The 57,671-nt window shown below is 61.6% G+C and carries 44 protein-coding genes (1 of these 44 running past the window's edge); 24 read left to right on the top strand and 20 right to left on the bottom strand.

Features of this window, described 5'->3' with window-relative positions:
• The 6 genes from AC1MEK_RS05810 to AC1MEK_RS05785 form a co-directional block, all read left to right on the top strand.
• Positions 1 to 1,218: the 3' portion of an OprD family porin gene (locus AC1MEK_RS05810; protein ID WP_480395319.1), read on the top strand. The gene continues 165 nt to the left of window position 1, outside the view; only the last 1,218 of its 1,383 coding nucleotides appear in the window; its start codon lies beyond the left edge, outside the window; its stop codon occupies positions 1,216 to 1,218.
• Positions 1,219 to 1,363: 145 nt separating this feature from the next.
• Positions 1,364 to 2,926 carry an ABC transporter substrate-binding protein gene (locus AC1MEK_RS05805; RefSeq protein WP_480395658.1) on the top strand — a complete coding sequence of 521 codons (1,563 nt, stop codon included), beginning with the start codon at positions 1,364 to 1,366 and terminating at the stop codon, positions 2,924 to 2,926.
• Positions 2,927 to 3,001: 75 nt separating this feature from the next.
• On the top strand, positions 3,002 to 4,012 hold the full coding sequence (locus tag AC1MEK_RS05800; protein WP_480395318.1) for an ABC transporter permease subunit: 1,011 nt from the start codon (positions 3,002 to 3,004) through the stop codon (positions 4,010 to 4,012).
• A 10-nt stretch (positions 4,013 to 4,022) separates the two neighbouring features.
• The gene (locus AC1MEK_RS05795) at positions 4,023 to 4,934 is read left to right on the top strand and encodes an ABC transporter permease subunit (RefSeq protein ID WP_480395317.1); all 912 of its coding nucleotides are present in this window, start codon (positions 4,023 to 4,025) and stop codon (positions 4,932 to 4,934) included.
• 10 nt (positions 4,935 to 4,944) lie between these two features.
• Positions 4,945 to 5,913, top strand: a complete 969-nt coding sequence (locus AC1MEK_RS05790) for an ABC transporter ATP-binding protein (RefSeq protein WP_480395316.1) — start codon at positions 4,945 to 4,947, stop codon at positions 5,911 to 5,913.
• Positions 5,913 to 6,887: a peptide ABC transporter ATP-binding protein gene (locus AC1MEK_RS05785; protein WP_480395315.1), complete on the top strand. Its 975-nt coding sequence runs from the start codon at positions 5,913 to 5,915 to the stop codon at positions 6,885 to 6,887. The genes AC1MEK_RS05790 and AC1MEK_RS05785 overlap by 1 nt, the downstream gene beginning before the upstream one ends.
• Positions 6,888 to 7,247: 360 nt before the next feature.
• Here the strand turns inward: AC1MEK_RS05785 and AC1MEK_RS05780 are convergent, their stop codons facing one another.
• From AC1MEK_RS05780 to AC1MEK_RS05770, 3 genes are all read right to left on the bottom strand, one after another.
• On the bottom strand, positions 7,248 to 7,412 hold the full coding sequence (locus AC1MEK_RS05780) for a hypothetical protein (RefSeq protein WP_480395314.1): 165 nt from the start codon (positions 7,410 to 7,412) through the stop codon (positions 7,248 to 7,250).
• A 313-nt stretch (positions 7,413 to 7,725) separates the two neighbouring features.
• Complete coding sequence (locus AC1MEK_RS05775; protein WP_480395313.1) at positions 7,726 to 10,281, bottom strand: PepSY domain-containing protein; 2,556 nt, start codon at positions 10,279 to 10,281, stop codon at positions 7,726 to 7,728.
• 278 nt (positions 10,282 to 10,559) lie between these two features.
• Positions 10,560 to 12,884 (bottom strand): TonB-dependent receptor, encoded by a 2,325-nt coding sequence (locus AC1MEK_RS05770; RefSeq protein WP_480395312.1) that lies wholly within the window; start codon positions 12,882 to 12,884, stop codon positions 10,560 to 10,562.
• 199 nt (positions 12,885 to 13,083) lie between these two features.
• Between AC1MEK_RS05770 and AC1MEK_RS05765 the strand changes: the two genes are divergently transcribed.
• From AC1MEK_RS05765 to AC1MEK_RS05745, 5 genes are all read left to right on the top strand, one after another.
• Positions 13,084 to 13,764 (top strand): Fe2+-dependent dioxygenase, encoded by a 681-nt coding sequence (locus AC1MEK_RS05765; RefSeq protein WP_480395311.1) that lies wholly within the window; start codon positions 13,084 to 13,086, stop codon positions 13,762 to 13,764.
• Positions 13,765 to 13,767: 3 nt separating this feature from the next.
• Positions 13,768 to 14,583: a tetratricopeptide repeat protein gene (locus AC1MEK_RS05760; RefSeq protein WP_480395310.1), complete on the top strand. Its 816-nt coding sequence runs from the start codon at positions 13,768 to 13,770 to the stop codon at positions 14,581 to 14,583.
• Between the two features lie 155 nt (positions 14,584 to 14,738).
• On the top strand, positions 14,739 to 15,884 hold the full coding sequence (locus AC1MEK_RS05755; protein ID WP_480395309.1) for an alpha-xenorhabdolysin family binary toxin subunit A: 1,146 nt from the start codon (positions 14,739 to 14,741) through the stop codon (positions 15,882 to 15,884).
• The gene (locus tag AC1MEK_RS05750) at positions 15,871 to 16,890 is read left to right on the top strand and encodes an alpha-xenorhabdolysin family binary toxin subunit B (protein WP_480395308.1); all 1,020 of its coding nucleotides are present in this window, start codon (positions 15,871 to 15,873) and stop codon (positions 16,888 to 16,890) included. Before AC1MEK_RS05755 ends, AC1MEK_RS05750 begins: the two co-directional genes overlap by 14 nt.
• A 66-nt stretch (positions 16,891 to 16,956) precedes the next feature.
• A complete protein-coding gene (locus AC1MEK_RS05745) occupies positions 16,957 to 17,733 on the top strand; it encodes a hypothetical protein (RefSeq protein ID WP_480395307.1) in 777 nt (258 codons plus the stop codon).
• 54 nt (positions 17,734 to 17,787) lie between these two features.
• Here the strand turns inward: AC1MEK_RS05745 and AC1MEK_RS05740 are convergent, their stop codons facing one another.
• The 5 genes from AC1MEK_RS05740 to AC1MEK_RS05720 all read right to left on the bottom strand — a co-directional run bounded on the left by AC1MEK_RS05740 (position 17,788) and on the right by AC1MEK_RS05720 (position 23,642).
• The gene (locus tag AC1MEK_RS05740; protein ID WP_480395306.1) at positions 17,788 to 18,951 is read right to left on the bottom strand and encodes a type III PLP-dependent enzyme; all 1,164 of its coding nucleotides are present in this window, start codon (positions 18,949 to 18,951) and stop codon (positions 17,788 to 17,790) included.
• Between the two features lie 1,204 nt (positions 18,952 to 20,155).
• The gene (locus AC1MEK_RS05735; protein ID WP_480395305.1) at positions 20,156 to 21,322 is read right to left on the bottom strand and encodes an osmoprotectant ABC transporter ATP-binding protein OsmV; all 1,167 of its coding nucleotides are present in this window, start codon (positions 21,320 to 21,322) and stop codon (positions 20,156 to 20,158) included.
• Positions 21,319 to 21,972, bottom strand: a complete 654-nt coding sequence (locus tag AC1MEK_RS05730; protein ID WP_480395304.1) for an ABC transporter permease — start codon at positions 21,970 to 21,972, stop codon at positions 21,319 to 21,321. Before AC1MEK_RS05730 ends, AC1MEK_RS05735 begins: the two co-directional genes overlap by 4 nt.
• Positions 21,969 to 22,928, bottom strand: coding sequence for a glycine betaine ABC transporter substrate-binding protein (locus AC1MEK_RS05725; RefSeq protein ID WP_480395303.1), 960 nt, complete (start codon positions 22,926 to 22,928; stop codon positions 21,969 to 21,971). The genes AC1MEK_RS05730 and AC1MEK_RS05725 overlap by 4 nt, the downstream gene beginning before the upstream one ends.
• Positions 22,929 to 22,955: 27 nt before the next feature.
• The gene (locus AC1MEK_RS05720) at positions 22,956 to 23,642 is read right to left on the bottom strand and encodes an ABC transporter permease (RefSeq protein WP_480395657.1); all 687 of its coding nucleotides are present in this window, start codon (positions 23,640 to 23,642) and stop codon (positions 22,956 to 22,958) included.
• A 362-nt stretch (positions 23,643 to 24,004) separates the two neighbouring features.
• On the opposite strand from AC1MEK_RS05720, the gene AC1MEK_RS05715 reads away from it, so the two are divergent.
• On the top strand, positions 24,005 to 25,588 hold the full coding sequence (locus AC1MEK_RS05715) for a peptide chain release factor 3 (protein WP_480395302.1): 1,584 nt from the start codon (positions 24,005 to 24,007) through the stop codon (positions 25,586 to 25,588).
• 127 nt (positions 25,589 to 25,715) lie between these two features.
• Here the strand turns inward: AC1MEK_RS05715 and ggt are convergent, their stop codons facing one another.
• From ggt to AC1MEK_RS05700, 3 genes are all read right to left on the bottom strand, one after another.
• Positions 25,716 to 27,383 (bottom strand): gamma-glutamyltransferase, encoded by a 1,668-nt coding sequence (gene ggt, locus AC1MEK_RS05710; RefSeq protein WP_480395301.1) that lies wholly within the window; start codon positions 27,381 to 27,383, stop codon positions 25,716 to 25,718.
• Between the two features lie 241 nt (positions 27,384 to 27,624).
• Positions 27,625 to 28,524: an NAD-dependent epimerase/dehydratase family protein gene (locus AC1MEK_RS05705; protein ID WP_480395300.1), complete on the bottom strand. Its 900-nt coding sequence runs from the start codon at positions 28,522 to 28,524 to the stop codon at positions 27,625 to 27,627.
• Positions 28,525 to 28,755: 231 nt separating this feature from the next.
• On the bottom strand, positions 28,756 to 29,673 hold the full coding sequence (locus tag AC1MEK_RS05700; protein WP_480395299.1) for a DMT family transporter: 918 nt from the start codon (positions 29,671 to 29,673) through the stop codon (positions 28,756 to 28,758).
• A gap of 113 nt (positions 29,674 to 29,786) precedes the next feature.
• Between AC1MEK_RS05700 and AC1MEK_RS05695 the strand changes: the two genes are divergently transcribed.
• Complete coding sequence (locus AC1MEK_RS05695; protein WP_480395298.1) at positions 29,787 to 30,665, top strand: LysR family transcriptional regulator; 879 nt, start codon at positions 29,787 to 29,789, stop codon at positions 30,663 to 30,665.
• Positions 30,666 to 30,765: 100 nt separating this feature from the next.
• Here the strand turns inward: AC1MEK_RS05695 and AC1MEK_RS05690 are convergent, their stop codons facing one another.
• Positions 30,766 to 31,662: a LysR substrate-binding domain-containing protein gene (locus AC1MEK_RS05690; RefSeq protein WP_480395297.1), complete on the bottom strand. Its 897-nt coding sequence runs from the start codon at positions 31,660 to 31,662 to the stop codon at positions 30,766 to 30,768.
• Between the two features lie 72 nt (positions 31,663 to 31,734).
• A complete protein-coding gene (gene mdaB / locus AC1MEK_RS05685; RefSeq protein WP_480395296.1) occupies positions 31,735 to 32,319 on the bottom strand; it encodes an NADPH:quinone oxidoreductase MdaB in 585 nt (194 codons plus the stop codon).
• Positions 32,320 to 32,479: 160 nt separating this feature from the next.
• On the opposite strand from mdaB, the gene AC1MEK_RS05680 reads away from it, so the two are divergent.
• Complete coding sequence (locus AC1MEK_RS05680; protein ID WP_480395295.1) at positions 32,480 to 32,794, top strand: putative quinol monooxygenase; 315 nt, start codon at positions 32,480 to 32,482, stop codon at positions 32,792 to 32,794.
• Between the two features lie 12 nt (positions 32,795 to 32,806).
• Here the strand turns inward: AC1MEK_RS05680 and AC1MEK_RS05675 are convergent, their stop codons facing one another.
• Positions 32,807 to 33,571, bottom strand: coding sequence for a sulfite exporter TauE/SafE family protein (locus tag AC1MEK_RS05675; protein WP_480395294.1), 765 nt, complete (start codon positions 33,569 to 33,571; stop codon positions 32,807 to 32,809).
• A gap of 200 nt (positions 33,572 to 33,771) precedes the next feature.
• Here AC1MEK_RS05675 and AC1MEK_RS05670 point away from each other — a divergent pair, with 200 nt between their 5' ends.
• The 4 genes from AC1MEK_RS05670 (at position 33,772) to argH (ending at position 37,226) form a co-directional block, all read left to right on the top strand.
• Entirely contained in the window at positions 33,772 to 34,695 is a 924-nt protein-coding gene (locus tag AC1MEK_RS05670; protein ID WP_480395293.1) for a LysR family transcriptional regulator, read from the top strand.
• A gap of 63 nt (positions 34,696 to 34,758) precedes the next feature.
• Positions 34,759 to 35,103, top strand: a complete 345-nt coding sequence (locus AC1MEK_RS05665; RefSeq protein WP_092409604.1) for a cupin domain-containing protein — start codon at positions 34,759 to 34,761, stop codon at positions 35,101 to 35,103.
• A 296-nt stretch (positions 35,104 to 35,399) separates the two neighbouring features.
• Entirely contained in the window at positions 35,400 to 35,654 is a 255-nt protein-coding gene (gene grxC / locus AC1MEK_RS05660; RefSeq protein WP_480395292.1) for a glutaredoxin 3, read from the top strand.
• 144 nt (positions 35,655 to 35,798) lie between these two features.
• Positions 35,799 to 37,226, top strand: coding sequence for an argininosuccinate lyase (argH, locus tag AC1MEK_RS05655; RefSeq protein WP_480395291.1), 1,428 nt, complete (start codon positions 35,799 to 35,801; stop codon positions 37,224 to 37,226).
• Between the two features lie 532 nt (positions 37,227 to 37,758).
• On the opposite strand, the gene mmsB is transcribed toward argH, so the two are convergent.
• From mmsB to AC1MEK_RS05640, 3 genes are all read right to left on the bottom strand, one after another.
• Positions 37,759 to 38,643 carry a 3-hydroxyisobutyrate dehydrogenase gene (mmsB, locus tag AC1MEK_RS05650; protein WP_480395290.1) on the bottom strand — a complete coding sequence of 295 codons (885 nt, stop codon included), beginning with the start codon at positions 38,641 to 38,643 and terminating at the stop codon, positions 37,759 to 37,761.
• 157 nt (positions 38,644 to 38,800) lie between these two features.
• Positions 38,801 to 40,327, bottom strand: a complete 1,527-nt coding sequence (locus AC1MEK_RS05645; protein WP_480395289.1) for a CoA-acylating methylmalonate-semialdehyde dehydrogenase — start codon at positions 40,325 to 40,327, stop codon at positions 38,801 to 38,803.
• A 33-nt stretch (positions 40,328 to 40,360) separates the two neighbouring features.
• Positions 40,361 to 41,683, bottom strand: a complete 1,323-nt coding sequence (locus tag AC1MEK_RS05640; RefSeq protein WP_480395288.1) for an MFS transporter — start codon at positions 41,681 to 41,683, stop codon at positions 40,361 to 40,363.
• Between the two features lie 263 nt (positions 41,684 to 41,946).
• On the opposite strand from AC1MEK_RS05640, the gene AC1MEK_RS05635 reads away from it, so the two are divergent.
• The 6 genes from AC1MEK_RS05635 to AC1MEK_RS05610 all read left to right on the top strand — a co-directional run bounded on the left by AC1MEK_RS05635 (position 41,947) and on the right by AC1MEK_RS05610 (position 48,159).
• On the top strand, positions 41,947 to 42,894 hold the full coding sequence (locus AC1MEK_RS05635) for a LysR family transcriptional regulator (RefSeq protein ID WP_480395287.1): 948 nt from the start codon (positions 41,947 to 41,949) through the stop codon (positions 42,892 to 42,894).
• A gap of 428 nt (positions 42,895 to 43,322) precedes the next feature.
• Positions 43,323 to 44,174, top strand: a complete 852-nt coding sequence (locus tag AC1MEK_RS05630) for a sugar phosphate isomerase/epimerase family protein (RefSeq protein WP_480395286.1) — start codon at positions 43,323 to 43,325, stop codon at positions 44,172 to 44,174.
• Between the two features lie 13 nt (positions 44,175 to 44,187).
• Positions 44,188 to 45,252 carry an isopenicillin N synthase family dioxygenase gene (locus AC1MEK_RS05625; RefSeq protein WP_480395285.1) on the top strand — a complete coding sequence of 355 codons (1,065 nt, stop codon included), beginning with the start codon at positions 44,188 to 44,190 and terminating at the stop codon, positions 45,250 to 45,252.
• Between the two features lie 59 nt (positions 45,253 to 45,311).
• Complete coding sequence (locus AC1MEK_RS05620) at positions 45,312 to 46,115, top strand: ABC transporter substrate-binding protein (protein WP_480395656.1); 804 nt, start codon at positions 45,312 to 45,314, stop codon at positions 46,113 to 46,115.
• Between the two features lie 171 nt (positions 46,116 to 46,286).
• Positions 46,287 to 47,837, top strand: a complete 1,551-nt coding sequence (locus AC1MEK_RS05615) for an amino acid ABC transporter permease/ATP-binding protein (protein ID WP_480395284.1) — start codon at positions 46,287 to 46,289, stop codon at positions 47,835 to 47,837.
• A gap of 40 nt (positions 47,838 to 47,877) precedes the next feature.
• Positions 47,878 to 48,159: a Rho-binding antiterminator gene (locus AC1MEK_RS05610; RefSeq protein ID WP_480395283.1), complete on the top strand. Its 282-nt coding sequence runs from the start codon at positions 47,878 to 47,880 to the stop codon at positions 48,157 to 48,159.
• Positions 48,160 to 48,279: 120 nt separating this feature from the next.
• On the opposite strand, the gene recD is transcribed toward AC1MEK_RS05610, so the two are convergent.
• From recD to recC, 3 genes are read right to left on the bottom strand one after another with little or no spacing between them, the layout of a single operon-like run.
• The gene (recD, locus tag AC1MEK_RS05605; protein WP_480395282.1) at positions 48,280 to 50,361 is read right to left on the bottom strand and encodes an exodeoxyribonuclease V subunit alpha; all 2,082 of its coding nucleotides are present in this window, start codon (positions 50,359 to 50,361) and stop codon (positions 48,280 to 48,282) included.
• Positions 50,358 to 54,056 (bottom strand): exodeoxyribonuclease V subunit beta, encoded by a 3,699-nt coding sequence (gene recB / locus AC1MEK_RS05600; RefSeq protein ID WP_480395281.1) that lies wholly within the window; start codon positions 54,054 to 54,056, stop codon positions 50,358 to 50,360. The genes recD and recB overlap by 4 nt, the downstream gene beginning before the upstream one ends.
• Entirely contained in the window at positions 54,053 to 57,538 is a 3,486-nt protein-coding gene (gene recC / locus AC1MEK_RS05595) for an exodeoxyribonuclease V subunit gamma (protein WP_480395280.1), read from the bottom strand. The genes recB and recC overlap by 4 nt, the downstream gene beginning before the upstream one ends.
• Positions 57,539 to 57,671: the final 133 nt, after the last annotated feature.

Below are 57,671 nucleotides of genomic sequence, written 5' to 3'. Positions count from 1 at the left end.
ACCAAGAACTGGTACGCCAACGAGCTGCTGCGTCGCGGCGGCACCTTCAGCCGCAGCGAAAACGGCGTTGTGGTTGATCGTGATCCGCGTCGTATCAACTGGGTGCAAGGCACCATCGTTGACTACAGCTCGGGCTTCACCCAGGGCACGGTCGGTTTCGCCACCGAGATGGCGGTCTACAACGCCGTCGCGCTGGACCGCGACAAAGACGACCTGATGGGCGGCGCCAACCGTACCCTCACCAAGAACAACGGTGATGCGGTCGGCCAGTGGAGCAAGCTGGGCCTGGGCAACATCAAGGCGCGCATCTCCAACACCACCCTGACAGCGGGCCGTCAATCGCTCAACACCCCGGTGCTGGCTTACATCGGCAACCGTGCACTGCCTTCGAGCTTCGAAGGTGTGAGCATCCTCAGCGAAGAGTTCAACAACCTGTCGTTCACCGCCGGCAGCTTCGACCGCGTCTCGCCACGTTCCGAGCAGAGCCTGACCAAGTTCCGCTCCGAGTACACTGCCAACGCCAACATCGAAGCCGATCGCGTGGACATGGCCGGCGTCGACTACAAGCCGTTCAAGAGCCTGACCACCAGCCTCTACGCCTCCAACGTCGAGGATTTCTGGCACCAGTACTACTTCTCGTTCCTGCACGAGATGGGTGACACCGACGTGCTGGGCCTGTCGACCAACCTGAACTACTACAAGACCAAGGATTCGGGCGCCAAGAAAATGGGCCCGATCGACAACGACACCTACTCCCTGTCGTTGACTGCGACCCACAAGGCGCACAGCTTCAGCATTTCCTATCAGGAAGTGGAAGGTGACACCTACTTCGACTATGTCCACGACAGCAACGCCATCTTCCTGGCCAACTCCCTGCTCTCGGACTTCAACGGCCCGAACGAGAAGTCGGTGCAGCTGAGCTACCTGCTGAACATGGCCGATTACGGTGTGCCTGGCCTGAAATTCAACATCTATCAGGCACGCGGCTTCGACATCGACGGCACCCACTACAAGGGCACCGCCTATGACGTTCGCAGCATGGACGGCGAAACTCACTACGAGTACGGCATCGGCGCCTCGTACACCATGCAGTCCGGCCCGCTGAAGGCCTCGACCATGCGCGGCACCTACACCACCCACCGCGCGAGTGCCAACCAGGCTGATGGCAACATCAACGAGTTCCGCCTGGTCACCACCATTCCGTTCAACATCCTTTAATCGCACAAGCGCAGGTGTTTCGGGCTAGAACTTTATGGCCCGAAACACCCACTCACTACTGGTTCGATCACTTGCCGAGGGCGTTTTCTTGAAATCGACATTCAAACTCGCAACATTGCGCAACGCGGTGGCACTGGCCCTGGGAATGACACTGCTCAGCGCCGCGGCCGGCGTTCAGGCCAAGCCGCTGGTGGTCTGCACCGAAGCCAGCCCCGAAGGCTTCGACACGGCGCTGTACACCACCGCTGTCACCGCCGACGCGGCGGCGGAAACCATTTTCAACCGCCTGGTGGACTTCAAGCCGGGCACCACCGACATCGAGCCGGCACTGGCCGAGTCGTGGGACATCAGTGAAGACGGCCTGCATTACACGTTTCACCTGCGCAAGGGCGTCAAGTTCCACAGCACCGATTACTTCAAGCCGACGCGCGACATGAACGCCGACGACGTGGTCTGGAGCTTCCAGCGTCAGCTGGACCCCAACCATCCGTGGCACAAACAGTCGACCGTGGGCTTCCCGTACTTTGAAAGCATGGGCTTCAAGGAACTGCTCAAGAGCGTCGAGAAGGTTGACGACAACACCGTCACATTCACCCTGACCCGCCGCGAAGCGCCGTTCCTGGCCGACGTCGCCATGGCCTTCGCCTCGATCTACTCGGCCGAGTACGCCGACCAGCTCCTGAAAGCCGGCAAGACCGACAACCTCAACAGCCAGCCGATCGGCACCGGCCCGTTCGTGTTCCAGCGTTACGCCAAGGACGCCCAGGTGCGCTTCAAGGCCAACCCGGACTACTTCCGTGGCAAGCCGCCGGCCGACACTCTGGTACTGGCGATCGCCACCGACAACAACGTGCGCCTGCAGAAGCTCAAGGCCAACGAGTGTCAGGTCGCGCTGTATCCCAAGCCTGACGACATCCCGAGCATCAAGACCGACCCCAACCTGAAAGTCGACGAGCTCAACGCGATGACCACCGCCTACATCGCCATGAACACCACGCACAAATACATGAGCGATGTGCGCGTGCGCAAAGCCATCGACATCGCCTTCGACAAGGAGGCCTATGTCAATGCGCTGTTCGGCAAGGGCAATGCAACCGTCGGCGTGAACCCTTACCCCGACACCCTGCTGGGCTACAACAAGGCGCTGAAAAACCCGGCCCATGATCTGGACAAGGCACGTGCCTTGCTTAAGGAAGCAGGCGTACCGGAAGGCACGGTGCTGACCCTGTTCACCCGCAACGGCGGTGGCCCGACCAACCCGAACCCGATGCTGGGCGCGCAAATGATGCAGGCGGACTTAGCGAAAGTCGGCATTAAGTTAGATATTCGCGTCATGGAATGGGGCGAAATGCTTAAACGGGCGAAAAACGGCGAGCACGACATGGTGTCTGCTGGCTGGGCAGGCGACAATGGCGACCCTGATAACTTCCTGACCCCGAACCTGAGCTGCGAAGCCGCCAAGAACGGCGAAAACTACGCGCGCTGGTGCAATCAGAAGTTCCAGACTTTGATCGATCAGGCTCGGGAAAAAACCGACCCGGCCGAACGTGCCGCGCTCTATGAGCAGGCGCAAGAAGTCTTCAATCAGGATCAGCCGTGGATCAGCATGGCCCATACCAAGATGTTCACTGCAATGCGCAAGAACGTAGAGGGTTATCACATTAGCCCCCTGACCACTAATAACTTCGCCACCACCCAGGTGAAGTAGAAGAAGAATCCGGCGGATTCGCAAAAACGAATCACGCCGGTATACGCCTAACCGGCAGATGAGGTACTCGAGAAGATGTTTAGTTTTATCGCTCGCCGAGTGGGGTTGCTCATACCCACCTTCTTCGGCATCACCTTGCTGACCTTCGCACTGATTCGCCTGATCCCGGGCGACCCGGTCGAAGTCATGATGGGTGAACGCCGGGTCGACCCGGAAATGCACGCCCAGGCCATGGAACGTCTCGGCCTGAACAAGCCCCTGTATGCGCAATACATCGACTACGTCGGCAAGCTCGCCCATGGCGACCTGGGCGAGTCGCTGAGAACGCGCACCAGCGTGTGGACCGAGTTCTCCTCGCTGTTCCCGGCCACCCTGGAACTGTCGATCGCGGCGCTGATCTTCGCGGGCATCATCGGCTTGCTGGCCGGGGTCATCGCCGCGTTGCGACGAGGCTCATTGTTCGATCACGGGGTCATGGGCATCTCCCTTGCGGGCTACTCGATGCCGATCTTCTGGTGGGGCCTGATCCTGATCATGTTCTTCTCGGTATCGCTGGGCTGGACCCCGGTATCGGGGCGTATCGACCTTTTGTACGACATTCCGCCAAAAACCGGCTTCATGCTGATCGACACCCTGCTCAGCGATGAAGAAGGCTCGTTCGTCGACGCACTGCGTCACCTGATCCTGCCCGCCATCGTGCTGGGCACCATTCCGCTGGCGGTGATCGCCCGCATGACCCGCTCCTCGATGCTCGAAGTGCTGCGCGAAGACTATGTGCGCACCGCCCGCGCCAAAGGCCTGTCGCCTGCCCGCGTGGTGTTCGTCCACGGCCTGCGCAACGCGCTGATTCCGGTGCTGACCGTGTTCGGCCTGCAAGTGGGTACGCTGTTGGCCGGTGCGGTACTGACCGAGACCATTTTCTCCTGGCCGGGCATCGGCAAGTGGCTGATCGAAGCCATTGGCGCCCGTGACTACCCTGTCGTGCAGAACGGCATCCTGCTGATCGCCTGCCTGGTGATCCTGGTCAACTTCGTGGTGGACATCCTCTACGGCTTTGCCAACCCACGCATCCGTCACCAGCGCTGAGATCACGACCATGAATACACCTACTCCCGTGGTAGCAGTCGATCAAAGCCTGCTCTACCCCTCCGTCTACAAAGAGTTCTGGCAGCACTTCGCCAAAAACAAGGGTGCCGTCGCTGGCCTGGCGTTCATGCTGTTGATCGTGTTCTGCGCGATCTTCGCCCCGTGGGTCGCGCCTCACGATCCAAGCGAGCAATACCGCGACTTCCTGCTGACCCCGCCGGTGTGGCTGGAAGGCGGCCAATGGCAATTCCTGCTGGGCACCGACGAGCTGGGCCGTGACCTGCTTTCGCGCCTGATCCAGGGCTCGCGCCTGTCGCTGCTGATCGGCTTGTCGTCGGTGGTAATGTCGCTGATTCCGGGCATCCTCATGGGTCTTCTGGCCGGGTTCTTCCCGAAAATCCTCGGCCCGACCATCATGCGCCTGATGGACATCATGCTGGCCCTGCCCTCGCTGCTGCTGGCCGTGGCCATCGTCGCCATCCTCGGCCCAGGCCTGATCAACACCGTGATCGCCATCGCCATCGTGTCACTGCCGTCCTACGTGCGTCTGACCCGAGCCGCCGTCATGGGCGAACTGAACCGCGACTACGTGACCGCTGCCCGCCTGGCCGGCGCCACCCTGCCGCGCCTGATGTTCATCACCGTGCTGCCCAACTGCATGGCGCCGCTGATCGTTCAGGCCACCTTGAGTTTCTCCTCGGCCATCCTCGACGCCGCCGCACTGGGCTTCCTGGGTCTGGGCGTACAACCACCCACCCCTGAGTGGGGCACCATGCTCGCCTCGGCGCGCGACTACATCGAACGCGCCTGGTGGGTGGTGAGCCTGCCGGGTCTGACCATTTTGCTCAGCGTGCTGGCAATCAACCTGATGGGCGACGGCCTGCGCGATGCGCTGGACCCGAAACTCAAGAACGCCGCCTGAGGACGCCAGAATGTCATTGCTAGAAATCAAGAATCTGAACGTTCGCTTCGGCGACGCCAACGCCACTCCGGTGGTCGACGGCCTGAGCCTGAGCGTGGACAAGGGCGAAGTACTGGCGATTGTCGGCGAGTCGGGCTCGGGTAAATCCGTGACCATGATGGCGCTGATGGGCCTGATCGATCACCCCGGCATCGTCACCGCCGACTCGCTGACCTTCGACGGCAAGGACATGCTCAAGCTGACTCCGCGTCAGCGTCGGCAGATCGTCGGCAAGGATCTGTCGATGGTCTTCCAGGACCCGATGACCGCGCTGAACCCCAGCTACACCGTGGGTTTCCAGATCAAGGAAGTGCTCAAGCAGCACCTGGGTCTGACAGGCAAGGCCGCTCACCAGCGCGCCCTGGAGCTGCTGCAGAAGGTCGAGATTCCCGGCGCTGCGCAGCGTCTGGAAGCCTACCCGCACCAACTCTCCGGCGGCATGAGCCAGCGCGTCGCGATCGCCATGGCCATCGCTGGCGAGCCGAAACTGCTGATCGCCGACGAGCCGACCACGGCGCTGGACGTGACCATTCAGGCGCAGATCATGGACCTGCTGCTGGCCCTGCAGAAAGATCAGGACATGGCCCTGGTGCTCATCACTCACGACCTCGCCGTCGTGGCTGAAACCGCCCAGCGCGTGTGCGTGATGTACGCGGGCCAGGCGGTTGAGGTGGGTCAGGTCCCGGGCCTGTTCGATGTGCCCGCGCATCCGTACAGCGAAGCGCTGCTGGCCGCGATCCCCGAGCACAGCATGGGCGCCGAGCGCCTGGCCACGCTGCCGGGCATCGTCCCCGGTCGCTATGACCGGCCAAGCGGCTGCCTGCTGTCGCCGCGCTGCCCGTACGTTCAAGACAAATGCCGCCAGCAACGCCCGACCCTGGACCCGCAAGTCCATGGCCTGGTGCGCTGCTTCTACCCGCTGAATCAGGAGGTGGCGTGATGAGCGAGATCGTACTGACCGCCCGTGACCTTACCCGTCACTACGATGTATCCCAAGGCCTGTTCAAACCCCACGCCACCGTGCGTGCGCTCAATGGTGTGTCGTTCGAGCTGGAAGCCGGCAAGACGCTGGCCGTGGTGGGCGAATCCGGCTGTGGCAAATCCACCCTGGCCCGCGCACTGACGCTGATCGAAGAGCCGTCTTCGGGCTCGCTGAAAATCGCCGGGCAGGAAGTGGCCGGCGCGACCAAGGCGCAACGCAAGCAGCTGCGCAAAGACGTGCAGATGGTGTTCCAGAGCCCTTACGCGTCGCTCAACCCACGGCAGAAGATCGGCGATCAACTGGCCGAACCGCTGCTGATCAACACCACGCTTTCCGCCGCCGAGCGCCGTGAAAAAGTGCAGGCGATGATCAAGCAGGTGGGCCTGCGCCCCGAGCATTACCAGCGCTATCCGCACATGTTCTCCGGCGGCCAGCGCCAGCGTATCGCCCTGGCCCGCGCCATGATGCTGCAACCCAAGGTGCTGGTAGCGGACGAACCGACTTCAGCACTGGACGTGTCGATTCAGGCGCAGGTGTTGAACCTGTTCATGGACATGCAGCAGGAGTTCAACACCGGTTACGTGTTCATTTCGCACAACCTGGCGGTGGTGCGGCATGTGGCCGATACGGTGCTGGTGATGTACCTGGGCCGCCCGGCGGAGATGGGTCCCAAGGAGGAGATCTACAACCGTCCGCTGCACCCGTACACCCAGGCGCTGTTGTCGGCGACGCCGGCGATCCATCCGGATCCGTTGAAGCCGAAGATCAAGATCGTCGGCGAGCTGCCCAACCCGCTCAATCCGCCGACCGGCTGCGCGTTCCACAAGCGCTGCCCGTACGCGACCGAGCGCTGCAGTGCCGAGGTTCCGGAGTTGCGGACGGTGGATAACCGGCAGGTGGCTTGCCACTATGCGGAGCAGTTTGTGGCCTGAGGTTTTGGCTGAGAGAAGGAAGGCCGCTGCGCTTGGGTGCAGCGGCCTTTTTTTATGGTTTGGGGACTGATCCGTTATTTATGTTGCTGCTAAGAGGGTCTGCCTAACGGCAGACCTGTTTCGGCTTCGCCGAGTTACTTGGAAAAGACCCCCAAGTAACCAAGGGGTCTTGCTCCTGGTTTGGCCCGACTTCGTCGGGTTCCCTCTCTCCGGTCCCGCTCCGTGGGCCCGGCGTGAATGGGCCATCCATGGCCCACACGCCTCTCGCCGCATCCATGCGGCTCGACCCACTCCACGAGACCTCCGTTCGGCCTGCACCCAAGTCGCGTTTGGCGGCGTCTGGGCTATCGCGCATCAAGATCAAAAGCAAACGGCTAACGCCGTCCCCGTAGCAGCACGGCTTGCCGGCGGGGCGATCTTGAGGGCGACCCGCGAGCAAGCTCGGCTGCTACGCCCTGCGGGCAGAATCAAAAGCAGATCGCAGAACACCATGCCGTTGCCGTTGCCGTTGATTTTGATCTTCATGCGCAATGGCCCAGACGACGCAAAACGCGACTTGGGTGCAGGCTGAATGGAGGTCTCGTGGAGTGGGTCGAGCCGCATGGATGCGGCGAGAGGCGTGTGGGCCATGGATGGCCCTTTCACGCCGGGCCCACGGAGCGGGACCGGAATGAAGGAAGTCTGACGAAGTCAGACCCAAACCAGGAGCAAGACCCCTTGGTTACTTGGGGGTCTTTTCCAAGTAACTCGGCGAAGCCGAAACGCTTCTGCCGTTAGGCAGAACATCCCGGCATCAACACAGATAACGGATCAGCAAGAAGATCTCAGAGTTACACCGTTAATAAACATCCCTCCGATACCGCCCCTGCTCGATCAGCCGCTCAACCCCCGACTCACCCAGCAGCTCGACCAGCACCTGATCCACCCCCGCCGCCATGCCCTCAAGGCTGCCGCAGATATAGATCGCCGCCCCATCGGCCAACCAGTGACGCAACGCATCGGCCGACTCCCGCAACCGATCCTGCACATAAACTTTCTCAACCTGATCCCGAGAGAACGCCAGATCCATCCGCGCCAGATCACCGCTGGCCAGCCAGCCGTTCAACTCATCACCACAGTGGAAATCGTGCGCCACATTACGCTCGCCGAACAGCAACCAGTTGCGCCGCTCGCCAGCCAAAATCCGCGCCTTGAGCAAGCTGCGCAAACCGGCCAGGCCCGTGCCGTTGCCAATCAGAATCATCGGCACCGGTTCGCTCGGCAGATGAAAACTGCTGTTGCGCCGAATCCGCAAACTGACCCCGCCGCCCACCGCTGCATGCTCGGTCAACCAGCCAGAACCGATCCCCAGGCTGCCATCGGGATGCAGTTCCTGACGTACGATCAACTCAAGGGCACCGTCCTCAGGGATCGAGGCAATCGAGTACTCGCGCATCGCCAAAGGCACCAGCGCATCGACCAGCGCCTGCGCGTGCAGGCCGACCAGATGGCTGCGATTGGCGGGCAACTGGCGGGTACTCAAGGCCTGGCCGAGAGACTCATGCAAACCATCGACAGTGACCTGCGCGTCGGCTGCGATCCCGAGCCCGGCGAGGAACTGCTCGACCGCCGATTGCGCATTGCGCGGCAGTACTTCGATCAGGTCGCCCGCTTCCCAGCGCGCGTCGGACGGCAGCGTCATGCCCAGCAGATAGACCTTGGAACCTGCACTGCCTTCGTTCAGCCATTGGCGACGAGTCAGGGTCCAGTTCTCGTAATCCGCAGGCTTCCAGGCCGCAGCCGGCGTCGAGCCAGTCACTTCGCCCAACTGCTGCTGCCAATGTTGCAGGGCCACCGCGTCGCCGCTGTCCACCTCCACCGGGGCGAACAGCGTGCTGCCGCCGCGCTCGGCCAGCCAGCCGTGCAGGCGCTGGGCGAAACCGCAGAAATGCTGATACTGGCGGTCGCCCAGGCCCAGCACGGCATAGTTGAGGTTTTCCAGCGCCAGCGGACGGCCCAGCAGCTTGCGCTCGAAGCCGCGAGCGCTGTCCGGCGCCTCGCCATCGCCAAAGGTGCTGACCACGAACAGCGCGTTGCGGCTCTGGTTCAGGTCCTGCTCGGTCACGTCGGCCAGAGGCTGCACCCGCACCGGCAGGCCCGCCGACTGCAGTTGCCCGGCGGTCTGCCAGGCCAGTTGCTCGGCGAATCCGCTCTGGCTGGCGAAGCCGATCAGCCACGCCGGGCCCTGGCTGCCATAGACAGAGTGGCTGGTCGACACATCGCTTTTGGCCGCACGAACGTCACGTTTCTTGCGACGCCGGTCCAGATACAGCAGCCAGCCGGTAATGAAGAACAGCGGCATCAGCACCGCAGCGATCGTGATGATCAGGCGGCCGGTCAGGCCCCAGTAACTGCCGGTGTGCAGCGCGTAGTTGCTGATGATCAGCTGCGAGCCATAGCCCTTTTCGTTGTAGCGCGACACCGCCTTGACCTCACCGGTCGCGGCGTCGAGGGTGATCTGGTTCAGGGCGCGCGGGTGTGGCGAGTCCTTGAGCATGTAGAACACCACCGCAGGCTGGCCACCGGACAGCGGCAAGCGCAGATTGTAGGCCTTGAGATCAGGCCCTGCGGTTTTCTGGATGCTGGCCCAGATCGCGTCGTAATCCACCTTGGCGTCAGCCTGCGGCGCACTGCCCTCTTTGGGCCGCACACCGCCACCGCCGCGACGCTGCTCGCCGGCCACGGGCGGATCGCCAATCAGCTTGATCATGCCGTTGCTGAACCATTCGTAGGACCACATCAGGCCCGTGACCGACAGCAACAGGTAGACGATCAGGCACCAAGTGCCGAACACCGAGTGCAGGTCCCAATTGAAACTGCGGCCCTTCTTCGCCCAGTCCAGGGTCAGCCACACGCGCCAGCTCAGCGGCTTGCGCGGCCAGCGCAGATAAAGGCCGGACAGGCAGAAGAACACCAGAATCAGCGTGCAGGCCGCGGTGATCTGCTTGCCGTACTCGCCAGCCGCCAGGAAGCGGTGCAGTTGCAGGATGAAGCCGAACACATCCTGGCCAACGGCATCAGGCTTGAGTTCGCCGGTGTAAGGGTCGAAGTTGTGCATCTCGCCCCGGCGCTGGCCCGGTGGCGGCTGCATGTAGGCCTGCGCGGCCTTGTCACCCTCGACTTCCACGCGCAGCATCGACACGGTTTCGCCCAGCTTCGCTTCGATGCGTCGGACCATTTCGGCAGGCGTCAGCTGCACCTCGCCCGGCTGAACGAACAAGGCGGTGGGATTGAGCGCGTCGAGAATCTCGTCCTCGAACGAATACAGCGCCCCGGTGACGCCCATCAAGGCGAGCACCAGACCCGCCGTGATTCCGAAGAACCAGTGCACTTGGAACAGGACTTTCTTCAACACCCTCGATCACCTCATCACCCACTGCGACGCGCATTATGCGCATAAACAGCTCTTATTCTCATCCGTATCCGGTTCTGTATTGGCTACAGACCTGACACATTCAGCACATCACCCGTAGCAGTCCGGCTTGCCGGCGACCGCGGTGGATCGGCAACAAATGTGTGACTGACACCACGCAGGTCGCCGGCAAGCCGGACTGCTACGGGCACCATCGTGCCCCTCACATACAAAAGCCCCACTCACCAACGGCAAGTGGGGCTTTGCGTTTCACGCTTCTCTTAGAAGTGGAACGCGGTGGTCAGCAGTGCCGTACGACCGGCCGCCTGGTTGGCGAAGTGCGCCGCGTAGGCTTTGTCGTAGTAGGTCTTGTCGGTCAGGTTCTGCACGTTCAGTTGCAGGTCGATGTTCTTGGTCAGCTTGTACGAAGCCATGGCGTCGTAACGGGTGTAGGACGGTACATACACGGTGTTGGCGGTATCACCCCATACACGGCCGACATAGAACGCACCGCCACCGATAGTCAGCTTTGGCGTGATGTCGTAAGTGGTCCAGAGGCTTGCGCTGTGCTTGGCGGTGTTGGGCATCTCGTTGCCGTCTTGCGAGGCAGCGTTGGCCGTTACCGCACCGTTACGACCGACCAAACCCGAGCTGACCAGCTCGCTGTCCAGGTAGCTGTAACCGGCGAAGACTTGCCATTGATCGGTCAGCTTGCCGCTGGCGCTCAGCTCGACACCGTCGACGCGGGATTTACCGGCGTTCTGATAGGTGTTGGTGCTCACCAGAACGCGGGTGTTGTCCTTCTCGGTGCGGAACACCGCCGCGGTCAACGACAGGCGATCGTTGAAGAAGTCCCACTTGGTGCCCAGCTCGTAGTTCTTGGTGGTTTCCGGCTCGAGATCGCTGGTCAGAGTGCTGCCATCGGCAATCAGGCCGTTGCCATCGGTACCTTCGTTGAGCATGCCGCCCGGCGGGGTGGCCGAGGTGGCGAAGGAGGTATAAATGCTGCCGTTTTCAACCGGCTTGTAGACCACACCGGCCTGCCAGTTCCAGAAGTTGCTGGTGTTCTTGCTGCGGGTGGTGGCCGCGGTCAGGCTGTCGGTCTTGGCCTTGGTGTCGAAGCTGTCGAAACGCGTGCCCAGGTTGACCTGCCATTGCGGGCTCAGCTCGATGGTGTCGAAGGCATAGACCGAGCGGGTGAAACCGATGGTGTTGGTACCTTTATAGTTGCGCGCGATGGTGCCGGTGTAATCGTCATCCGGGTTCGGATTGGCCAGCGACGTACAGGTGCCGCCGTACACCTCACCCACCTGGCAGCCCACGCCGCCCGGGGACGCTGCAGTCGGGTTGCTGTTGGCCGGGTTGGCGAAGGTGTAACCGCTGACCTTGCTGACTTCGCGGGTCAGTTCGATACCGGTGGAGTAGCTGTTCTTGAAACCGGCCAGCTGGAAGGTGCCGAACAGGTCGGTCTGGTTAGTGGTGGTTTCGGTGGTGCTGACCCGGGCGTTGGCACGGCGCCACACGGTGCCACGGGCGTTGACGTTGTGCTGGCTGTCGTCCGGCTGAGTCAGGATGTAGTCCTGGCCCACGTTGCCGTGACGGAAGGTGTTCTTCAGGGTCATGTCTTCGTTGAAGTCATGCTCGAAACTGATGGTGCTGATGTCGCTGCGGGTCTTGCGGAAATCGCGATCCTTCAGACCATAGAAGTTATTGCTGTTGCCGCCGTCGGTAGGCTTGTCGTGAACGTGGACAGCCGTCGTGGATGTCGAACCGTAGCCATACGGAATGCCCGAATCCGGCAGGTCGTTGCCTTCGACGTGGTAGTAGCTCAGGTTCAGGCGGTTTTCGGTGCCCAGGCCGAAGGTCACCGACGGCGCCACGCCCCAACGGTCGTAATTGATTGCGTCGCGACCGGCCACGTTCTGCTCGTGGCTCATCAGGTTCAGACGGAACGCTGCGGTGTCGAGGAACTTGCGGTTCACGTCCAGGGTGTAGCGACGGGTCTGGTCGGTGCCGTAGGTGAAGCTGCCGTTGGTGAAGTCATTGGCCTTGGGCAGCTTGCTGATGATGTTCAGGCTGCCACCGGCCGAACCACGGCCGCCGAATGCGGAGTTCGGGCCCTTGCTGACTTCGATCGACTCGATGTCGAAGATTTCACGGGACTGCGCGCCGGTGTCGCGCACGCCGTCCAGGTAGGTGTCGCCCTGGGCGTCGAAGCCACGGATGAACGGGCGGTCGCCCTGCGGGTTGCCGCCTTCACCGGCACCGAAGGTGATGCCCGGTACGGTGCGCAACGCGTCCTGCAAGGAGGTGGCGGCGGTGTCTTTCAGTACCTGCTGAGGAATGACAGTCACCGAACGCGGCGTGTCGGACAGCGGCGCGGTGTACTTCTGCGATGCGCTCTTCTCGGTCTTGTACTCGGTGGACTCCACCGCCTCACCGTTGATGCTGGTCGCGCCCAGCGCAATCGAACCGCCCTTGGCCTGTTCGGCTTCGTCGGCGGCGTGGGCCATTTGCGACGCGGACATTGCGGTAACGGCCATGCCAATCGCCGAGACGAGAAGCCGTGGTGAACTGACAGACGGTTGAAGCGAGAGGCGCGACATCGAGATTTCCTTCCCCAAGGAATGTAGAGGCCGCGGAATATAGATGAGAGTAATTTGTATTTGCAGATAACTTACATTCTTTACAATTTCGCTTTACGGATTTTTCACCCTCGTTCGTCCACACGTCCGCGCGGGGTTTTACACATCAGATAAGAATCACTACCATTCGCTACCTTTTTCGATCCTGAGTGGCGTCGTCATGCTCCTACACATCCCTGGCCTCTTCACCCGCGAGGAGGTGCTGCGCATCCGCCAGGCGCTGGAGCAGACCGACTGGGCCGACGGCAAGATCACCGCCGGCCACCAGTCGGCCAAGGCCAAGCACAACCTGCAGTTGCCCGAGGGCCACCCGCTGGCCAAGGAAATCGGCGCGGCGATGCTCGAACGCTTGTGGCAGAACCCGCTGTTCATGTCGGCGGCGCTGCCGCACAAGGTCTTCCCGCCGCTGCTCAACTGCTACACCGGTGGCGGCAGCTTCGACTTTCACATCGACAACGCCGTGCGCCAGGCGAGAGGCAACATCGAACGAGTGCGCACCGACCTTTCGTCGACGCTGTTCTTCAGCGACCCCGACGACTACGACGGCGGCGAGCTGGTAATCCAGGACACCTTCGGCACCCGCGAGGTCAAGCTGCCGGCGGGCGACCTGCTGCTCTACCCGGCAACCAGCCTGCACAAGGTCAACGCCGTCACTCGCGGCGCGCGCTATGCCTCGTTCTTCTGGACCCAGAGCCTGGTGCGCGACGACGGCCATCGCACGCTGCTGTTCGAAATGGACACCGCCATCCAGCAACTGAGCCGCGACGTGCCCGATCATCCTTCGCTGATCCAGCTCACCGGCACCTACCACAACCTGCTGCGCCAGTGGGTCGAGGTCTGAAGCATGGTCTGGAATCTGCGACGCGAAGAGACACTTACCGGCGAGCAACTGCGCGCCATGCTCGAAGACAACCCGGCCAGCGCGGCGAAGGCGATCCTCGTCGCCGCCCAGCAAAACGTGCTGGAGGCGCAGGCATTGCTGGGCCAGATCCTGCTGGACGGCACCGGCATCGAACAGGACGCCGCCCTGGCCCTGACCTGGTTTCAGATTGCCTCGCGCAACGGCCATGCCATGGCCACCAATATGGCCGGGCGCTGCCTGGAGCATGGCTGGGGTTGCGAGCCGGATGCCACCAAGGCCGCCGACTATTATCGCCAGGCCGCCGAAGCCGAGCTGGACTGGGGCTTCTATAACTATGGCAACCTGTTGGCCACCGGACGCGGCGTGAACAAGGACCAAGCCCGCGCGCTGGCCTGCTACCGCAAGGCCGCACAGCTGGGCCACGCCAAATCGATGAACATGCTCGGTCGCTATCTGGAAGAAGGCGTGTGCTGCGAGCAGGATCTAACGGCGGCCCATGACTGGTATCGGCGCTCTGCCGAGGGCGGAGATTTTCGTGGGCAGTTCAGCCATGCGGCGGTGCTGGCAGACCAAAGCAGGATTGAAGAAGCGCTTTTATGGCTGGAGAAAGCGCTCACCACTGGCAATCTGAACTTCCTCAGAGTCAGCCGAGCGGCGCTGCTAGACGCGACTCAACACGACATACGAGCACTGGCCTTGAAATACCATCAACAGGCAGCCTCGCTCGGCGACGAGAGCGATCACGCCGCTCTGGATAACTTTCTGATCGAACAGCACAAGGCTCTTTTCAGCGAGTAACACGCTCGAGTTAAGATACCCGACTGGTGTCTTACACATGGCGCAATCAATCTCGGTTTGATCCCCTCGTCAAAATCGCTACTCTAGCGAAGGCAGGTTATTAAACAAAACAGGAAACCCCTCCTGCACCAACATTCATTAAAGGACTAATGAATATGAACCATGCATTAAATCTATATGACGAAACTGTGTTGAGTGATGCACTTGATGCAGCTCGGCATATTCCTAGTCAGATACTGTCGGCGTCTGCTGGCACAGCGCAAAATGTATTGCGCGACAAAGGTCTGATTCTTACGAAAGACCAACTCCTCAATCTCAAGCGCTATGAAGTTCGCGGGCTTGGCCTTCCCGTCACTTTAACGGATGTCATCGGCTACCTGGGTTATGAAACAGGGGCTGGCTCCAATCTCGAAGCCCGAGACTTTCAGGAAAGTTTCACGTTGATCCGCAACCATGCAATGCGCTGGGATCCACTGCGCAATGACCTGATCAATGTGGGCAGTGAACTGAGCGTGTTTGGCGGCCAGATGCAGGTTTACTTGCAAGGCATCGAGGAGATCTATGAAGATCTGCGTGGACAAGCCGGGAACGCCATCGAAGCAGAAGCCCGAGCGGATTTCATTCAATACGTCATCGAAGTCGCCGGCCTGATCGAGCAACGGGCGCTTGCCACGACAGCACTCAAATCCAGGCTGGACAGTTTCTCCCGGGATCTGTCCCTCCAGGTATTACCTAGCGTTCAGATCAAGCTTCAGAGCATCAATAACAGTAACTTGTCCGTCGACATCAGAAGGCTGAATATTGACATAGACGAGCGCGCCCGCCTGATCGATCAAAAACAGAACGAGTATAGAAAGCTGGTGGGCATTGCCGCTGGCAGCAGTTTTCTGTTATTAGGGCTTGGCATCTACTTTGGTGTTCAAGCAGAAAAAATCCGCAAGGAAGTTGAAAGTCTTAAGCGTACACAGCATCAAAAAATTGCCGACCTGGAGCAGAAAAACAAAATACATGGATCGCTGCAACGCGTCCGCAGTGACTTGCAGGATCTGGAACTGGTCGTTCTCGATGCAGACATCGCCACTAAAAATCTGACCGCAGTATGGAACGCACTGCATATCTATGTGAACGAATCGGTAGAGCAGGCGGAACGGATCAATGACACCCTCACACTTCGTCGCCTCATTAATGGCTTCAGGTTAGTCGCCGCGCCGTGGGAAAACATTCAACGCGACGCTAACTTATTGCTCGAAGTTTTCAAGCAAGCCGACGACGAATACAGAGCAGAATATGGACATTCCTGACATGACAAACATTACTTCTTTACATTCCACCGCTGGCTTCAAGGCCGTCGACATCACAGAGATGAAACACGCCGTACGCCTGGCCTTGAATGAAAATGCGTCGACGCAGGCGCTGTTCAACATCACTCAGTACCTCCCTTCGCTGGTGGAGAAACAGGCCAGGGTCCTGCGCAGGCTTATTGCGCTGGAAACGAGCGTACGCGAAAACGCCGTTGAAGTTCCGATTATCGCGGACATCTCGTCAAGAGCGCTGATGCAGCTTCAACGTGATCAGGATGAGGCTGGCGCAGATATCAATGAGCTCAACGACATCGCCGAGGATCTCGCAGCTGCCCAGATAGCGTTTTCATCGAAACTGCGTGACCAGACGCAACAGCTAAAAGAGGCTGTGACCGCAGTCGCCGAAAACCTTGACCGGTTGCCCACAGACGGTTTTCTTTCTGCATTTGATCGTGACAACCAGAGCATCAACACCCAGCTGGAAGAAATCAAATTGCGCATCACTCAGCTGCGTGCTGACCGAGATGCGGTAACTGCTGCAATCAACCTGATCGAGAGCCCCGATTTCGCGGGGATTGCCAACGACATTCTGCTGACGGCGCAGAGCCTTGCGCAAGCAGGCATGAGCGCTGGGCAGGCATCTGTCGTGCAAAATGCGATTTCAATCATTACCAAGCTCATCGGTGTCGTCACGGATGGCTTCAACCTGTTAGGTCTGATTGAACAGCGCGACGCGATGACTCGTCGCCTCACTAATCAGATCAGCCAAGCCCGACAGCTTGAAAGCCGGCTGTTGACCAATACTCAATCCGCCGGACTCATAGGTCACGCGTATCGCTTCGACGATCATCGCAGACAGGTGCACTCACAAGCGAATGCCATAGTGGAAGCGTTCGAAACGGTCATCGATCTTTCAAAGCGGCTCGACTCCAGCAATCGGGAAGAATTTAAAGAGCTGATGCTGAGCCTGCGCAGGTTGGCGGACTTTGCCAGAAACCTCGCCTGACAAGATCAGGAGTTTCACTGAGGGGTCGTGCTTGTACGCCCCCTCACAAAGCGATGAGGTCAGCACATGACGATCCATTACATCGACTACCGGGATGCCACTTATCTTGGCTTTCATATGGTCTACCTCCAGCAACTTCCCCAACGGATCGAGGCTTTCAAGATCAAGCTGGATTTGGTGCCAGCCTCCGAATACGGCAGGTACCGAGAGCCTGCACTTGACGCTGTCGTCAAACGTGCAAGCAGTGGAAGTGGGGTATGGAGCTACACCGCAGACGCACTTCGCACACTGCACCAAGAGACACGACATTCGCTCGTCGCGTTGATCGAACACATTGACAGCGATGCACCTGCAAGGACCTTGAAATCGTCCATACCGAACCTTCAAGACCATGCGGCCCAGTTCAGCAGGCAGCAAAAAGAATGTGGACGTCTTGTCGAAGATGCATCGACAGTGATTCCCAGATTCATCGATTTCATGAATCAGAAAATATTCGAGTACGCTCAACGTCACCAACTGCTGATAGGCGCGTCTCAAAGCAATGTGCCGAAGACATTTCGTTATCAATTGGTCCCGGACAGAAATCTGACATCAGCGCTAGTTACGGTTGGCTGGAATGCTCGCTCCTATGCCACGGCCCTGCTTACATCGAGCAATGTGGCGGTTTACTGTGGGCGACTGAATCTATTGCTCGCCACCGTGACGCAGTCATTGGAAGCGCTGGATGAGCGGCAACCAACTCGACGCCTGCGAGTGTCGAAGCAGCTGGCAAGCGTACCCGCGCGTGAGGCACTACGGCTGATCAGTCACACATTTGAGACGATCCTGCGCTTTCGGTTTTGAGCTGCAAAAAAAACGGCATCCCGAGGGGTGCCGTTTCTTTGACCGCTACCCGACTTAAACGTAGAACGACTTCAGCGGCGGGAAGCCGTTGAACTCGACGGCGCTGTAGCTGGTGGTGTAGGCGCCGGTGGACAGCCAGTACAGGCGGTCACCGATGGCCAGGTTCAGCGGCAGGCCGTACTTGTAGTTTTCGTACATGATGTCGGCGCTGTCGCAGGTCGGGCCGGCGATCACGACTTCTTCGGTTTCGCCTTTCTTCTCGGTCCAGATCGGGAACTTGATGGCTTCGTCCATGGTTTCGATCAAGCCGGAGAACTTGCCCACATCGGTGTAGATCCAGCGCTCGACGGCGGTGCGCGACTTACGTGCAACCAGCACCACTTCGCTGACCAGGATACCGGCGTTGGCGATCAGCGAACGGCCCGGCTCCAGGATGATTTCCGGCAGGTCGTCACCGAAGTCTTCCTTGAGGAAGCGAATGATCTCTTCGGCGTAGGTTTCCAGGCTGTTGGTCCGGGTGATGTAGTTGGCCGGGAAGCCGCCACCCATGTTGATCAGCTTGAGCTCGATGCCGTCTTCTTCCTTCAGGCGCTCGAAGATCACCTTCACTTTGGCGATGGCGGCGTCCCATACGCTGATGTCGCGTTGCTGCGAACCGACGTGGAAGGAGATGCCGTATGGCACCAGCCCCAGGTCACGGGCCAGGATCAGCAGGTCCATGGCCATGTCGGTCTGGCAGCCGAACTTGCGCGACAGCGGCCAGTCAGCGGTGGTCGAACCTTCGGTGAGGATACGCACATAGACTTTCGAGCCCGGAGCTGCCTTGGCGATGTTGCGCAGGTCGGCTTCGGAGTCGGTGGCGAACAGACGCACGCCCTTCTCGAAGAAGTAGCGGATGTCCTTGGATTTCTTGATGGTGTTGCCGTAGCTGATGCGGTCCGGGCCAACGCCACGGCCCATCACTTTGTCCAGCTCGTAGATCGAGGCGATGTCGAAGCTCGAACCTTTCTCTTTGAGCAGGTCGATGATTTCCACGGCCGGATTGGCCTTGACCGCGTAGTAGACCTTGGCAAATTCGAAACCGGCGCGCAGGTCGTCATAGGCCTGGGCGATCATCGAGGTGTCGATGAGCACGAACGGGGTTTCTTGCTTGTCGGCGAACGCCTTCATTTTAGCGAAGGTGTTTTTCTCGAAATAGTCTTCGACCTGAATCGACATGCGGGGGACTCCTGTTGGCAAACGGTAAAAAACAATGGGTGCAAATGAACGTCCTCCGTATCCCCACTTTGGTTCGCCTACTTCCCAAGGCATGTCGCCGAAAGCAAAAAGGCCATGGGACGCGGGTTCCCTTGGCCTTGCTGTCTCGTCGTCAGTACTTGAGCCGGATGGATCGTTTCCAGCATGGACGTTCGGCGCGAACTTTAGGACCTGAGGGGCTGGAGATCAACAAAAAATGTCGCGTTTCTGCCCGTTTTTGCCAGACGGGCATTCTCGACGGTTCAATCACCTTGTAGTAACCGACCGATGTGACAGGACGATGTTCCCGATATCACCGCAATCGCGCTTCTGCCCGAAGGACGTAGGAGCGTGGCTTGTCCCGCGATCGGCGACGAAGTCGTCGTGAAAACTCGTTATGTGGGGTGTCAGGTACAACTCGACTGTTCTCTCGATTGCCTCCGGCGGGTCACTTTCGAAAAGCGCGAAAGTAACCAAAGCGCTTCTGCTCCTGGTTTGGGTCCTCCTTCGTCGGACTTCCTTCACTCCGGCGATGTTCCGTGGGCCCGGCGTGAAAGGGCCATCCATGGCCCACACGCCTCTCGCGGCATCCTGCCGCTCGTCCCACTCCACATCGCCTGCGTTCAGCCTGCACCCAAGTCGCGATTTGTGGTGTCTGGACGATCGCGCATGAAGATCAAAAGCCAGATCAAGAGCGATTGAACGCCTCCGCCCCGTAGCAGCCGGGCTTGCCCGCGGGTCGCCCTCAAGATCGCCCCGCCGGCAAGCCGTGCTGCTACGGTCGGGGTCTACCCGAATTTGGCTCTTCGCTTTTCGCTTTTGATTTTCTGCCGAATTGAATCCAACGGTGAGGTCGGGCCCCGTTCCAGGAGGCCGAATGCAGGCGTTGCGGAGTGGGCTGCTGGGCATGGATGCCCAGCAAGCCGCTGTGGGCCATGGATGGCCCATTTGCGGCGTGCCCACTTCGCGGTGCCGGAATGAGGGCAGTCCGAGCCTGGGCGAGGACCCGTATGGCGGGGAGAAAGCGCTTTGGTTACTTTCGCGCTTTTCGAAAGTGACCCGCCGGAGGCAATAGCAGCAACAACCGATTAAATTCAGACACTCCGCGCAATTAGGTTTTACTGCCGCTTCGCGCCAGATCGCGAGCAAGCTGCGCTCCCACGGCCTCCGGCCAGAATCAAAAGCTTCAGACCGCAGCCTGTTCCGCCACCTCAGCCGGCGAAACAATGCTGGTCTTCTTGCCCCGCGACTGCCCCGAACTTAGATAAGCCGCAATCGACTCCTGCGTCACCTCGCCCAGGAACACATGCTCGGCATCCAGCACCGGCAGCCAGGCCCGGTTGAACTCATACATGCGCGACAACAGAATCCGCAAATGCTCGTCATACGCCGCCGTGGCATTGAACGGCCGCAGATACTGCTCGCACGTACCCGTCTGACGATGCAGATCACGACGGCGCACATACCCCTTGGCCTTGTTCTCGGCGTCAGTGACCACCACGTAACGGCGGTCTTTTTCGTCCATCACCTCGAGGGCATCGGCCACCGGCGTTTCAGGGCTCACGGACGGTGCGTTGTCGGCCGCATCTTCAGCCTTCACCAACAACAAGCGTTTCAACGTGCTGTCCTGGCCGACAAAGTTGCTGACGAAATCATCCGCCGGATGCGCCAGCAGCGTGTCCGGGTGATCGATCTGCAGCAGTTTGCCCGCGCGGAAAATCGCGATCTTGTCACCCAGTTTGATCGCTTCGTCGATGTCGTGGCTGACCATGATCACGGTCTTGTTCAGCGCGCGCTGCATCTCGAAAAATTCGTTCTGGATCATCTCGCGGTTGATCGGGTCGACTGCGCCGAACGGCTCGTCCATCAGCAGCAACGGCGCTTCGGCCGCCAGCGCACGAATCACGCCGATACGCTGTTGCTGTCCACCGGACAACTCACGCGGATAACGATGCAGATACTGCTTGGGCTCAAGCTTGATCATGCTCATCAGTTCACGGGCGCGGTCATGGCAACGCTTCTTGTCCCAGCCCAGCAACTTGGGCACCACCACGATGTTTTCCTCGATGGTCATGTTGGGGAACAGGCCGATCTGCTGGATCACATAGCCGATGTTGCGACGCAGGGTCACTTCGTCCAGTTGAGTGGTGTCTTCGCCGTTGATCAGCACCTTGCCGGAGGTCGGCATGATCAGGCGGTTGATCATTTTCAGCGTGGTGCTCTTGCCGCAACCGGACGGGCCGAGGAACACGCAGATCTCGCCTTCGTTGACGGTCAGGCTCACGGAATCGACCGCCTTCACTTCCTTGCCGTTGCTGTGAAAGGTCTTGGTGAGGTTTTGAAGTTCGATCATTTCAGGAGTCCTTTTGGAGTCAGCGAGCGTTGCAGCCATTGCAGAAGCAGGTCGGCGAAGATGGCCAGGATGCTGACCAGTACGGCGCCGACGATCAGCATCGACATGTCGCTGCGGCTGATGGAAGCGAGGATGAGTACGCCAAGGCCACCGGCACCGATGGTGGCGGCGATGGTCATGACGCCGATGTTCATGACTACGGCGGTGCGCACGCCGGCCAGGATCACCGGTACGGCAATCGGCAGTTCGACCATGCGCAGGCGCTGGCCGAAGGTCATGCCGATGCCGCGCGCAGCTTCGCGAATGCCGGGTTCGACGCCGGTCAGCGCCAAGTAGGTGTTGCGCATGATCGGCAACAGCGAATAGAGGAACACCGCGGTGATTGCCGGCAGCGGCCCGAGGCCCTGGCCGAATTTGGAATAGAACGGCAGCAGCAGGCCGAACAGCGCAATCGACGGGATGGTCAGCAGCACTGTGGCGCTGGCCTGCAAAGGCCCGGCGAGCGCCGGAAAGCGGGTCATGAAGATGCCCAGCGGCACGCCGATCAGAATCGCCAGCGACACCGCGATGCCCACCAGCGTGATGTGTTGCAGGGTCAGGTGCAGCACCTGGTTCCAGTCCAGATGGGAGAACGCACTGAAGAAGCTCATAGTTTCTCCTCTTCTTTCTTTTCCACCGGCGTCTGCTTGACCGGCACACTTTCGGCGGAAGGATTGATCGGATGGCTGCGCAGGAAGTCGGCGGCCACGACGGTCGGGCTTTCGTGGTCGACGTCGACCCGCGCATTCAGCTCGATCATGGTCTGGTTATCCAGCAAGGCGGCCAGCGGCTTGAGCTGCTCGGCCAGTTGCGGGTGCTGGTCCAGAAACGCTTTGCGTACCACTGGCGCTGCGGTGTAGTCCGGAAAGTAATGCTTGTCGTCGGCCAGCACCTTGAGCTTGAACGCGTTCAGGCGGCCGTCGGTGGTGTAGACCAGTCCAGCGAACACCTGGCCGTTGCGCAGCGCGGTGTAGACCAGGCCTGCGTCCATCTGCCGGGTGTTCTCGCGGGACAGGTTCATGTCGTAGTGCTTGACCATGCCCACCAGACCGTCGGAGCGGTTGGCGAACTCGGTGTCGAGCGCGACGATGTGCTTCTCTTTGGCCTCGTCCTTCATCACCTTGGTCAGATCCGAGACCGTGTTGATCTGCGGGTATTCCTTGGCTACGTTTTCCGGCACCGCCAGCGCGTAGGTGTTGTTGAACTTGGACGGCGAAAGCCAGACCAGGCCCTTCTTGGCGTCCACCTCTTTCACCCGCTGGTAGGTCTGCTCGCTGTCGAGCTTTTCATCGATGTGGTTGTAGGCCACCAGCGACACACCGGTGTATTCCCAGAGCATGTCCAGCTGGCCGCTTTCCTGGGCACTGCGCGCCAGGTTGCTGCCCAGCCCGCCGGTGATCTGGACCTGATAGCCCTTGTCGCGCAGGTATTGCGCGGTCAGTTCGGCGAGGATGGTCTGCTCGGTGAAGACCCGTGCCCCGATGCGCAGGACCGGCATTTCGGCCGCCTGGGCAAATCCGGCCAGCAGCAGGCCCGCGCCCACTATTAATGTGCATAACTTTTTCATACGAATTCCTTTCTCTCAGCTGCTCGTTCAGCGAGCCAGCCCTCGTTCCAGCCACACTCGACTCGCCAGTGTCACGGCGCCATCGAGCAGCAGAGCCAGCAGCGCGGTGCACGCGGCGCCCAGCACGAGTTGCGGCTGATTGTTCAGAGCGATGCCGGGGAAGATCAGGCTGCCAAGGCTGTTGGCACCGATCAGGAAGGCCAGCGGCGCGGTGCCGACGTTGATCGCCAGCGCCACCCGCACGCCGCCGACGATGATCGGCACGGCGTTGGGCAGCTCGACGCGCCACAACACCTGGCGCGGTGTCATGCCGATGCCGGTGGCAGCTTCTTTGAGAGAACCCTGAACGTTTTTCAGGCCTTCGTAGGTGTTGCGCACGATGGGCAACAGAGAGGCGAGGAACAAAGCGAAGATCGCAGGCCCACTGCCGATGCCCAGGACGCCCAGAGCAATGGCCAGTACCGCGAGAGGAGGAACGGTGTTACCGATGTTGAAGATCTGCATGAAGCGTTCGGCGCGGCCAACCATGTTCGGTCGGCTGAGCACAATGCCGGTCGGGATCCCGACCACCAGTGCCGCCAGCATCGATGCCAGTACCAGCATCACGTGGGCTTGCAGATAAAACAGCAGATCATCCTGATACTGCTTGAGCGTATCGATGCTGATCCAGTGGACCAGCAGGGCCAGGAGTGCGATGACGATCACACCTCCCATCAGCCCCTTGCCATAGCGATTAGCCACGGGCGGACTCCTTATTTCAGTCGGCGCACGCCTGGCGTTTGACGGACCGTTTCAGGTCGCCTGCCAGCGTTCGCGAAGAGCAGCGGGTGGGTCGCCGGTTAAGGGTTTGAACCTCGGCGAATACACGAGCCATGAGCGCAGCTTCGTCAAGCTAACTTGCTGATTTTGCGTCCCTTGGCAGCTTGGGTTGCCAGGGAGTGGACGTCTCCGGAACCGCAAAGGTTCCCACGTGAGATGCTATTTGGCCACCCTTTATCGACTGAACGGTTCGGAAACCGTGTTCATTTAGGCTATAATCCCGGCCCTTTTTTGAATCACCTCTCGGGCGATTTCCCATGACCAGACAGGCCGCCGAAGTCGCGAAACGCCGCACTTTCGCAATTATTTCCCACCCGGACGCCGGTAAGACCACCATCACCGAAAAGCTCTTGCTGATGGGCAAGGCCATTGCCGTGGCCGGTACCGTGAAATCCCGCAAGTCCGACCGCCATGCCACCTCCGACTGGATGGAGATGGAGAAGCAGCGCGGTATTTCCATCACCACGTCGGTCATGCAGTTCCCGTATCGCGAACACATGATCAACCTGCTCGACACCCCGGGCCACGAAGACTTCTCCGAAGACACCTACCGCACGCTGACTGCGGTGGACTCGGCGCTGATGGTGCTCGACGGCGGTAAGGGTGTAGAGCCGCGGACCATCGCCCTGATGGACGTCTGCCGTCTGCGCGACACGCCGATCGTCAGCTTCATCAACAAGCTGGACCGCGACATTCGCGACCCGATCGAGCTGCTCGACGAAATCGAAGCGGTCCTGAAAATCAAGGCCGCGCCGATCACCTGGCCGATCGGCTGCTACCGCGACTTCAAAGGCGTGTACCACCTGGCGGGCGACTACATCATCGTCTACACCCCGGGCCACGGCCACGAACGCACCGAAACCAAGATCATCCAGAAGCTGGATTCCGACGAAGCCCGCGCCCACCTGGGTGACGAGTACGAGCGCTTCCTCGAACAGCTGGAACTGGTGCAGGGCGCCTGCCACGAGTTCGATCAGCAGCAATTCCTCGACGGCCAGATGACCCCGGTGTTCTTCGGCACCGCGCTGGGCAACTTCGGTGTCGATCATGTTCTGGACGCGGTGGTCGACTGGGCACCGCTGCCGCTGGCACGCGCCGCCCACGAGCGCAGCGTGGAGCCGGTGGAAGAGAAGTTCTCGGGCTTCATCTTCAAGATCCAGGCGAACATGGACCCGAAACACCGCGACCGCATCGCGTTCATGCGCATCTGCTCGGGCAAGTACGAGAAAGGCATGAAGATGCGCCACGTGCGCACCGGCAAGGACGTGCGCATCGGCGACGCCCTGACGTTCTTCTCCAGTGAGCGCGAGCAGCTGGAAGAGGCCTACGCGGGTGACATCATCGGCCTGCACAACCACGGCACCATCCAGATCGGCGACACCTTCAGCGAAGGCGAAAACCTGGGCTTCACCGGTATCCCGCACTTCGCACCGGAGCTGTTCCGCCGCGTGCGTCTGAAGGATCCGCTCAAGTCCAAGCAATTGCGTCAGGGCCTGCAACAGCTGGCCGAAGAAGGCGCGACCCAGGTGTTCTTCCCGCAGCGCAGCAACGACATCATCCTCGGCGCCGTCGGTGTGCTGCAGTTCGATGTGGTCGCCAGCCGTCTGAAGGAAGAGTACAAGGTCGAATGCGCCTACGAGCCGATCACCGTGTGGTCGGCGCGCTGGATCGACGCCAGCGACAAGAAGAAGCTCGAGGAATTCGAGAACAAGGCAGTGGAAAACCTGGCACTGGACGGCGGTGGGCACCTGACTTACCTGGCGCCAACGCGGGTCAACCTGAGCCTGATGGAAGAGCGCTGGCCGGATATCCAATTCCGTGCGACGCGCGAGCATCATTAACGGTTGATGCGCAAATGGTGGGAGTGAGCTTGCTCACGAAAGCAATTGGCCAGACACATTCGATTGGTCTGGCCTTACGCATTCGTGAGCAAGCTCACTCCCACACATGTTTTGCATGACCCATGAATCATTTAACTACCAATCCCACTCCCCTCCCCCGCGGATCGGCCGCCGTCTCGACCTTTGTGCCCTCGATCCTGATCGCCTGCACATTGCCCATCGCCCAGTTCTGATCCTTGATCGTGTAGCCCATGGCTTTCAATTCATCGGCCACAGGCGCTGACATCGGCGCGAAGCGTTCGGTGAAGATCGTGTCCTTGGGCAGCAATTGGTGATGCACCCGCTGCGCCGCGACAGCATCCTTGAGCGGCATGTGGAAGTCGTAAATGTTGTTGAGCACCTGAAAGACCGTGGTGAAAATCCGCGAACCGCCGGGCGTGCCCAGCACCAGCGTCACGGCGCCGTCGCGGGTCACCAGGCTCGGGCTCATCGACGAGAGCATGCGCTTGCCCGGTTCGATGGCATTGGCATCGCCGCCCACCACGCCGAAGGCATTGGCCACGCCGGGCTTGGCGCTGAAGTCATCCATCTCGTCGTTCATCAAGAAACCCGCGCCTTTGACCACCACACCGCTGCCGTAGTCCCAGTTCAGGGTGTAGGTGTTGCTGACCGCGTTGCCCTTGGCGTCGACGATGGAGAAGTGCGTGGTCTGGTGCGACTCGAGACCGGCCTTGATGTTTTCGGTGGGTGAAATGGCGTTCGGGTTGACCTCATGGGCGCGCTGGGCCAGGTACACCTGATCGGTCAGCTCGCTCACCGGCGCCTTGGTGAAATCCGGATCACCCAGGTAGTTGGCGCGATCGGCGAACACACGTTTCTCGATCTCGGCCAGCAAGTGAACGTAACGCGCCGAATTCAGCGGCACGCCTTTGAAATCCTCGGCCAGTTGCTGCTTGATGCCGATCAACTGCGCCAGCGCCACGCCGCCGGAGCTGGGCAGGGGTGCGGTGTACAAAGTGTTGCCGTTGAAATTCACGTGCAGCGGTTTGCGCCAGACGGCCTTGTAGTCGGCCAGGTCTTGTCGAGTGATCAGGCCATTGTCGTGCTGCATCTGCGCGACCAACAAATCGGCAGTCTGGCCCTGATAAAACTCGTCGGCGCCCTTGTCGGCGATGCGTTCCAGGGTCTGCGCCAGTTCGGGCTGGCGGAAGGTTTCGCCGGTTTTCATGTGGCCGAAATATTCGCCGAAGTTGGTCTTGCCGTTGAGCTGCTTGATCGCTTCGGCGCCATACATGTATTGCTTGTCGGCCACCTTGAAACCGTTTTTCGCGTAGCCGATGGCCGGTGTCAGCAGCTCGGCCCAGGGCAGTTTGCCGAATTTCTTATGGGCCTCCCACAAGCCCATCACCGTGCCCGGCACGCCGGACGCGCGGGCGCCCACCAGGCTCATGCCGGGGATGACTTCGCCTTTGTCGTCCAGGTACATGTCGCGGGTGGCGGCCTTGGGTGCGGTTTCGCGGTAGTCGAGAAAATACGGGCGGCCGTTCATGAACAGGGTCATGAAACCGCCGCCGCCGATGTTGCCCGCTTCGGGGTAGGTGACGGCCAGGGTGAAGGCGGTGGCGACCGCGGCATCGACTGCGTTGCCGCCTTTTTTCAGGATCTGCGCAGCGACTTCAGCGCCATACTGGTCGGGCGAGGCGACCGCGCCACCTTCCAGGGCTATGGCGTAAACCGGGGAGCTGACGGCGAAGATCACCGACAAGGCGAGGGTCTTGAGGGTCATGACGCGCATAGAGGCTTCCTTGAGGTCAGGTCACCCACTATATCCCCGATGAGAAGCGGAAATGAATGACGCCGCAAATCGGCTTTTGCCGAACGCGTGGGAGCCGGCTTGCTTCACTAAAAAGTGCGAGCCTGCGAGCTTCATACCTGTGGGAGCCGGCTTGCTGGCGAATAGGTCAGGTCAGACACTGCAATGTTGAATGACCCACCACATTCGCCAGCAAGCCGGCTCCCACAATGACCTCCGGCGATCAGGCGTTGAGCATGTCGTGCTTGATCCACTCGATCACCGACGTGCGCTTGGGCGCCCAGCCCAGCAACTCGCGGGCGTGTTTGCCGCGCACCCGGCTGTTGGAGCCCAGGCCGTAGTTGGCCATTTCATAGCCCCACTCGGCTTCGGCATCCTTGAGCGGCCAGTCCTGCGCAGCACCCAGGCCCATCGCCTGCGCCATCGCATTGCTCATGTCGTAGAAGGAAGCCTCGCCGCTTTCGACGAAATAGAACGTACCGGCCGGGTTCTTCTCCAGCGCCAGCGCGTACAGCTCGACCACGTCATCGATGTGCACGTTGGACCAGATGTTGCCGCCCGGGCCGACATGGCGCACCACGCCGCTCTTGCGAGCCTGCTTGAGCAGTCGTGGCAGCTGCACGCTGTCACGGTTCACGCCCAGGCTGTGGCCGTAGATCAGCGTGTTGCACAGCACCGCCGAACGCACGCCCTCTTTGGCCGAGGCCAGCACCAGATCGTCGATCGCTACGCGCGCGGCTTTGTCTGGCGTCGCCGCCGGCAACTGGTCCTCGAAGTAGATCTTGTCAGTGCCTTTGCCGCCCGAGGCATCGCCGACGATGCTCGAACCGCTGGTGTGCAGGAACGGCTTGTTCGAGCCTTTCAGGCCTTCGATCAACGCCTCTACAGCGCCGCGATGGTCGCTGCTGGCGGCGTTGATCACTGCATCGGCCTTGCGCGCCTGCTCGATCAGCAAGGCCTTGTTGTCCAGCGTGCCGACCACGGCAGCGATGCCCAAAGCCTTGAGTTCGTCCGCCTGCTCGGCGCTGCGCACCAGACCTGTGACCTGATGGCCCTTGCGAGTGAGGCCGGTTGCGATGGAACCGCCAATGAAACCTGCTGCGCCGGTGATGAAGATATTCATGAACTTGATCCCGTGTCGTAGAAAAGATGGACACAGTATCGGCCTGTGATTCCGTGCAAAAAACCACCTTCAGGCCAAATGACTCTTGCGCCAGAATCACGAATAAATGCCACCACACCTCCCCCCGTAGCAGCACGGCTTGCCGGCGGGAGCGGTGTGTCTGTGACGAAGATGTCGCCTGACACACCGCCCCGCCGGCAAGCCGTGCTGCTACGGGGGAGTGGCCATTCATTAACGACGCAGGTTCAGCGCCAACACACTCGACAACACCACCACCGCGCCGACGATCACCATCACCGAAGGCATCTCCCCCAGCAGCACCGAGGCAATGGCAATCGCCATGGGCGGGGTCAGATAAAGGCTCATCGTCGCGCGGCTGACTTCCATGTGTTTGAGCACATAGGCCCAGGCCAGGTACGCCAGCGCGCTGGGGAACAGTCCCAACACACCCACCGCGACATTGACCCGCAGCGGCGCGTTGACGATTTCGCCGAACAGGCCCGGCAGATACACCAGCAGAAAAAACGTCCCCGCCCACACCGTGTAGCAGACCATGGTCAGCCCGTCGTAACGATGGCTGTGGCGCCGCTGCAGGGAGAAATACAGGCTCCAGGAAAACGCCGCCAGCAGGATCAGCAGCGCCCGGGCGTCGACATGGCCGAAACCGCGATCACCCAGTATCACGATCCCTACGCCAATCAGGCCCCAGGCCACGCAGATCCAGCGCCAGACATTGACCCGCTCCTTGAACACGTAATGCGCCAGCAGCGCAGTAAACAGCGGCATCGACTGAATCAGCACGCTCGACGCCCCGGCGCTCACGCCCGGCTGGCCGAAGTTCAGCGCGATGTGATGCAGGCTGACCGCGAAAAACCCCAGCACCGCCAGCAACGGCAGATCGCGCAGACGCGGCAGGGCGATCTTCATCGACGAAGCAATCAGCGCCATGAACACCGAGGCGATGAGAAAACGCAGCAGCGCCAAATGCCCCGGATCATAGGCCTGTAAACCGATACGAATACCAGCCGGCGAATAGCCCCAACAGGCGATTACGAAGAAGGTCGCCAGCGCGACCTTCACGCCCTGCCAACGCACTTTCAGCTCATCGCCACCCGACGCTACCGAGGCCGCCCCGCTCACCACGCTCATGTTCGAACTCCTGCCGACAGGCGATGCGCCTGTGCTTTGGCAATGAGTATCGAAACAACTTATGCTCACCACAACCGAACAATAATGACTTAACCATTCACTTTTGGTGATGCATGGAACTGGCCCAGATCCGCATGTTCAAGACCGTTGCCGACACCGGCAGCATTGCCCGCGCCGCCGAAGTGCTGCATTGCGTGCCGTCCAATATCACGGCGCGAATCAAGGCGCTGGAAGCCGAACTGGGTGCCGAGCTGTTCTTTCGTCACGGGCGCGGCCTACGCATCAGCCCGGCCGGGGAAATCTTCCTGAACTACGCGGCGCGCATGCTCAGCCTGGCCGACGAGGCGAAACGCGCAGTGCACCCCGACGCGGCGCCATCAGGCCCTTTGCGGATCGGCGCCATCGAGTCGTCGGCCACTTCTCGATTGCCGCGGTTGCTCGCGCGTTTTCATGCGCGCTACCCGGATGTTTCGCTGGAGCTGACCACCGGCACCGGCCCGCAATTGCTCGATGCCACGCTCAACCACAAACTCGACGGCGCGATCGTCGCCATCGACGTCAAACGCCCGCGCCTCAAGCGCACGTCCATGTACCGCGAGGATCTGGTGCTGATCGCCGCCGAATCTTTAGGGCCGATCCGCAGCGCGGCGGACCTGGTCGGCAAATCGATTTTCATGTGGCCCGAAGGCTGCCCCTACCGCGCGGCACTGGAGCGCTGGCTGTCGAACAACGGTCAGAGCCAGCCGATCATCAGCATCGCCAGCTACGGCACCATCGTCGGCTGCGTGAGCGCTGGCGCCGGGGTCGCGCTGGTGCCCAAGGGCGTGTTCGAGCAGTACCACAAGGGTTCGGGCTGGGTCGGTTATGAATTCCCGGAACTGACCTCCGTCGACAACCTGTTCTACTGGCACGAAAACGCCGAACACCACCCGGCGCGCGAGGCGTTCGTGGAAATGCTGCGAGCCGAATTCAGCGGCGCACGCATGGTTTGATACAACCTCTGTAGGAGCGAATTCATTCGCGATACGTCGGTACATCCCACACATTTTTATCGTCAGGGATATTGTTCGCGAATGAATTCGCTCCTACAGATCATGCGGCGTACACGGCCAGCTTCTGCGCAATAAAATCCAGAAAACACTGAATCCTCAGCGCCAACTGCGAGTTGCGGTAGTACACCGCATGAATCGGCTGGCGATAGCCGCTGTTGGCCTGAGATAGGATGATTTTCAAACGCCCCTGACGAATGTCTTCATGGGTCATGAAATGCGACAGGCAGACGATCCCCTCGCCCGCCAACGCCAATTGGCGCAAGGTCTCGCCACTGGAGGCCGACACCGTCGGCTGAATGAACAGACGATCCCCCGCCTCATGCCGCAGCGGCCAGTGGTTGAGGGTTTCGGTCTGGGTGAAGCCCAGCAGTGAATGCCCTTTCAGCGCCTCGACGGTCTTGGGCGTACCGTGTTTTTTCAGGTAGTCGGGGCTGGCCAGAATGTTCAGCGGGCTGGTACCCAGCGCCCGCGCGTGCAGGGTCGAGTCGGCCAGCGCGCCGATGCGAATCGCCACGTCGGTGCTCTGCTCCAGCAAATCGATGATCAGATCGTTGCTGTTGAGCTCCAGCTGAATGTCCGGGTACAGCTCACGGAACTCGGCCACGTAGGGCACGATGGAATGCAGCATGAACGGCGATGCCGCGTTGATCCGCAAGCGCCCGGACGGCGTCTGCTGACGCAGCGACATGCGCTCTTCGAGTTCTTCCATCTGCGCCAGAATCTGCCGGGCGCGTTCGAGGAAAAACTTACCTTCCTCGGTCAGGTCCATACGCCGCGTGGTGCGGTTGATCAGCGTGGTGTCGAGCTTGGTTTCCAGCCGCGAGAGGGTACGGCTGATGGCGGAAGGCGTCTGGCCGATCTGCTCGGCGGCGGCGGAAATCGAGCCGCTTTCAATGACGGACACGAAGACCTGCAATTCATCGGATCGGGCTTTCACTGTTGTCCTCCGCTCAAAAACAGCCTGGATATTAGCGCTGTTTCGAGCAAAAGACAGACCGGGATTTATCACTCAGACGCCGAACACCGACGCCAGGTGCGCCTCATAGCGCTTCACGTCTGCCTCGATGTTCGGCACCTTCATCACGTCAACCGCCAGGAAGGTCGGCAGGCCGGTCATGCCCAGGAACTGGTTGGCCTTGTGGAACGGGAAATACACCGCGTCCACGCCCTTGGCTTCGAAGAAGTCGGTCGAATCGTCGAACGCCTGCTGCGGCGCGTTCCAGGTCGCGGAAATCATGTACTGCTTGCCCTGCAGCAGACCGCCGCTGCCGTACTTCTGCGAGTTGTCGGAGCGGGTACGACCGTCGTTGGCGTACAGGCTGCCGTGGCCCTCGGTGAAGACTTCATCGATGTACTTCTTCACCGTCCACGGCGCGCCCATCCACCAACCCGGCATCTGCCAGACAATCACGTCGGCCCAGAGAAATTTCTGCACTTCTTCGGCGATGTCGTAGCCGCCATCGATGAACGTCTGCTGCACGTCGAAGCCCGCGCGGTCCATGAAGGCCAGCGCGGCGTCGTGGAGGGTGGCGTTGTAGCGGCCATCGGAGTGGGCGAATTGCTTGCCGCCGTTTATGAACAGTACTTTTTTCATCGGTGAGTCCGCGAGTCCGGGGAGTTTGAATGCGCGGCAGAATAACGACATCACCGAGCATCAGTAAGCCCGAGACGCGCAAAAGCCATTTGCCTCAGATGCACGAATAGCACTCCGATTGTTGCCCTAGAATGCCTCCCAATTTAATCAAGGAGGCTCCATGAGCGAACTGCACGGCTTCATCCTTCATGCCCAGACCAGGCCTGAAAAAGCGGCGGAATTCGAAGCACTGTTCAGCGGCTATGTCGCCGCCAGCCGCAGCGAAGAAGGTTGCATCGAGTACCACATGCTGCGCGACCAGCAAGACCCTACGCTGTTCATTTTCTACGAGATCTGGCAGTCGACGGCGCATCTGGAGACCCACTCGGCGCTGCCGCACATGGCGAAGTTTTTTGCCGAGCGCATGGACTATCTGGTGCGCGATTTCGATATCCGTCGCGTGGACATGATCAGCCCGTCATCTGCCGTACGCTGAAGCACATTGCGCTCAACCGGCGATCAACAGATGCAGCCCCAGCAGCGCCATGCCGATGAAGAACACGCGCTTGAACAGCACGGCGCTGATGCGCTGGCGCAGCCACTGGCCGATCATCATGCCCAGCAGCGCAGGGATCACCGCCAGCAGTGATGCACCCAGCTCGCCCTGCCCCACCGCGCCGTTCCAGAACAGCCCGGCGCCCAGCGCCAGGGTCGACACGGTGAAGGACAGCCCCAGTGCCTGCACCAGTTGGTTGCGGTCCAGCCCCAGCCCCTGGATGTAAGGCACGGCAGGGATCACGAACACCCCGGTGGCCGAGGTGATCAGGCCGGTGATCAAGCCGCACAGCGGCCCCAGCCAGCGTTCGGCGCGTGGCGGCACCTTGAGCGTCGGCAGAAACAGCCCGCACAGCGCGTACACGAACAACGCCCCACCCAACGCCCGGCCCATGCTGTGGGCGCTGCCCATGCCCAGCAGCCAGGAACCCAATGCCGTGCCGACGACGATCATCGCCAGCAAGGGCCACAGCCTTTTGACGCAGCTGCGCAGATGACCGCCTGCGGCCAGTTGCCAGAAGTTGGTGAAGGTCGAGGGAATCAGCAGCAGCGCGGCAGCCTGCGTCGGTAACATAGCCACACCCAGCAGCCCCATGGCCACGGTGGGCAGGCCCATGCCGATCACACCCTTGACCGTGCCGGCCAGCAGGAAGGTGAGCAGGACCATAGCGGTCAGGCTCCAGCCGATATCTTGATACAGCGCGAGGAAAGTGTTCATGGAGGTATCCTGAGCCGATCCCGCGGGTTTGAAAATCTGCGATATATTGAGCCAGCCTTCGTTTTTAACAGAGTCTCTCGGTCCAACAGCGATTTACACCTGTAGGAGCGAATTCATTCGCGAATGGCCCGAACATCCGACAAAAATTTATTGCCTGAACGATCTTCGCGAATGAATTCGCTCCTACAGGTCCAGCACACATGCCTCTCGATCTCATCGACCTCAAGCTTTTCCTCAATGTCAGCGAAGCAGGCAATATCACCGCCGGCGCCACGCTGAGCCATCTGTCCCTGGCTTCGGCCAGTGCGCGGATTCGCGGGCTGGAATCTGCGTTGGGAATTGCACTACTCGAACGCGGCCGACGCGGTGTTACGCCCACCGCTGCGGGCAAGGCGCTGGCTCAGCATGCGCGGCTGATCCTGCGTCAGGTCGAGCGCCTGCAGGCCGACCTCACCGATTACGCCCAAGGCTTCAAGGGTCAGATTCGCCTGTTGTGCAACACCTCGGCGCTGAGCGAATACCTGCCCGAGCGCCTCGCGGACTTTCTCGCCAGCCACCCCAACATCGACATCAACCTGGAGGAACAGCCCAGCCTGCGCATCCTCCACGCGGTGCGCCACGGCACGGCGGACATCGGCATCATCTCCAACGCCGTCGACGCCACCGACCTGCAGACCCTGCCCTTCTGCGCCGACCCGCTGAACCTGATCATGCCGCCCGACCACCCGCTGGCGCAGCTCGACGAGGTGCGTTTCAGCCAGGCGCTGGCGTACGAATTCGTCGGCCTTGGCGTCAACAGCGCCATGGCAATCTACCTGGAAGAACAGGCGCTGCACCTGGGCCGCCGCCTGAAAACCCGGGTGCGCGCCGAGAGCTTCGACGGGGTGATGCGCATGGTCATGCACGGTGCGGGGTTGGGTGTGGTGCCTGGCGCTGCGGTCGAACGCTTCGCCCAGTCCAGCCAGCTGAAAAGTTTGGCATTGAGCGAACGCTGGGCCGATCGCAAGCTGCTGCTCTGCGCGCCGGATTTCGCCGCGCTGCCCGAATACGCCAAGGCGCTGGTGCGTCATCTGAGCGCAGAAACTGCGTTAATGGACACCCCGATGTCGAGCACAGACAACTGACCGTCCAACGACGCCCCTAAGGTACGCGAGCGCAACTTTTCGCCACCCCTCTCTGGAGCTGTCATGAGCAACCCGATCATCGTTCTTCGCGACACCACGCCACTGCCCGTCGTCGACGCCTGCAAATGGGAGCGCATCGGCGGCGACCCGCACACCGTCAACCTCAACGCCTACACCAGCGCCGATGGCGAAAAGATCATGGGCACCTGGATCTGCACCCCGGGCAAGTGGTACGTGGAGTACGTGAAGTGGGAGTACTGCGACTTCCAGGAAGGCTACTGCATCATCACCCCTGAAGGAAAAGAGCCGATCCACCTGAAAGCCGGCGACAAGTTCATCATCGAGCCAGGCATGAAAGGCACCTGGGAAGTGGTCGAGACCGTGCGCAAGTATTTCGTGTTCGCCTGATTGAACCGACGCAGTTCCGTAGCAGCACGGCCTGCCGGCGGGGCGGTGTGTCAAGCGATATTTTCGTCGCAGACATACCGCCTCGCCGGCAAGCCGTGCTGCTCCGGGAGCCATACTCTCTCGTTCAGACGTCTCGATGATATTGAGACGATTGAACGCATCAATGAGACTTTCAGACGCAACAAGACTTACCCTCGGTCATAACATGAAACACGTACCGAGCAGCCCGATCCGGCTGTTCACTTCATTTTCCGGGCCTCAAGCAGCACAAAGGCCGACCGACGGAGTTCATTGTCATGTCGCAAGTCACGATCTACACCACCAACACCTGCCCCTACTGCGTGGCCGCCAAGAACCTGCTCAAGGCCAAAGGCGTGGGCTACAACGAAATCAACGTGCAGACCTCGAACGAGCAGCGCGAGATCATGATGAAACGCAGCGGCCGTCGCACCGTGCCGCAGATTTTCATCGGCGATCATCATGTCGGCGGTTTCGATGACATGGCGCTGCTGGAGCGCAAGGGTGAGTTGAATGGGCTGCTGAACGCTTGAGTTCGTGGCAGCGAATCAACGCAATCGCGCGTTGATTCGCTGCCAGCTTTCCATTTCTGCCAAGTCCACTTGCCATTTGAACCATGTCCCCGCCCGGCGGATTTTCCTAGGATCGGTCCTCCACCTATCCGAGGGAGAATGCTGATGTCCGATGCCACTGAGCGCCTGTGGGGGGCGCGGTTCAAATCAGGTCCGGCCGATGCCATGGCCAACCTGTCGCGCTCGCCGGCGGTGTATTTCCGCATGACGCCCTACGACGTCGCAGGCTCCCGCGCCCACGCCCATGAACTGGAGCGCGCAGGCCTCTTGAGCGCCGAGGAAACCCGCACCATCATCGCCTGCCTCGAATCGATCAAGGACGACTTCGCCGCCGGCAAGGTCGCGCCTATCGCTGCCGACGAAGACGTGCACACCTTCATTGAACGCCTGCTCACTGAGCGCCTCGGCGCATTGGGTGGCAAGCTGCGGGCCGGGCGTTCGCGCAACGACCAGACCGCCAACGACATGCGCCTGTTTCTGCGCGATCAGATCCGTGCCCTGACGCTGTCGATCCTGGAACTACAACAGGCGCTGGTGGCCCAGGCCGAGCAGCACATCGACACCATCGCACCCGGTTTCACCCATCTGCAGCAGGCGCAGCCCATTGTCTTCGCCCACCATTTGATGGCTCACGCCCAAGCAATTTCCAGGGACATCCAGCGCCTGCAGGACTGGGACCGTCGTTTCAGCCTTTCGCCACTGGGCGCTGCGGCCATGGCCGGTTCGGCCATCGCGCGGGATCTGCAGGCGTCAGCCAAGGAGCTGGGTTACGCCAGCCCTTGCGAGAACTCCATCGACGCCGTCGCCAGCCGCGATCACGTCGCCGAGTTCCTGTTCTGCGCCAGCATGCTGGGCATCAACATTTCGCGCATGGCAGAAGAATTCTGCCTGTGGACTTCACGGCAATTTCGCTGGGTCGAACTGGACGATGCCTACGCCACCGGCAGCTCGATCATGCCGCAGAAGAAAAACCCCGACATCGCGGAACTGGCTCGCGGCAAGTCGGGCCGCCTGATCGGTTCGCTGACAGCGATTCTAGCGGTGCTCAAGGCCCAGCCGCTGTCGTACAACCGGGATTTGGCCGAAGACAAGCATGCGGTGTTCGACGCCATGGACACGCTGAATCTGGTGCTGCCTGCCTTCGCCGGCATGGTGCGGACGATGAACGTGCGCACTGAAGAACTGCTGCGCCAGGCGCCGCTGGGTTTCACCCTGGCCACCGAAATCGCCGACTGGCTGGCGGTTCGCGGCGTGCCGTTCAAGGAAGCGCACGAGATCACCGGGCAACTGGTGCAGTTGTGCGAAGCGCAGGATATCGGGCTGGAACAATTGACGCCGCAGATGCTGGCCCAGACCGACGCGCGCCTGACGCCCCAGGTGCTGCAGGCCCTGACGCTGGAGGCCGCACTGGCGGCGCGCAGTGGTTGGGGCGGCACATCGCCGGCGCGGGTGGCCGAGCAGATCGGGAGGTTCAAACAGCAGCTGCTGGCGCAGGAGCAGTGGGCCCGCGACTACAGCGGCCCGAGAGGCTAGATTCAAACACCGACCCTGTCTTGTGGGAGTGAGCTTGCTCACGAAGAGGCCCGTGCAGCCGCTGCATATCGAGCGGCCGGACATCCGCTTTCGTGAGCAAGCTCACTCCCACAGTTCATCGACTCAAACACCGACCCTGCATTGTGGGAGTGAGCTCGCTCACGAAGAAGCCCTTACAGCCGCTGCATATCGAGCGGCCGGACACCCGCTTTCGTGAGCAAGCTCACTCCCACAGTTCATCGACTCAAACACCGACCCTGCATTGTGGGAGTGAGCTCGCTCACGAAGAAGCCCTTACAGCCGCTGCATATCGAGCGGCCGGACATCCGCTTTCGTGAGCAAGCTCACTCCCACAGTTCATCGACTCAAACACCGACCTTGGATTGTGGGAGTGAGCTCGCTCACGAAGAAGCCTTTACAGCCGCTGCATATCGAGCGGCCGGACATCCGCTTTCGTGAGCAAGCTCACTCCCACAGTTCATCGGCAACGTCCGCAGATAGGCGTGGCGCAGACGAGCCGTTACTTCCCTTGCTATTTCTTCAGGTAGCCCTCAATCACCGCCGAGAAATCCTTGCCGCCATCTCCGCGCAGGCTCATCGCCTGATACAGCTGATGGGCGATCGCGCCAAGGATCACCGGCTGGTGCGCGGCCTTCGCCGCATCGGTGGCCAGACCCAGGTCCTTGAGCATCAGCTCAGCACCGAAGCCGCCGGTATAGCCCCGCGACGCCGGCGCAGTCTCGACGATGCCGGGCCAGGGGTTGTACATCTCCGAACTCCAGCAGCGCCCGGTGGAGCTGTTGATGATGTTGGCCAGAATCGCCGTGTCGATCCCCAGTCGGTCGCCCAAGGCCATGGCTTCGGACACGCCAATCATGGAAATGCCCAGCAGCATGTTGTTGCAGATCTTGGCGATCTGCCCGGTGCCGACCTCGCCGCAATGCACGATGTTGCGCCCCATCTGCGCCAGGATCGGCTTGAGCTGGGTGAAGTGCGCCTGGCTGGCGCCGACCATGAAGGTCAGCGTCCCCGCCTGCGCCCCGCCCGTGCCGCCCGATACCGGCGCGTCTCCCACCACCACGCCCTGCTTGGCAGCCACGGCGGCCACGTCGCGGATGGTCTGCGGATCAATGGTGCTGCAATCCACCGCGGGCACCCCGGCAGCGATGCCTGCCAGCACGCCGTCATCGTTGAGGTAGACCGCGCGCACGTGTGAGGCCGCTGGCAACATGGTGATCACCAGTTCCGCGTCCTGCGCCGCATGTTTGGGGGAATCGCTGATGCGGCTGCCCAGTTCGGCCAGTTCCTTGAGCACCTGCTGATTGATGTCGAACAGATGCAACTGATGCCCGGCCCGGATCAGGTTGCGCGCCATCGGCGCGCCCATGTTGCCCAGACCGATGAATGCGATTTTCATGGTGTTCTCCTTGTCCAGTTCAGACCCGTGCACCGCCCCACTGTGGGAGTGAGCTTGCTCGCGAATGCAATTTGTCTGTGACGTATCCGTCGCCTGACACACCGCATTCGCGAGCAAGCTCACTCCCACAAGGTTCTTCAGCGCCTGGTCGTATTGATCAGCGCAGATTGATCGTCGTGTTCACCCCGTCATTCACGCTGTCGTCGTCGAACCAGCGACTGGTGACCGTCTTGGTCTGAGTGTAGAACTGCACCACCTGTTTGCCGTATGGCCCAAGATCCCCCAGCTTGGAACCGCGCGAGCCGGTGAAGCTGAAAAACGGTACCGGCACCGGAATCGGGATGTTGATGCCCACCTGGCCGATGTCGATTTCGCTCTGGAATTTGCGCGCCGCCGCACCGCTCTGGGTGAACAGGCCCACGCCGTTGCCGAACGGGTTGGCGTTGACCAGTTCGATGGCCTGATCCAGCGTGTCGACTTCGATTACGCACAGCACAGGACCGAAGATTTCCTGGGTGTAGATCTGCATCTGCGTGGTCACGCCGGTGAACAGGGTCGGGCCGACGAAATTGCCGCTCTCGTAACCCGTCACTTTGATATCGCGGCCATCGAGTTCCAGGGTCGCGCCTTCCTTCACCCCGGTCTCGATGAGGTCGAGAATCCGCTGCTTCGCACGTGTTGAAATCACCGGCCCCACGTCAGTGCCCGGCTCGTTCCCGGCGTTGACCTTGAGCTTCTGCGCCAGCGCCTTGAGATCGGGAATCCACTGCTTCGACGCACCCACCAGCACCACCACCGAGGTCGCCATGCAGCGCTGCCCGGCGGCACCGAAGCCCGCGCCCACCAAGGCGTTGAGGGTCTGCTCGCGATTGGCATCGGCCAGCACCACGGCGTGGTTCTTGGCGCCCATCATCGATTGCACGCGCTTGCCATGCTTGCCCGCCAGGTCGTACACGTGGGTGCCGACGGCAGTCGAACCGACGAAGGAAATCGCCTTGATGTCCTTGTGCGTGCAGATCGCGTCCACCACCTCCTTGCCGCCGTGCACGACATTGAGCACGCCTGCGGGCACGCCCGCTTCCACGGCCAGTTCCACCAGCAGCATGGTCGACATCGGGTCCTGCTCGGACGGTTTGAGGACGAAGGTGTTGCCGCAGGCGATGGCCATCGGGAACATCCACAGCGGGATCATCGCCGGGAAGTTGAACGGGGTGATGCCCGCGCACACGCCCAGCGGCTGGCGCAGGGTGTAGGTGTCGACGCCGCCTGCGACGTTCTCGGCGAACTCGCCCATTTGCAGGGTGCCGATGGAGCAGGCGTGCTCGACCACTTCCAGACCACGGAAAATGTCGCCCTCGGCGTCGGCAATGGTCTTGCCCTGCTCGGCGCTGAGCACCACGGCGATGCGTTTGGAATGCTCGCGGATCAGCGCCTGCAGCTTGAGCATGATGCGCATGCGCGCGCCGATGGGCGTATCGCGCCAGGTCTTGAAGGCCTTGTGCGCGGCGGCAACGGCAGCGTCGACTTCAGCACCGGTGGCGAACGGCACTTGGGCCAGCACTTGCTGGGTGGCGGGGTTGATCACGTCCAGCCATTGAGAGGTTTGCGATTCGACCCATTCACCGTCGATCAGCATTTTCACGCGGGTCACGGTGGTGTTGTTCTTGTTGAGGGAAACGTTCATTACAGGTTCTCCATTCAAAGCGGTAGACGATCTCTACCGGCGCGCTGGATCGCGCTTCATCAATGCGGTGCAGACCAGCGCCACCAGCGCCATGCCCACCAGATACACGATCACGTAATGCGGGCTGCCGCCGCCCATGGCCAGCAATTGGGTGGCGATCATCGGCGCGAAACCGCCGCCCAGCACGCCGGCCAGTTGCACGGAAACCGAAATGCCGCTGTAGCGGATTTCTGCCGGGTACTGCCGGGCGAACAGCAGCGATTCAGGGGCGTAGAGAATCGGGAAGACCACGCCCACCGCCAGCACCATCGCCCACCACACCAGCACCGGATCGCGGGTGCCAAGCATGGCGAAGAACGGATAGACGAAAGCGCAAAGCAACAGCAGGCCCGCGAAGTACAGGCGCTTCTGCCCGACCCGATCAGAGATGTGCCCGCACAGCGGCATGGTCACCAGCGACAGCGCCGCGCCTGCGGTGATCGCGCCCAGCACATCGGCGCGGGGGATCTGCAACTGGTTGGCGGCATAGGCCAGGGCGAAGGTCACCGACATGTAGAACCAGGCGTTCTCGGCGGTGCGCGCGCCGATGATGGTCAGGGTCTCCCTGGGGTGATCGCGGAACACCTTGAGCAGCGGCACCTTGACCGCGATGTTGTCCTTCTTCAGCTTCTCGAAGTCCGGCGACTCCGGGACTTTCAGGCGAATCAGCCAGCCCACGCCGAGCAACACCACACTGGCCAGAAACGGAATCCGCCAGCCCCAACTGAGCATGTCTTCTTCAGGCAGTTTGGCGACCATCGCCATGGCCAGCGAGGCCAGCACCAGCCCCGCGCCGACACCGGTTTGAGGCAGGCTGCCATAGAAGCCTTTCTTGCCTTCGGGGGCATGCTCGACGGCCATCAACACTGCCCCGCCCCACTCGCCGCCGACGGCCATGCCTTGCAGAAAGCGCATCGCTACCAGAATCACCGCCGCCCAGTAGCCGATCTGCTGATAGGTGGGGATCAGGCCGATGATGATGGTCGGAATCCCCATCAGCATCAGCGTGAACAGCAACATGGATTTGCGCCCGATGCGGTCGCCGAAATGGCCGAAGACGATGCCGCCCAAGGGCCGTCCGAGAAAGCCCACCGCGTAGGTAGCGAACGCCGCCAGCACACCGATGATCGGGTCCAGTGCGGGGAAGAAGATTTTGTTGAAGATCAGCGCGGCGGCCGTGCCGTAGAGGAAAAAGTCGTACCACTCGATGGTCGTCCCGGCCATGCTCGCAGCGCCCGCGAGGCGATAGGCTTTGGTCTTGCTTTTAGCGGCGCTGGCATCGAGTGCGCCAGCATCCGCCGGTATAGCGTTCTTCATAAACTCCTCCGCTTATTTATTGTTGTGCAGGGTGTTATGGCGTGTGGGTGGTGCGTTGAAAGATTGGTCTCGTTATTGAGTTGAAATACCTACCGTGGGAGCCGGCTTGCTGGCGAATGCGATGGATGATTCGACATCGCGCTGCCTGACCGAACGCTTTCGCCAGCAAGCCGGCTCCCACAGGTCCAGAGTTGGTTTGGTCCGTGCTTCGGAGTATAGATGTGCAAACTTCTAACAAGAACGCACATAAAAGCAGGTCCAACATGCAAAAAAACATCACCTCCCTGAGCGCGCTGAACTGGGATGACCTGAAGTTTTTTCTGGAAGTGGCCCGTACCCGCAAAGCCAGCTCGGCGGCCAAGCGCCTGGCGGTGGATTACACGACTGTGTCGCGGCGGATCAATTCGCTGGAGGCATCGCTGGGCACGCTGCTGTTCGAGAAGTCGCGCAACAACGGCTTCGTGCTGACCGCCGAAGGCCAGCGCCTGCTGGGCTCGGCCGAGTCCATCGAAAGCACGCTGCACATCGCCTGCGAGCAGGTGTCAGGCACCGGCGTCGCGCTGTCGGGCCATGTGCGCATGGGCTGCACCGAAGGCTTCGGCAGCTTCTTCGTCACCCCGCAACTGAGCCACTTCACTGCCACTTACCCGGCGATTTCCGTGGACATCCTGCCACTGCCGCACTTCATCAGCCTGTCCAAGCGCGAAGCCGACATCGTCATCGCCCTGGAGCGCCCGGAACACGGGCCCTACGTGTGCTGCAAACTGTGCGACTACAACCTGCGCCTCTACGCCACTCAGGAATATCTGGACCGCCACGCACCGATCAACAGCGTCGAGGATCTGGCCGAGCACCCGTTCATCAGCTACGTCGACGACCTGACCTTCAGCAACGAGCTGCTGTACCTCAACAACCTGCTCCCCGGCGCCCACGCCCCGCTGCGCAGCACCAGCGTCATCGCCCAGTACGTCGCCGCACTGCAAGGCCGGGCGCTGGCAATCCTGCCGTGTTTTCTGGCGGCCCAGGATTCGCGGCTGCTGCCGGTGCTAGAGCCGCAGGTGAACATCACTCGCCAATTCTGGATGTATTGCCGGGAGGACCTGAGGAAGCTCAAGCGGATCATTTTGTTGTGGGATTACATCCGAGAGGTGACGGAGCGCAATCACGCGTTTTTGCTGGGGGAAACCCGGGGCATGACGTTTATCGATTGAGACTCATCAACCTTCCTGCGTGCTTTCTGAACAACACCGTTGACCGGACGAGATGCGTTGACCTGTGGGAGTGAGCTTGCTCACGAAGCGCTCCGTACATCCGCACCGCCGTTGGCGAACATAATCCTGTATTCGTGAGCAAGCTCACTCCCACAGAATCGATAAATGACTGAGCTGACGTCTAGATCGCACCTCGCCACCATAGTTTAGAAATCTCTGAACTATGCATTTGAGCTTTCCTATTCTTTCCGTTCATCGGCCGCCCCTAAGATCGGCTCCAATAAAGGAGCCCGTCCAGCAGAGACCCGGCCCGAAGATTGCCTTTTTCAGATGTGACTGCCGCTGTACCCCGTTTCGGCTCGCGCCGGGGCGAAGCTTTGCCATAGCAGGTCAGGTCAATCGCAAGATGCAATCTTTGAGGACGCTCGATGAAACTGGAAATCTTCCGCACGATGTGGGGTTACACCGCCAGCAAGGCTCAGGCACTGGACGAGCTGCTGGAAGCCGGGTTCGATGGCATGGAAGCGCGCCTGCCGCTGACGCCCGTCGAGCGTGCCGAGTTCGGCGCCTTTCTGCGGGCCAACCACCTGCCTTACATCGCCACGGTGTTTACCGCCTACGACGTCCTGCCCGAACAATCGGCGACCACCGCCGAACACCTTACCGACCTTGAAAAGAAACTCGCCTGGTCCACCGAACTGGCGCCGCGCTTCGTCAACGTGCTGGCGGGCAATGATCGCTGGCAGTTGCCGCAGCAGGTCGACTTCTTCGGCCAGGCCCTGGAGCTGGCGCGCAAGCACGGCCAGACCGTCACCTTCGAAACCCATCGCGCCCGTTCGCTGTTCAACCCGTGGGTCACTCTTGAGCTGATCCGCCAGTTACCGGATCTGCGTTTCACCAGCGACATCAGCCACTGGATCGTGACTTGCGAGCGCCTGCTCGATGACCCGGAGGACGACCTCAGCGCCTTCGTCGAGCGCGTGCATCACATCCAGGCCCGTGTCGGTTACGACCAGGGCCCACAGGTCCCTCACCCCGCCGGTCCCGAACGCGCCAGAGAGCTGGCCTTCCATCAGCAGCACTGGGAGGCAATCTGGAAATCCCAGCAGGCGCGCGGTTATCAGGTCACCACCCTGACCCCGGAATTCGGCGCCGACGGCTATCTGCATCACTTGCCTTTCACCAACGTGCCGGTGGCCGATCTGTGGTCGCTGAACGTGTGGATGGGCCGCACCGAACGTGAACACTTCAAGCGTTTCACGCATACAACAAGCCGATAAGGAGCGTTTCGCCATGCCTGATCAGTCTCAAGCAGCGGCCCAGAAGGTGGCCAATTTCAGCAGCATTCCGGTAGTGGACATCGCCGGCCTGTTCAGCGCGGATCTCGCCCAGCGTCAGGCGGTGGCCGATGAGCTGGGCAAGGCGGCGCGCGAAGTGGGCTTTCTGTACGTGAAGAACCACGGCATTGACCCTGCGCTGATCGCCGGGTTGCGCCAGGCAGCCAAGGACCTGTTTGCCCAGTCGCTCGAATACAAGATGCAGCACTACATCGGCACCTCGCGCAGCCACAAGGGCTTCGTGCCGGAAGGCGAAGAGGTGTACGCCAAGGGCAAACCCGATCACAAGGAAGCCTTCGACATCGGTTTCGAGGTGGGCGATGAAGATCCACTGGTGATCGCCAAGACGCCGTTGATCGGCGCCAACGAATGGCCAGACCTGCCCGGTTTTCGCCCGGCGGTCGAGGCCTATTACGCCGCCGTGTTCGCGCTGGGCCGTCGACTGTTCGATGGTTTCGCATTGGCGCTGGGCCTGGAGGAAGGTTACTTCGAGGCGATGGTCACGCGTCCGCCGTCCAAGCTGCGGCTGATTCATTACCCGTTCGACGGCGCCGCCCAGGACGCGCCCGGTATTGGTGCACACACCGATTATGAGTGCTTCACCATGCTGCTGGCCGACAAGCCCGGCCTTGAGGTGATGAACGACCTGGGCCAGTGGATCGATGCGCCACCGGTTGAAGGCGCCTTCGTGGTCAACATCGGCGACATGCTGGAGGTGATGACCGCTGGTACGTTCGTTGCTACGGCCCACAGGGTGCGTACGGTCAGCGAGGAGCGCTATTCCTTCCCGCTGTTCTTCGCCTGCGACTTCCACACTCAGATCAAACCACTCCCTGCCTTCGATACGGGGAACAAGGAATACGAAGCGATCACCATCGGCGAGCACATGTTCGGCCAGGCCCTGCAGACCTACCAGTACCTGCGGCGCAAGGTCGAGAGCGGCGAGCTCAAGCTCTACGAAAAAGCCCGCAAGCCTTCGAGCTTCGGCCACTTGAAGAATCAGGCACAGGACGCTTCCTGATGCCGCAGAAAAATCACAAACACACCGTGCCTTACCTTCCTGACGTGGAGTCACCGACGATGCGCAATACCCTGAACACTGCAGTCCGCATGACCGTTCTCGCCACCGCCGTGTTGGGCGCGACCGCTGTCCACGCCGCCACCACCGTCACGCCGGGCCAGTTCAAGGTCGGCATGGAGATCACCTACCCGCCGTTCGAATCCTACGACGAGAAGAAGAATGTCGTCGGCGCCGACCCGGACCTGTCGCGCCTGCTGGCCAAGCATATGGATCTGAAACCCGAGTTCGTCGACACCAAGTTCTCCAGCCTGATCCTGAGCCTGAACGCCGGGCACTACGACGCGATCATCTCGGGCATGTACATCACTCCCGAGCGCCAGACCCAGGCCCAGACCATCGCCTACGCCAAGACTGGCGCTGCGATCATGGTGCTCAAGGACAGCCCGGTGAAACCCAAGGTGCCGGAAGACCTGTGCGGCATGAAGATCGGCCTGGAAAAGGGCACCACCTGGGTGGCCCAGTTCAACAAGCTGTCCACCGAGTACTGCGCGGCGAACAACAAGGGCGCGATTTCGGTCAGCGAGTTCCCGTCCGCGCCTGAAGTGACCCAGGCGCTGCTGTCCGGCAACGTGCAGGCGCAGGTGGAGATCGACGGCGCCGCGGGCATGATCGCCGAGCGCACCAAGGGCCGCGTGGTGGTCAGCACCGAGCATTCGATCTACCAGCAGACCCTGGGCATCTACGTGAAGAAGGGCAACGACGAGCTGTACCAGGCGCTGCTCAAGGCGTTCGACGAGACCAAGAAATCCGGTGAGTACGCAGCGCTGCTGAAGAAGTACAACCTGGAAGAGCCGAGTAACTGATCAGAGCGCGTCCGTCCTACGCCATCGCGATGTGAATCCCAGATCGCGAGGAATGGATGATCCGTAGCAGCACGGCTTGCCGGCGGGAGCGTTCTCGAGACCGCCCCGCCGGCAAGCCGTGCTGCTACGGGGCCTGGTCCGTCACACAAGGTTTTGCCCCCTGAGGTGCGTATGCAATTCGAATGGTCCTACTTTTTTTCGCTGTTCTCGGTCTCGGATTTCTGGGAGTCGTGCGTCACGGTGATCGAGCTCAGCGCGCTGGGCTGGTTCATCGGCATGCTGCTGGGGTTCCTGCTGGCTTCGGCCAAGCTCTCCAGCTCGCGCTGGATCAGCGTGCCCGCGTCCGTTTATATCTGGTTCTTCCGCAGCGTGCCGTTGTTGGTGCTGGTGGTGTTCACCTACAACTTGCCGCAGATGTTTCCGGTCACCCGCGAGGTGCTGTCCAATCCGTTCTATTCGGGGTTGCTGGCACTGGTGGTGACTGAAGCGGCGTACATGGCCGAGATCCATCGCGGCGGGCTGATCTCGGTCGCGCGCGGGCAGAAGGAAGCCGGGCGCGCGCTGGGCATCGGCCTGATCGGCATGCAGCGCCTGATCGTCATCCCGCAGGCCTTTCGCATCTCGCTGCCAACGCTGATCAACGAATACATCACGGTGGTCAAGCTGACTTCGCTGGTGTCGGTGATTTCGCTGACCGAGCTGCTCACTGTCGGCCAGCGCCTCTACGCGCAGAACTTCCTGGTGATGGAAACCCTGTCGGCGGTGGCGGTGTATTACGTGATGATCGTGACGGTGTTCGGCTGGCTGTTTCACTGGCTCGAACAGCATCTGGAACTGAACAACCGCAAGCCGCAAACCCTGGACGACAGCGCCCTGACCCTGCTGCGCGCCCGCGTACTCGGCCAGCCGGCCAGGGCGCGCCAGGCAGACAGCGGCCCGGGTTCGGCGCCTGCATTGCAACTGGTGAACATCCACAAGCGCTACGGCCAGCATGAGGTGCTCAAGGGCATCAACCTGGACGTGAATGCCGGTCAGGTGATCTCGATCATCGGCCCGTCGGGCTCGGGCAAGACGTCGCTGATCCGCACCGTGAACAGCCTGGAAAGCATCGACAAGGGCGAGATCATTCTGTTCGGCGGCAGCTTTATCCGCGCCGGCGACAATCACAACGCGCCGCAGATCCGCCGCGGCGTGCAGCGCATCGGCATGGTGTTCCAGAGCTTCAATCTGTTCCCGCACCGGACCATTCTCGACAACGTGACCCTTGCGCCGCGTTATCACGGCCAGGACCGCACCCTCAGCGAACAACGCGCCTACGCCTTGCTCGACAAGGTCGGCCTGCTGGCCCACGCCCACAAGTACCCGCACCAGTTGTCAGGCGGCCAGCAGCAGCGCGTGGCGATTGCCCGGGCGCTGGCGATGGACCCACAGATCATGCTGTTCGACGAACCCACCTCGGCGCTGGATCCGGAGCTGGTGGGCGATGTGTTGAAGGTGATCGGCGATCTGGCCAAGGAAGGCATGACCATGCTCATCGTCACCCACGAAATGGATTTCGCGTTGTCGATTTCCGACCGGGTGATTTTCATGGAAAACGGCGTGGTGCAGGTCGATGCCGCGCCGCAGAGCATCCTGGCCGACCAGTGCGGCGAGCGAGTGCGCAAGTTCATGGGCCTCGACAATGTGATAGTCCCGCAGGAGCCCGTGCGCAAGGAGGCGTGAAGGGCTATCGTGCAAGCACCACACAGCCCGGGAGCTTGAAATGGACAGCTACAAACCGCTGAACTGCGATCTCTACGATTATCTGGAGATCGCCTGCATGCATGGGTATCGCTTGAAGATCGAACGGGTCGACGGCACGACCTTCGAAGGCAAACCACTGACCACCCGCACAGCGCCGAGCAAGGAAGAGTTTCTGCTGTTCGCCGATGGCCTGGAGGAGATCCGACTGGACCAACTGGCGGCCATCACCCCGCTGGATGAAGGCGCGAGCTTCGGGCGGGTGGAGTTGGGGAATGCATTCTGTGCAATCCAAGGTCGATAAGCTCCTGTGGGAGTGAGCTTGCTCACGAAAGGCTCATTTCGGTCACCCACCTTAGGAACCGGAAAGCCAGCCTTCGTGAGCAAGCTCACTCCCACAGATAATCTGAACCCTTGCGGGGCATCACAACTCCAGCATCAACCCGCTCAGGCGTTTGACCTTGCGCCGCAGCGCCTCTTCGAACACGCCCTGCCTCGGTTCGATCAGGCTGAACCAGCTCTTGGCGCGGGTGATGCCGGTGTAGATCAGCTCCTTGGTCAGCACCGGGTTCAAGGCTTCGGGCAGGATCAGCGCGGTGTGGGCGAATTCCGAGCCCTGGGATTTGTGCACGGTCATCGCGTACACCGTTTCCACGTCGTTGAGCCGGCTCGGCAACACGAACCTCACCCCGCCGCTGCCGTCGTTACGCGGGAAGGCCACGCGCAAGGCTGTGCGGTTTTCCTCGGGCGCACCTTCCGGCAAGCGCAAGGCAATGCCGATGTCGCCGTTCATCAAACCCAGGCCGTAGTCGTTGCGGGTCATCAGCACCGGACGACCCTCGTACCATTGCTGGTCGCTCTCGATCAGCCCAGCGGCAAACAACATGTGGGTAATGCGCTGGTTCAAGCCTTCGACGCCCCACGGGCCTTTACGCACGGCGCACAGCAGCTGGAACTCATCGAAGGCATTGAGTACCTCTCGCGCCCACTGCACGCAGCGCGGATCCTCGATGCTGGTCAGGTCCAGCGGCCGCTGCGCCTGCATGAGGCTCAGATAATGCCGGTAGCCCTTCGATCCTTTCCCCCGCCCTTCCAGGAGTAACGTCGCGAGCCTGGTGTCGTGCTCGCCCTTGAGCGTCAGCGCGTGCAGGTCGCTGTACCCGCTGTCACTGAACAGCGCGCGGGCCTCTTTGTCTTCCTGGCGGTTGACCCGCCCGGCCAGTTGGCCGATACCACTGCCCGCGACGAATCGCCGGGAATGGCGCAGCATCACCACCTGCTGGGCCAACGCATGTTTGCCCTGATCGCCCGCCTGCAAGCCGCCCCGGCTCAGGTCTTCACCGCTGACCGACTCCAGCCACGCCTGGGTCTGCGGGCTGTACATCCCGGCTTCGGCGTCGCGGCACAGATCACCCAGCACCGCACCGGCTTCCACCGAGGCCAGCTGGTCCTTGTCGCCCAGCAACACCATGCGCGCATGGGGCGGCAAGGCGTCCAGCAGGTTGGCCATCATTTCCAGGTCGATCATCGAGGCCTCGTCGACCACCAGCACGTCCAGCGGTAGCGGGTTGCCGGCGTGATGGCGAAAATGCCGCGTGCCCGGGCGACTGCCCAGCAGGCGGTGCACGGTGGTCACCTCGCTGGGGATTTTTTCGCGCACCGCCTCAGGCACCGTCAGCGACTGCACCTGATGGCTGATGGACTCGGTCAGACGCGCGGCCGCCTTGCCGGTCGGTGCCGCCAGACGAATGCGCAGCGGCTTGCCCTGCTCCACCGCAGGCGATTGCAACAGCGCCAGCAGGCGCACCACCGTGGTGGTCTTGCCGGTGCCGGGGCCGCCGGTGATGATGCTGAAGGCGCCACGGGTGGCGATCGCACAGGCCAGTTTCTGCCAGTCGATCACGGCGTCGGGGTTCGCCGGACCGAACAGCGCATCGAGCCGCTGAGGCAGATCATTCGGCGCGGGCTCGGCTTGCGTCAGGCGCGCGTGCAATGCCGCATCGATGCGCCGCTCGTAGCTCCAGTAGCGGCGCAGATAAAGGCGCCGGTCAGACAACACCAGAGGCTTTTGCGCCGCCGTCGCGCTGTCGTCGCCGGCCTTGGCCACCAGCACACTCTCGGCCAGTGCCTGGCACCAGGTCGCGCCGTCCAGCGCCTTGAGCAACGCCGAGGGCAACAACATGGGCGTGGACAGCAGATCGCCCTCGGGCGGTAGCGACAGGGCAAAGTCCGGCTCTTTCAGGGTTTCATACAGATCCAGGCACACATGGCCGTGGCCCAGTTGATGGCTGGTCAAGGCAGCGGCCAGCAGCACCAGCGAATCGGCCGCTGGATCGAGGTCGGCGAGAAACGCCACGAAGGCTTTGTCCAGCGCCCGCAGCCAGCCGCGCTCGACCCAGCGCTCCAGCAACAGCAGCAGATCGTCCACCCGGGTGAGCGGTGTCAGTTGAGCGAGGCTTTCAGCGTCCAGCGGCGTGGGCAGCAGATGGGCGAAGGTGCGATTCATGCGAAGTCTCCTGACAACACGGCGTCCCCGGTGACTGGACGGCCCTGAAACAGCGCGTCCAGGCTTTCGATCAGTTCCCGTGGCGGCCGGGTGAACCACGCGCCCTGGCTGGCCGACTGGCTGCCACGCACGAACAGATAGACCGCGCCGCCCATGTGCCGGTCGTAGTCGTAGTCCGAAAGCCTCGCCTTGAGCTGGCGATGCAGCGCCAGCAGGTAGAGCACGTATTGCAGGTCGTAGCGGTTGTCCAGAATGGCGTTTTCCATGGCCTGAGTGGTGTAGGCGTCATCGTCGACACCTAGCCAGTTGGATTTGTAGTCGGCCACGTAATAGCGGCCCTGATGCTCGAACGTCAGGTCGATGAAGCCCTTGAACATGCCGTTGAGCGACACGGTGTCGGTGGCGGCACGGGGCGCGCCGTTGTGGGTGTAGCGGCGCACCAGCGCGTCCATTTGCGCGACATCGACGCGGGCGCAGGCGAACCAGAACTCCATTTCGACGCGGTACTGGTTCGGCTGGTCGAGCTCGCTCAACGCCACCGGTGCCGCGTCCTCGCCAAGGCGCAGCGGCATCGTCAACAGGTGCTTGAGCCAGTCGGTCAGCGTGTTGATCCAGCCGGTCCAGTCGCGGCGGTTGCAACGCTGGGCGACGACCTTCTCCAGCCGCTCGCTATCGCTTGCGGCTGCCGCGAAGCCCTTCTCTCCGGCCCACTCCAAAAGACCATGGAGGAAAGTGCCGGGGTTGGGACCGCGCGGGAAGCGGTGGATATCGCCGCCACTGACCAGGGTCTCGCGAGGCGCCTCGGGGTCCAGACGCTCGTCGTCGAACAGCTTCTGTGCCTGCGGGCTGTCGGGGGACTGATCGCCGCTGTCAGTGATGGTGTCGCCGATGCGCAAGGCGCTGTAGGACGCGATCCACCAGTTCTCCCTGGCACTGCGCCGCGGCATGCGCGGCTTACTCAAGGCGACCTCGCTGCGCGGCGCACTGAAGGTCTCGGCGGTGGGTTCCGGCACGCTGTGCACGCTGACGGTCGGCTGGTCTTCTGCCAGCGATCGCAGCCACTGGCCCAGGCCGGTCGAGTCAGCCAGCAGTTGCCCGCCACCCAGCAGATAGCCCAGCGCCGAGCGGTGCAGGATCGAGCCACTGGTATTGCCGCGCTTGAGGTCGGCGACGCCCAGCCAGCAGGCGTGCTGCGCTCGCGTGAGGGCCACGTAAAGCAGGCGCAGGTCCTCCGCCAGGCGCTCGTCGTCGGCCTGTTCGATCAGCGCTTCGGTGGGCTGCAGGCTGATCTGCGCATGGCCTTCGGCGTCGTGATAGTGCAGCGGCAGGCGACTGCCATCCACCGGTTTGGTCGAGCAGATGAACGGCAGGAACACCAGCGGGTATTCCAGGCCCTTGGATTTGTGGATGGTCACCACCTTGACCAATTGCTCGTCGCTTTCCAGGCGCAGAATCTGCTCTTCGCCGGCCTGGCCGGACATCGCCAGATGCTCGCCCAGATGGCGAATCAACGCCTGCTCGCCATCCAGTTCGGCGGCCGCCTGCTGCATCAGCTCGGAGAGGTGCAGCAGGTTGGTCAGCACCCGTTCGCCGTCGCTGCGCTGGATCAGCGCCTGCGGCAGTTTGAAGTCATGCAGCAAGCGCCGCAGCATCGGCAGCACGCCCTGGCTGCGCCAGATGCGGCGGTATTCGCGGAACTGCATGACGCGGTTTTCCCACGCCAGCTCATCACGGTTGAGCAACTCCAGTTCGCCCAACGGCAGGTCCAGTGTGATGCATGCCAAGGCTGCGCGCAGGGTGCGCTCGGCGTCGGGCTCGGCACAGGCCTTGAGCCAGGCGAGCAGGTCGTGGGCCTCTTGCGCGGCGAACACCGAGTCCTTGTCCGAAAGATAAACGCTGCGCACGCCTCTGGCGTTGAGCTCAGCGCGCACCGCCTGCGCCTCCTTGCCGTCGCGCACCAGAATCGCGATGTCGGCCGGCAGCAGGCCCTTGAGCGGCTCACCGGCCTTGGCAAAGCCTGCCCGCCCCTGCTGACCGGCGTTGAGCAAGCGCACGATCTCGCTGGCGCAACTGGCGGCCAATTGCTGACGGTACAGCGTGCCTGAAACCGGCTGATCGCTTTCCAGCTGCCACAGGTTCAATGCCGCAACCTGCTCACCATCGACCTGGAACTGCTCCTTGCGGCCTTGGGAGTTCACGGCCTGGAACGGCACTGGGTTGGTTTCAGTGCTGCGGAACAGGAAGGCGCCGCGTCCGAGATCATTCTCTTCGGCGCGCACGAACACATGGTTCACGGCCTGGACCATGGCGTGGCTGGAACGGAAGTTGGTGCCCAACGTATGCAGGCGCCCGGTAGTCGCCGTGCGAGCGCGCAAGTAGGTGTAGATATCGGCGCCACGGAAGGCGTAGATCGCCTGCTTGGGGTCGCCGATCAGGAACAGGCCGGTGCTTTCGTCGTTGTTTTCCAGGTGATAGATGCTGTCGAAAATCCGGTACTGCACCGGGTCGGTATCCTGGAATTCGTCGATCAACGCCACTGGAAACTGTTCGCGAATCAGCGTCGCCAGCCGATCGCCGCCCGAACCGCGCAAGGCCGCATCCAGCCGCAAGAGCATGTCGTCGAAGCCCATCTCGGCGCGCCGACGCTTCTCTTCCTCGAAGCGCGCACCGACCCACTGCGCGGCATGCTCAAGCACGGCGGCATCGGGTGTGGGCAGGGTGTCGAGTGCTTCCTTGAGCCCAAACATGGCGTCGAACGCGGGATGCGCAGGCGGGCTGTTTTTCCAGGCTTCGGCGATGCCATCGGGCGTCAGACGGGTAAAGCCGGTGCCCAGATCCAGTTGCTCTGCCGCTTCGTCGTTGGCCCACGCCGTGAGCTTGTCGAACCAGGGCTTGAAGTAGCGCTCCTGCATCTTGCGGCCATCGACGGCCTTGTTCTTCACGCCGTCCAGGCAGATGGCGTACAGCTCGGCGGCCCAGTTCGCCCAGGGCGCCTTGAGTGTGGCCAGGGCCGCACGGCGCTCTTCAATGGAATGCTCGATCAACTGCGACGGCGTCTGGGTGATCTCATCGCGCTCGCGGCCAAACAGGCCTCGCACGCGCGGCAGCAGGTCGGCGGGACTCTTGAGGTTGTTGCGCACCCAGCTCAGCACATCGCCGGTCATGGGGTAGCAGAACGTGCGCCAGTAATCGCGCAGCACTTCGCCGAGCAAGTCGCTGTGGTCGGTCTCCAGGCTCTGGGTGAACAGGCTGCCGCTGTCGAAGGCGTGCTCGCGCAACATGCGCTGACACCAGCTGTGAATGGTCGAAACGGCCGCCTCGTCCATCCACTGCGCGGCGATGTCCAGGCGGCTGGCGCAACCGGCCCACGCCTGAGGGTCGAATTCGCTGCGCAGGTCGGCGATCAGCGCATCCGGCGCCTCGATCTCGTCGCGGAAGAACCGCGCGGCTTCCGCCAGGCGCGTGCGAATGCGGTCGCGCAGCTCTTTGGTCGCGGCATCGGTGAAGGTCACCACCAGAATCTGCGGCGGCAGCAGCTCGCGGCCAAAGCCCGAAACCTCACTGCCATGGCCGAGCACCAGACGCAGGTACAGCGCCGAAATGGTGAAGGTCTTGCCGGTGCCGGCACTGGCCTCGATCAGCTGGCTGCCCTTGAGCGGGAAGCGCAGCGCCAGGGGTTGTTGGGCGTCAGTCATGCGCTGGCCTCCTCGCCGGACAGGCTCTGCCAGGGCGCGTCGTATATCGGTTTGTACAAGGCCTCGCACCAGCCGACGAACTCCTCGCTTTCCAGCAGCGCATCGAAGTCCGGGAACTGGCGGGCCAGCGCCGTGCTTTCGGCGTGCTCGCCTGCGATGTTCTGGCCATCGCCGTCGTAGGTCTTGCGCGCGGCAGCCTCGGCTTTGGATTCGTCAGTCTGGCCCAGCCAGGCGAAGGCGGTCTTGATAGCGACCGGCAGTGGGCGTTGCATGCCCTGCTGCCAGGCCAGCAAGAGGTCGTTCAGGGTACGCCGAGCGTGTTCGGCGTCGAGCGGTGGTAACAACAGCGTTTCGTCACTGGCGACCAGCGCCGTGGTGAGCGGCAGATCGCAGGCGCAGGCCACCAGGTGATTGACCCAGGGTTTGCCGAGCCGATGCCATTTGCGCGACTTCTTGCCGCCGATGGCGTTGGGAATCGCAGTCACGGCCAGCAGCTCGCCTTGAGCATTCTGATAGAGGCCATCGAGCCAGCCGTCGAGCGCGACGCCCTGGTGCTCGTACTTCACTGACGTGGCGCTGTGCAGTTTCTGCGGCCAGCGCAGCAGCAGATCGTGATAGCGCTGCACCAGCTCGGGCAGCGGCTCGATCAACTCGTCTTGCAGCAGCTCGCCGAACCCTGCCATGGGCAACAGGCCGCTGCCTTGCAGGCGGATGGCTTGGGCGATGAGCCTGCTTTGTGCGTGATCAGGGTCGATCAGTGCCGCCTGCAACAGGCTGTCGCTCAGGCCATAGCGTTGCAGCGCATCGAGCACGAAGGGTTCATCGTCAGCCAGCGGCGCTTCGGCGACTTCGAAGAAGATCTTCAGGCGCTGGCTGAAGAAGTGTTTGACCGGGTTGCGCAGAAAATCCTGCAACTGCATCAAGCTCAGGGGTTCTTCCTGCGCGTGTTTTTCCAGCGCCGTGAGTTCGCGCTCTTCGCTGGCAGCCTCGTGCAGCACCTGCCACTCACGGGCGAAACTGAAGTACTCCAGACTCTCCTGAAAGTACTTGGCGCTGAAGGGTTGCAGCGGGTGCTCGAGGGTCAGGGCGTGCAACAACTGCTGACCGGGATCACGCTTGTTGTCGTCTTCGGGTTCTTGCGCCCCGACCAGCGTCCAGCCACTGGCCAAGTGATCGCGCAGTTGGCCGATCAGGACTGACGCGGGGCGCTCGGAGTTGTCGCGAATGCTGCGGCCGACCCAACTGATGTACAGCTGATCACGGGCGGAGAGCAATGCTTCGAGCAGCAGATAACGATCGTCCTCACGGCGCGAGCGGTCGCCGGGGCGGTAGTCGCTGCCCATCAGGTCGAAGTCCAGCGGCGGTTGCGCGCGCGGATAGTCGCCGTCGTTCATGCCCAACAGGCAGACCACCTTGAATGGGATCGCGCGCATCGGCATCAGGGTGCAGAAGTTCACGGAACCTGCGAGGAAACGCTGGGACAGACGCCCCTGATCCAGCCCCGCGAGCCAGGCTTCACGTACAACGGTGAGCGGCAGCTCTTCCTGCAAGCCAACGGTTTCGCAGGTCTCGAGCCAGGTCTCACGCAGGGTTTCCAGTTGGCCCAGCAGGTAGTCGTCATGCTCGCTGTCGGCGAGGAAAAACAGGCGCATCAGTGCCTGCAGACGCGCGCCCCACTCGGCTGGCGTCGCAGCGCGGGAGAGCTCATTGTGCGCGACTTGCAGCGCATCGAGCAGAGCCACCAGCGGGCCGATCAGTGCAGCGTCCAGGCCGCCGATTTCGTCATAGGGTTCGATGCCGTCATAGGCTGTTCCTGCGCCAACGGCATAGCCGAGCAGCATTCGCCGCAGGCCGAAGTGCCAGCTGTTCTGCTCCAGCGATTCGGGCAAGCCGAGTCCTTCCCGCTGCCTGGCGTTGAGCCCCCAGCGCACACCTGCGCCTTCGATCCAGCGATGCAAGGTCGGCAGGTCGCGTTCGTCGATGCCAAAGCGTGCGCGCAAGGCAGGAACATCGAGCAGGTCGAGGATTTCACTCACGGGGAAGCGGCTGTCGGGAATCTTCAGCAAGTGCTCGACGGCAATCAGCAGCGGGTCGCGACCGCGCTGGCCCTGGTCGGCGAGGGTGAACGGGATGAAGCGCCGGTCATCGCGATCCAGTTGCCCGAACACCGCGCGGATGTGCGGCGCGTAGCTGTCGATGTCGGGGACCATCACGATCACGTCGCGCGGGCGCAGCTCGGGGTCCTTGCTGAATCGCGCAAGCAGTTGATCGTGCAACACCTCGACTTCGCGCTGAGCGCTGTGGGCCACATGGAAGCGGATCGAGCGGTCTGATTTCACGTCCACGGCAGGCCACAATTCCCGGGTTTCGCTCAAGGGACGCAATTCGAGAATGTCGTCCTGCAACTGGTTGAGAAGGGTCTGGGGATCGCTCTCGCTAAACAGATCGATACGTCCGTTGCGGAACACCGAGCGGTAGCTGTCGGGGTCGTCGTGACTGTCGAGCAGGTTGATGTAGTCGCGGCCCTGCTTGCCCCAGGCGGCAAGCAGGGGATGGGCGTGCTGATGCAAGGCATCGGGGTTGAGCACCACCGGCATGCCCGCCTTGCGCGACTGGCGTTTGTATTCGTGGCGCAGCAGGTCCTTGTCGGCAACGATATCGGCCCAGTGATGGCGACAAGGGTTGTGCACACAGAGCAGGACCTGGCTGAAACGCGAGAGCCCGGCCAGGGCTTCCAGTGCCTGGGCGGGCAACGAGGAAATGCCGAACACGATCACCCGCGCAGGCAGCCCCACCGGCGCTTCGGTCAGGGCGTTGATGCGTTCGATATAACGTCGGTGCACGCCCGCCCGGCTCTGGGCCATGCCTTCGGCACCGACGTCGTGCAGCAGTGCGCGCCAGAGTTCGGCCTGCCAGCAATTCTCGGGCTTGAGTGGCGTGATGTCGCCGCGCACGTTTCTGAGCTGATGTTTGCCCTGGGCCCAGTCTTCCAGCCAGTCGGCGCGATAGACCTGGTATTGGTCGAACAGGTCAGCCAAGCGTTCGGACAGTTGATAGCGTTTGCGCAGGTCGGTGTCGGCAGTGAGGAAGCGCCGCAGCGGCTCGAAGTGCGGTTGATCGATCAACGCCGGCAGCAGGCGCATGAGGCGCCAGGTCAGCGGCGCCTTGTCGAGCAGCGAGGTTTCCGGGATCTCGTCCTTGCCCAGCACAGCGCGGTAGAGCTGCCACATGAAGCTGCCGGGCAGTTGCACGTCGATGGCGGCGGCAATGCCGCAGCCACCGGAGTCATCGTCCTGTGCGTCTTCAGCCAAGGCGAGTTTCAGCCACTGGGCGATGCCGTTGCTCTGTACCAGCGCGACTTCGTTCTCCAGCGGCGTCAGCGGGTAGCGGCGCATCCAGGACACCACCAGGCTGCGCAGTTCATCCAGGCGATTGCCATGGACCACCATGAACCCGGGGTTGAGGTTGGATGTCACCGGCATGGCTGCTTCCTTGGCGTTTTGGAGAGGGTGAAGACTAACAGAGGGACAGGATGACCTGTAGCGGCAGTCAGCGCCTGGACGTGTAGGAATGGTCAGAGCTTTTCGTGCGCAAAAACAAAACCCCAACCGCTTT

The sequence above is a fragment of the Pseudomonas sp. 2 genome (assembly GCF_056627435.1).
Note: the sequence above shows the minus strand (reverse complement) of the source record. Positions and strands in the feature narration are given on the sequence as shown.

What these genes read in the sequence shown, in the direction of transcription:
- AC1MEK_RS05805 (WP_480395658.1), top strand. Translation starts at nt 1,364, where the DNA reads ATGACACTGCTCAGCGCCGCGGCCGGCGTTCAGGCCAAGCCGCTGGTG.
- AC1MEK_RS05800 (WP_480395318.1), top strand. Translation starts at nt 3,002, where the DNA reads ATGTTTAGTTTTATCGCTCGCCGAGTGGGGTTGCTCATACCCACCTTC.
- AC1MEK_RS05795 (WP_480395317.1), top strand. Translation starts at nt 4,023, where the DNA reads ATGAATACACCTACTCCCGTGGTAGCAGTCGATCAAAGCCTGCTCTAC.
- AC1MEK_RS05790 (WP_480395316.1), top strand. Translation starts at nt 4,945, where the DNA reads ATGTCATTGCTAGAAATCAAGAATCTGAACGTTCGCTTCGGCGACGCC.
- AC1MEK_RS05785 (WP_480395315.1), top strand. Translation starts at nt 5,913, where the DNA reads ATGAGCGAGATCGTACTGACCGCCCGTGACCTTACCCGTCACTACGAT.
- AC1MEK_RS05780 (WP_480395314.1), bottom strand. Translation starts at nt 7,412, where the DNA reads ATGAAGATCAAAATCAACGGCAACGGCAACGGCATGGTGTTCTGCGAT.
- AC1MEK_RS05770 (WP_480395312.1), bottom strand. Translation starts at nt 12,884, where the DNA reads ATGTCGCGCCTCTCGCTTCAACCGTCTGTCAGTTCACCACGGCTTCTC.
- AC1MEK_RS05765 (WP_480395311.1), top strand. Translation starts at nt 13,084, where the DNA reads ATGCTCCTACACATCCCTGGCCTCTTCACCCGCGAGGAGGTGCTGCGC.
- AC1MEK_RS05760 (WP_480395310.1), top strand. Translation starts at nt 13,768, where the DNA reads ATGGTCTGGAATCTGCGACGCGAAGAGACACTTACCGGCGAGCAACTG.
- AC1MEK_RS05755 (WP_480395309.1), top strand. Translation starts at nt 14,739, where the DNA reads ATGAACCATGCATTAAATCTATATGACGAAACTGTGTTGAGTGATGCA.
- AC1MEK_RS05750 (WP_480395308.1), top strand. Translation starts at nt 15,871, where the DNA reads ATGGACATTCCTGACATGACAAACATTACTTCTTTACATTCCACCGCT.
- AC1MEK_RS05745 (WP_480395307.1), top strand. Translation starts at nt 16,957, where the DNA reads ATGACGATCCATTACATCGACTACCGGGATGCCACTTATCTTGGCTTT.
- AC1MEK_RS05740 (WP_480395306.1), bottom strand. Translation starts at nt 18,951, where the DNA reads ATGTCGATTCAGGTCGAAGACTATTTCGAGAAAAACACCTTCGCTAAA.
- AC1MEK_RS05735 (WP_480395305.1), bottom strand. Translation starts at nt 21,322, where the DNA reads ATGATCGAACTTCAAAACCTCACCAAGACCTTTCACAGCAACGGCAAG.
- AC1MEK_RS05730 (WP_480395304.1), bottom strand. Translation starts at nt 21,972, where the DNA reads ATGAGCTTCTTCAGTGCGTTCTCCCATCTGGACTGGAACCAGGTGCTG.
- AC1MEK_RS05725 (WP_480395303.1), bottom strand. Translation starts at nt 22,928, where the DNA reads ATGAAAAAGTTATGCACATTAATAGTGGGCGCGGGCCTGCTGCTGGCC.
- AC1MEK_RS05720 (WP_480395657.1), bottom strand. Translation starts at nt 23,642, where the DNA reads ATGGGAGGTGTGATCGTCATCGCACTCCTGGCCCTGCTGGTCCACTGG.
- AC1MEK_RS05715 (WP_480395302.1), top strand. Translation starts at nt 24,005, where the DNA reads ATGACCAGACAGGCCGCCGAAGTCGCGAAACGCCGCACTTTCGCAATT.
- ggt (WP_480395301.1), bottom strand. Translation starts at nt 27,383, where the DNA reads ATGCGCGTCATGACCCTCAAGACCCTCGCCTTGTCGGTGATCTTCGCC.
- AC1MEK_RS05705 (WP_480395300.1), bottom strand. Translation starts at nt 28,524, where the DNA reads ATGAATATCTTCATCACCGGCGCAGCAGGTTTCATTGGCGGTTCCATC.
- AC1MEK_RS05700 (WP_480395299.1), bottom strand. Translation starts at nt 29,673, where the DNA reads ATGAGCGTGGTGAGCGGGGCGGCCTCGGTAGCGTCGGGTGGCGATGAG.
- AC1MEK_RS05695 (WP_480395298.1), top strand. Translation starts at nt 29,787, where the DNA reads ATGGAACTGGCCCAGATCCGCATGTTCAAGACCGTTGCCGACACCGGC.
- mdaB (WP_480395296.1), bottom strand. Translation starts at nt 32,319, where the DNA reads ATGAAAAAAGTACTGTTCATAAACGGCGGCAAGCAATTCGCCCACTCC.
- AC1MEK_RS05680 (WP_480395295.1), top strand. Translation starts at nt 32,480, where the DNA reads ATGAGCGAACTGCACGGCTTCATCCTTCATGCCCAGACCAGGCCTGAA.
- AC1MEK_RS05675 (WP_480395294.1), bottom strand. Translation starts at nt 33,571, where the DNA reads ATGAACACTTTCCTCGCGCTGTATCAAGATATCGGCTGGAGCCTGACC.
- AC1MEK_RS05670 (WP_480395293.1), top strand. Translation starts at nt 33,772, where the DNA reads ATGCCTCTCGATCTCATCGACCTCAAGCTTTTCCTCAATGTCAGCGAA.
- AC1MEK_RS05665 (WP_092409604.1), top strand. Translation starts at nt 34,759, where the DNA reads ATGAGCAACCCGATCATCGTTCTTCGCGACACCACGCCACTGCCCGTC.
- grxC (WP_480395292.1), top strand. Translation starts at nt 35,400, where the DNA reads ATGTCGCAAGTCACGATCTACACCACCAACACCTGCCCCTACTGCGTG.
- argH (WP_480395291.1), top strand. Translation starts at nt 35,799, where the DNA reads ATGTCCGATGCCACTGAGCGCCTGTGGGGGGCGCGGTTCAAATCAGGT.
- mmsB (WP_480395290.1), bottom strand. Translation starts at nt 38,643, where the DNA reads ATGAAAATCGCATTCATCGGTCTGGGCAACATGGGCGCGCCGATGGCG.
- AC1MEK_RS05645 (WP_480395289.1), bottom strand. Translation starts at nt 40,327, where the DNA reads ATGAACGTTTCCCTCAACAAGAACAACACCACCGTGACCCGCGTGAAA.
- AC1MEK_RS05640 (WP_480395288.1), bottom strand. Translation starts at nt 41,683, where the DNA reads ATGAAGAACGCTATACCGGCGGATGCTGGCGCACTCGATGCCAGCGCC.
- AC1MEK_RS05635 (WP_480395287.1), top strand. Translation starts at nt 41,947, where the DNA reads ATGCAAAAAAACATCACCTCCCTGAGCGCGCTGAACTGGGATGACCTG.
- AC1MEK_RS05630 (WP_480395286.1), top strand. Translation starts at nt 43,323, where the DNA reads ATGAAACTGGAAATCTTCCGCACGATGTGGGGTTACACCGCCAGCAAG.
- AC1MEK_RS05625 (WP_480395285.1), top strand. Translation starts at nt 44,188, where the DNA reads ATGCCTGATCAGTCTCAAGCAGCGGCCCAGAAGGTGGCCAATTTCAGC.
- AC1MEK_RS05620 (WP_480395656.1), top strand. Translation starts at nt 45,312, where the DNA reads ATGCGCAATACCCTGAACACTGCAGTCCGCATGACCGTTCTCGCCACC.
- AC1MEK_RS05615 (WP_480395284.1), top strand. Translation starts at nt 46,287, where the DNA reads ATGCAATTCGAATGGTCCTACTTTTTTTCGCTGTTCTCGGTCTCGGAT.
- AC1MEK_RS05610 (WP_480395283.1), top strand. Translation starts at nt 47,878, where the DNA reads ATGGACAGCTACAAACCGCTGAACTGCGATCTCTACGATTATCTGGAG.
- recD (WP_480395282.1), bottom strand. Translation starts at nt 50,361, where the DNA reads ATGAATCGCACCTTCGCCCATCTGCTGCCCACGCCGCTGGACGCTGAA.
- recB (WP_480395281.1), bottom strand. Translation starts at nt 54,056, where the DNA reads ATGACTGACGCCCAACAACCCCTGGCGCTGCGCTTCCCGCTCAAGGGC.
- recC (WP_480395280.1), bottom strand. Translation starts at nt 57,538, where the DNA reads ATGCCGGTGACATCCAACCTCAACCCCGGGTTCATGGTGGTCCATGGC.